Here is a 57,671-nt window from a genome sequence, read left to right as displayed (position 1 = left end):
TTACTCGCCCACCTCCCCCAAAACCCCTGGGGGAGGTTGAACTTCGATGCCGCTTCGATCCCCGCCACGCGGCAGGCACCCGCCCCAACCCCACATCCGCCTGTCCGCGAAGGCGGACTTCGTGTGGTTGTTGCAGCGAATTCATTCGCCCTTTGCAGGCCCCGACGGATCGTAACCGCTGGTCTGGAGGCTCGGCGACGGGCATCGAGCTGGCGCCGGCGGGGGGCCCCTCCCCGTTCGTTCCTCACGGAGAGGGGAGAATTCGATCCCGCTTCGGAAGGCCCTGCGAGAGAGCCACGCCCGCTCCGGGCTCGCATTACTCGCCTCCCCCAAAAACCCCTGAGGGAGGTTGAACTTCGATGCTGCTTCGATCCCGCCACGCGGCAGGCACCCGCCCCAACCCCACATCCGCCTGTCCGCGAAGGCGGCCTTCGTGTGGTCGTTGCAGCGAATTCATTCGCCCTTGTGATCCGCCCGTGACGCAAAAAGGGATTGTGCGGCTGCTACTTCGACCCGTATCATCCCTCCTCCACCTCCCGCCGTCCCACCTTCAACCCGCCACACCCCTGGAACGCCGCCACCGCCCGGACACTCCGCGGCGGGGCGGCGTGCATGATCCCACACCTTCTCCCCCCAGAGAGGATCGGCACGCGTGACCAAGAGAATCCTGAACCACCAGCCGTACGAGCCGCACGAAAAGGGCGAGCGCCGGTACGACGTGGCCGTCATCGGCGGCGGCGTCAGCGGCGTGTACACGGCGTGGCGGCTCAAGCAGAACGATCCCACGCTGAACGTGGCCGTGTTCGAGTACGGCGACCGCATCGGCGGGCGGCTGTACAGCTACCCCATGCCCGGAATGCCGCACATCAAGGCCGAGCTGGGCGGCATGCGCTGGCTCAAGTCGCACGAGATCGTGGTGGGGCTCATCGACTACCTGAACCTGGCCACCCGCGAGTTTCCCATGGGTCCGGACGGGGGCGCCAACAACCTCATGTACCTGCGCCGCCGCCAGCTGCGGGTACGGGACCTGACGGATCCGGCGAAGGTGCCGTACCTGATGAACCCCGACGAGCAGGGGATGAACCCCGACCAGATGCAGGCGTACGTGATGAAGAGCCTGCTTCCCTTCTACGAAGAGCTGAGCACGGAGGACTGGTGGACGGTGCCGGTGCTCAACGGCACGCCGCTGTACCAGATCGGCTTCTGGAACCTGCTGTACCGGGTGCTGAGCAGCGAGGCGTACCAGTACATGTACGACGCCAGCGGCTACTACACCAACGTGGCCAACAGCACGTCGCCGCTGTCGCTGCCCATCAGCGAGTACGACCCCAACAACAAGTACTACACGCTGGACGAGGGGATGGAGGAGCTGCCGCGCACCGTGGCCGAGCGCTTTCGCGGCCTGGGCGGCGAGATCCACCGCAACCACCGGCTGGATTCGTTCGGCCGGCGCGGGGCGGACGGCGACTACGCGCTCTGCTTCGTCCGCACCGAGACGGAAAACGCCAGGACGACGGACATCGAGCCGCGCGAGGAGGTGCACATCGACGCCGACCGCGTGGTGCTGGCGCTGCCGCGGCGCGCCATCGAGCTCATCCGCTGGAACCGGCTCGACGCGGACGACCCCACCCTGGGCGACCGGACCCTGCGCGACAACCTGGAGGCCGTCATCAGCCAGGCGGCGTTCAAGATGTTCCTGGGCTACCCCTACCCCTGGTGGCGCGCGCTGGGCGTCGAGGCGGGGCGGACGATCACGGACATGCCCATCCGCCAGACCTACTACTTCGGCACCGAGAGCGAGTCGGGCGGCGAGCCCGAGAACCACAACTCGCTGCTGATGGTGAGCTACAACGACCTGGGCAGCCTGCCCTTCTGGAAGGCGCTGGAAGCGGGCGAGTGCTTCGAGGGGCGCACGCAGAACCCCCAGCACGCGGCCGACAGCACGAAGCCGGGCCGCGACTACTTCCTGGACGGCGAGGCGCCGGTGCCGCGCCACGAGTTCCAGATCAGCCGCGAGATGGTGCAGACGGCGCAGGAGCAGGTAAAGGAGGTGCACGGGCTCAAGTTCGTCCCCGAGCCGTACACGGCCGTCTACCACGACTGGAGCGAGGACCCGTACGGCGCCGGGTGGCACGCATGGAAGGCGGGAAAGAAGTTCTGGGAGATCATGCCGTACATGCGCGGCATTCCCGGCGAAAAGGTGCACATCTGCGGCGAAGCGTACTCCATTGGCCAGGGGTGGATCGAAGGCGCGCTGCAGACGGCGGAGCTGATGCTGAAGGAGCACTTTGGCCTTACCCGCCCCAGCTTCATCCCGCGCAAGTACTACGAGACGGAGATGGGGCCGTGAAGGCGCCCGCAAAGTCCGCCGCGAAATCCGCCGTGAAGTCTGCGGCGAAGGCGGCGGCCGGCGGCCTGCCGGGAGACACGGAAACGGGCGGCTGCAACGTCGCGCGCTACCTGGCCACGCGGCTGGCGCAGATGGGCGTGGGCCACCTGTTCGCCGTCCCCGGCGACTACGCGGGGCACTTCCTGACGACCATCGACCAGGAGGGCGGGGAGATCGGAATCCAGCGCGTGGGCACCTGCAACGAGCTCGAGGCGGGGTACTCGGCCGACGCGTACGCGCGGCTGCGCGGAGCGGGCGCGGCGTGCGTCACCTTTGGGGTGGGCACCTTCAGCCTGCTCAACGCGCTGGCCGGATCGTACGTGGAGCAGCTTCCCGTCGTCCTCGTCGTCGGCAGCCCGGCGTCGGCGTCGCGGAACAGAGAGCGGCGCGAGGGGGTGCTCTTTCACCACTCCACCGGCACGCTGAGCGCGGACGAGGACTCGGTGCGCAACGTGACGGTGTGGCGCGAGGTGGTGCGCGACGCCGTCCGCGCGCCGGAGCAGATCGACCGCGCGCTGCGCGAGTGCCTTACCTGGCGCCGGCCCGTCTACATCGAGGTCTACGCCAACGTCTGGTGGCTGGAGTGCCAGGCGCCGCGCGGGCGCGTGGAGCCCGGCCCCCTTCCGCTCCTGCTGGAGTCGCTGGACGAGGCCATCGACGGCACGCTGGAGCACCTGTGGAGCGCGAAGCGCCCGGTGATCTGGGCGGGGATGGAGGTGCAGCGCTACGGCCTGCAGGCGCTGCTGATGGAGATCGTGCGCGAGACGGGCTTTCCGTTCGCCACCGACCTGCTGGGCAAGGGGCTGGTCCCCGAGAACACGCCCGGCTTCGTGGGCTGCTACGACGGCGCGTCGGCGCAGCCCAAGACGAAGCGGCTGGTGGAAAAGGCCGACTGGCTGCTGGGGCTGGGCAACCTGGTGACGGACGATTTCCTGGACCTGGTCACCAACAGCTACGGGCGGATGTCGCTGGCCTGGAACAACACGGTGCGCGTGGGGACGGCCGTCTACGACTGCGTGCCGCTGGGCGTCTTCATGGAGCGGCTGCTGCAGCGCCTGCGCGAAAAGAAGTACGGTGCCCCCGCCGGCGCGGTGAAGACGCTGGCGGCCGTGGGCGCGCCGGAGCAGAAGGCGCTGATGGAAGAGGGTCCGGCGGAGAAGAAGCTGCTGCAGGCGGCCGCCAGCCCGCCGGTGACGTACGACCGCTTCTTCCGGCGGATGAACCGGTGGGTGGACGACGGGATGATCCTGATGGCCGACACCACCATCGCGCTGTACTCCGCGGCGGAGCTGCCGGTGAACGTGGCGGACGGGTTCATCGCGCAGGCGGCGTGGAACTCCATCGGCTACACCACGGGCGCCTGCCTGGGCGCGGGCTTCGCCGATCCCGCGCGCCGGCCCGTCGTCTTTACCGGCGACGGCGGGTTCCAGATGGTGGCCCAGGCGCTCAGCGACGTGGTGCGGGCGAAGCACGGCGCCATCGTCTTCATCTTCGACAACGAGCTGTACGGGATCGAGCAGGCGTTCGTGAACGTAAAGTACTTCACCCAGGGACAGCCGCCGGAGGACTTCGACCTCCTGCACGGCTGGGACTACGCGCGCCTCACCGACGTCTTTCGCGGCGGCTGGAGCGCCACGGTTTCGACGATGAAGGAGCTCGATGCCGCGCTGAAGCAGGCCAAGGCCAACACGGACACGCTTTCCCTCATCACCCTCAAGATCCCGAAGAACGACATCACGAAGCAGATGCTGGCGCTCGCCGGCGGCTGACCGGCAAACGCCGGGTTCGGAAACAGAAGGCCTCACACAGAGTCAACGGGGTCAGCAGAGTTCAACCCCTGTTGACTCTGCTGACTCTGTGTGAGGCCCGATCTTTTCATCCCGTGAGGAGCATGAAGAACCTGCCTCCGCCCGCCGCCATCCTCTTGGACCTGGATGGGACGCTGATCGACACCTGGAGCCTGTACATCGAGTGCTACCGGCGCGCGCTGGAGCCGCACCTGGGCTACGCGCCCACGGTGGAAGAGATCGCCGCGCGCCGCCCCGCGTCCGAGCGGCGGTTCCTTACCGACTGGCTGGGCGACGGGCCGGGCCAGGCGTGCCACGCGGAGATGCGCCGGCTGTACCGCGAGTTGTACGGGTCGATGGCGGAGGGCGTCTACGAGGGCGTGCCGGAGATGCTGGCGGGGCTGCGGAGCGCCGGTCTGCGGCTGGGGATCGTCACGGGCAAAGGGCGCGAGGCGTGGGAGGTCACGCGCGCGGCCACGGACCTGGGCGCGTTCGACGTGGTGGTGACGGACGACGACGTGCACGCCGCCAAGCCGGACCCGGGCGGCCTGCTGGCGGCGGCGCGGGCGCTGGGGATCGCGCCGGAGCAGGCCGCCTACGTGGGCGACAGCACGGTGGACCTGCAGGCCGGCCGCAATGCGGGGATGCGCATCGGCGCCGCCCTGTGGGCCAAGACCGCGCCGGGCGAGGCGGAGGCGTTCGTGCGCAAGGTCGAAGGGACGCGGCCCGACTGGACCTTTGCCCGCCCCTCCGACGTCACGCGGGCGTTCGCCCTGTGGTGCTGAGTGCCGACGCGACGGAGATACCTTGAATACACGGCGTAAAACGTGCGTTGCCGGCGGATGTCAGGGGATCGCACCCGACGTTTTCATACCTGCTTTCGAGGAGAACTGCCATGAGCGCGAAAAAGCTGAAGCTCGACAAGATCGAGGTGGAGACGTTCGAGACGGCGGAGGGCGAAGACGGCGAGGGGACGGTGGAGGCGAACGCGTTGCGCACGGCGGTCGACGGCACCTGCCGCGGGCAGACCGGCCTCTGCACGGCGTGTCCGCCGTATGACTGCTACTGACGGAACGTTGACCCGCCCGCCCCGCATGCGTGCGCCCGGGGCGGTACCAGCCTGACGAGAGCGGGTGCGGTCCCCTTCTCGGCCCCTCTGCGGCCGCTGTGGCCTGGGTGATACCGAAGTCGGGAAAACAACCTCTATGGGTACAGGGGAACAGAGTCAGACAGAGGAACCTTTCTCTGTCTGACTCTGTTCCTCTGTACGATTATTCTTTTTCAGGATCTGGGCGAAACCCATCGTTTAGCGGACGCGGAGAAATCAGCCCGACAAAAAGGCCGGGCCCGGACGCGAACGTCCGGGCCCGGCTTGAACCGCGGTGACCGCTCCGGATTACGGAGTGGTGGTCGTCGTGGTCGTGGTGGCACCCGCGCTGTCCATCGGCATGGCGCCGGTGGTGCCGGTCGCGCCGCTGTCCATGGGCATGGTGGTCGGGGCCATGCTCGAGTCCATCGGCGGCGTGGTGGTCACCGGGGCCGTCTCGGTGGCCGGGGTGATCGCGGTGGTGTCCTCGGTGGCCGCGCCTTCCTCGGCGTCGCCGCCGCCACAGGCGGCCAGCGCCAGGATGCCGAACATCGCGATGAGCTTCTTCATCTGTGTATCTCCGTCAGTTCAGTACCAAAGAAGGCCGGCGCGCGGAATGCGCGCCGGCCCGCGAAATCCGGATCAGTGCGAGGCCGACGTGTCGGTGCCGGTGGTGGTGGTGGTGCCACCGGTCTGGGCCTGGCCCGCGACCGTGTCGGTCTCGGTGGTGGTGGTGGTGGTGGTCAGCACGCTGTCGGTGGTCGGAACCACCATCGGCTGGCTCACGGTGTCGGTGCCCGGCACGGTGGTGATGCTGGTGCTGTCGGCCGTGACGGTCTCGCCCTCGCCGCCCTCGTCGCCGCCGCAGGCCGCGACCATCATCGAAAGGGCCGCGATCGAGAAGATGCGCTTGATCATCGTGGTAACTCCCGTTTGCGTTGTTTTGCACCCGGCCGGGTTCGGCCGGCCGCCGGTCCGCGCCATGCGCGGTCGGCATACTGGTTAGGCAACGGGTATGCCGAACGGGCCATCCGTCGCCCGAGTGGCGAAAACCGGCGCCACCACTTAACTTTCGGCCACTCCCCGCCCGTCGCGGCGCGGTTCGCGGGCACGTCCCGCGGGGCCCGCGACTGTTCACTGAACACTCCGGGGCCGTTCAGTGAACAGCGGGCGGACGGGCGGGACAACGAACGGACGTGCCGATGAGAGGGCTTTCGCTTCGCACCAAGGTCTTTTTTCTCTTTGCCGTCACCGCGCTGCTCATCGTGGTGCCGGCGCTGCTGCTGATTGCCCAGGCGGTGGAGCGCGGCGTGTACGAGCGCGCCCGCGACGAGCTGGAGGGCGCGGGGATCTCCATGCGCAACTGGTGGGAGACCAACGACGTGCTGCTGGCCACCTCGGCCCGCGCGCTTGCGCTCAACGAGCAGGTGCGGCGCGCGTGGGTGGCGGGGAACAACCGCCGGCTGCAGGGGGTGCTGCGCGGCGAGCTGGAAAAGGACGAGGCCATCGTCATCGACAGCACGGGCAGGTCGATGTTCGGGCCGCGGCTGGACGCGCGCGCCATCGCCAGCGCGGGCGACCTGCGCACCATCGTGGCGCTGACGGACGACGGCCGGCCTCCGCTGCGCTTTTCGCTGGAGCCGGTGTGGGCCGACACGCTGCGGCTGGGGCAGATCGGCGTGGGGCGGCGGCTGAGCGCGGCGGCGATCAACAAGGAGATGGGCCGCAACACTCAGGTGGTGCTGATGGTGGGCGACTCGCTGGTGGGCACCAGCCTGTCCGACAGCGCCGAGGCCCTGCTGGACCGCGAGGAGCTGCGCACGCTGCGGGCGTCGGCCAACCCCGGCGCGCGGCAGATCCTGGCCGACCAGGCGTACATGGCCGCGCCGGTGGCGCTTCCCTCGCGCGGGCTGGCCACCACGGTCATCTTTCTGCGCCCCATCACGCAGGAGCTCGAGGTGGCGGCCACCATCAAGCGGTCGCTGTTCGGCATCGGCTTCGCGGCGCTGGTGCTGGCGCTGCTGCTGGCGGCGGTCATCTCGCGCATCGTGGCGCGCCCGGCGCAGCAGCTGGCCGAGGCGTCCGCCCGCATGGCGCGCGGCGACTTCGCGGCGCCGCTGCCCCGCACGGGAATGGACGAGATCAGTCAGCTGGCGCGCGCGTTCGGCGAGATGCGCAAGGCCATCGCCGACCGCGAGGCGCGGCTGCGCTCGGCCCAGGCCGAGATGATCCACCGCGAAAAGCTGGCGGCCATGGGGCGGCTGGTGGCGCAGCTGTCGCACGAGATCAACAACCCCATCTACAACATCCAAAACTGCCTGGAGGCGCTGGAGCGCCGCGGCAACCCGGCCGACCCCAACCGCGAGTTCCTGACCCTGGCGCAGGAGGAGCTTTCGCGCATGGCGTCGCTCACGCGGCGGCTGCTGGACCAGAGCCGCCCGCAGTCCGACGCCAGCGGCCTGCTGGACCTGAACGCGCTGGTCACCCGCGTGCTCACGCTGGCCGCGCCCGAGCTCAAGTCGCGCGACGTGGAGGTGCGCGCCGAGCTGGCGCCGGGGCTGCCGCCGGTGGTGGCGCACCCCGAGGCGATCCAGCAGGTGCTGGCCAACCTGGTGGCCAACGCCAGCGACGCCATGCCGGGGGGCGGGCGGCTGCGGGTGGCCACGCGCGCGGACGGCGACGCGGTGGAGGTGGTGGTCGAAGACACCGGCGCGGGGATCAGCGAAACGGACCTGCCGCACATCTTCGAGGCGTTCTACACCACCAAGCCCGGGGTCACGGGGATCGGCCTGGGCCTGTTCGTCTCGGAGGGGATCATCCGCGGGCACCGGGGGCGCATCGACGTCGAAAGCACCCGCGGCACCGGCAGCCGCTTCACCGTGCGCCTGCCGCGCGAGACGCTGGACGCCTCGGTGTCGGAAGAGGCGCCGCCGCGGGTGGACGCGCCGCTGCGGGAGGCGGTGGGGGTGGGAGGGTGATGGGGTGAACGGGTGAAGGGGTGATGGGGTGATGGGCGTCACCGGCGGGGTTCGGCGAGAGCGAGTAAACTCGCCGCAACGACAGCGGAAAGCCCCGCAAACTGCGCGGGGCTGCACGAGCTGGGAAGATCGCGCAACACCCGTCCGCGAAGGCGGACATCGCGTTTTCCCAGCCGCGAATTCATTCGCCCCGGCGGCCGGTGCGCGGGATGCACGCCTCTCGCGGCCGGAATCCGCGGGATGCCGCTCCCGACGCCCGGCGCCACGTCGTGAAAACCGCCGCGCAGCGCGATCTGTCATTCCGAGGGAGCGCACGCGGCGATCCGTCCGCCTGCACCGTGGCCGGCGCGCGACCGAGGAATCTACTGTCGGGATTCTCGTGACCGGCCGTCGTGCGCCACACCGGCGGCGCCCCGGCTGCGGACGCGCAGGTGCGTGGAACGCCGCACACGCCCGGGCCGCCGAGTCCGCGCAGGCGGACTTTGCGAAGTTCCAGCGGCGAATTCATTCGCTCCTGGAGGCGGGGCGACGAGGCTCTCGAGGCCGCGGTTCATCCGCCAGACCGCCGGACGGGTGTTCTGCGGATGACGTGTATCGCAGATGATGTCCATCCATACCCAGAAGAATAGATGCCGGAGACCGCGCGCATCCTGATCATCGACGACGACCGCGCGTTTCGCGTGGGGACGGGCGCCCTGCTGGCCGACGAGGGCTACGAGGTGGACGCCGCCCCCAGCGGCGACGCGGGGCTGGACATGCTGCGCGGCGGCGAGTTCGACATGGTGCTGCTGGACCTGCGCATGGAAGGACGCACCGGCCTGTCCGTTCTCGAAGAGCTGCGCCAGGCGGGCAACGACGTGCCGGTGCTCATGCTGACCGGCTTCGCCACGGTCGACAGCGCCGTGGCGGCGCTCAAGCTGGGCGCGGACGACTACCTCACCAAGCCCTGCGACAACGCGCTGCTGCGCTCCAAGATCAAGGCCATCCTGGCCCGCCGCGAGCCGGTGCTGGGCGTGGGCGCGTCGCGCATCGTGGGGACGGGAACCCGGATGCGCGAGGTGAAGCGCGCCATCGCCCGCGTGGCGCCCACGGAAAGCACGGTGCTGCTGCGCGGCGCCACCGGCACCGGCAAGGAGCTCATCGCCCGGGCGCTGCACGAGGAAAGCCCCCGCCGCGGCCGGCCCTACGTGGCCGTCAACTGCTCGGCGCTGGCCGAGGGGCTGCTGGAGTCGGAGCTGTTCGGCCACGCGCGCGGGGCGTTCACCGGCGCGGTGCAGGAGCGCAAGGGAATGTTCGAGGAGGCCAACCACGGCACCGTGTTCCTGGACGAGATCGGCGACGTGTCGCCCGGCATGCAGGCCAAGCTGCTGCGCGTGCTGCAGGAGCGCGAGGTGGTGCGCGTGGGCACCGCGCGGCCGGTGCAGGTGGACGTGCGCGTGGTGGCCGCCACCCACCGCGACCTGGAAGCGATGGTCGAGGAAGGCACCTTCCGCAAGGACCTGTACTTTCGCCTGAAGGTGTTCCAGATCCGCGTGCCCGAGCTCAAGGACCGCCCCGAGGACGTCCCCGCCCTGGCCGGCGCGGCGCTGGCGCGGTGGAACGAGCGCGTGGAGCCGTCGCGCCGCATCACCGGCCTGTCCGAGGACGCGGTGGCGGTGATGCAGGCGTACGACTGGCCGGGCAACGTCCGCGAGCTGATGACGGCCATCGAGTACGCGTGCATCGTCTGCGAGGGCGGGCGCATCCTGGCCCACCACCTTCCCGAAGAGGTGCGCGAGGGCGCCGCGGCGGGCGTGGGCGCGCCGGCCGGCGGCAGCGCAAACGGCGACGCCCGGCGGGCCGAGGCGCGCGCCCCCGAGCCGGCGCGCCGCTACGTGGCCCCCGGCGCCGACGCCGAGCGCGAGGCCATCCTCCACGCGCTGGAAGAGGCGGACGGCAACCGCACCAAGGCCGCCGCCGCGCTGGGCATGGGCCGCACCACCCTCTGGCAAAAGCTCAAGGAGTACGGGATCTAGCCGCCTGGCTCCACCTTGTTCGGCGGGCTGGGGGTGGGAAGCGAGGGAAGGCGCAAAGTCGGATCAGAGAGGGCGCAGAGGGCATCACGGCTCCTCTGCGCCCTCTCTTCGCCTGCAGGGCTGCTGCTCCCGGGAGGGAGCGGTGCTTATACCGGATCCTGAAAAAGAATGATCGTACAGAGGAACAGAGTCAGACAGAGAAAGCGAGTTGAAATGTCAGCCAGGTTCCTCTGTCTGACTCTGTTCCTCTGTACCCAAAAAGGTGTTGTTTTCCCGGATTCGGTATGATGAGCGCCGCTGCTGCGAAGGCAGCCAGATCCGCACCGCGCGAACACGCCCGGGCGACCTGCGCCTGCTGGGCGACGCAGCGTGCCGGGGCACCGCCGCCGTCGCGAGAACGCCCACCCGGACCACCAGGCTTCCCACGTGCCGCCTCCGTCGCTCCCCACATAGGTCAGCTGACCCATGCCCGTCCGGCGCCGGTCGCGCATCTTGGGATCACCGGGTCGGGGGGCTCGGAGGGGGGTGAAGGGTTGGGGATGGAGGCTGAGGCCTGGACGGATCAGCCTCCATCCCCGACAACAGGTGTTTTTACTACGTTCAGTATTGACTGAACGATCAGAACGATGTATTCTTCCCGGCCGCGACACCGCGGGGCGGATCTCCGCGCGGGTTCATGGAAGCGAGCCACAGGAAAGAGACACACGGATGCACGAGGCGGTGCAGCAGCTGGTGGAGCAGATGGCGCTCATCTGCGAAAAGGAAGGGATGCCCCGCATCGGCGGCCGCATCTTTGGCTACCTGCTGGCCACCGACCAGACGTTCTCGCTGGAGGACCTGGCCGAGCACCTGCAGGCCAGCAAGGCCTCCGTCAGCACCAACGCGCGGATGCTCGAGCAGTTCGGGATGATCCGGCGGGTGAGCGTGCTGGGCGACCGGCGCGACTTCTACCGCGTGCAGGACGACCCGTGGGAGCAGATGCTGCGCGTGGCGCAGGGACGCTGGCGCGAGATGGTGACGGTGTTCGAGCAGGCCGCCCGCCGCCTTCCCGAGCCCGCCGGCCGCACCCGCATGGACGACGCGGCCCGCTTTCACACGCTGCTCATCCGCGAGTGCGACACGCTGTTCGAAAACTGGAACGCCATGCGGCGCCAGGAGCAGGCGGCGGCGGAATCAGAGACGCCGCCGCTGGCCCCGGGCCGGGCGGCCAGCGCGTAATGCGGGACGTAACGATTCCGCTTCAACTGTAAGCAACCACTTGCATACACCCGTGTCGCCGGATATCGTCTCCGGCATGGAAGTACGCGACCGACTGCTGAACGCCGCGCTGCGGGTGTTCGAAGAGGCGGGGTCCCGCGGGGCCACCACCCGCCGCATCGCCGCCGAGGCGGGGGTCAACGAGATCACCCTGTTCCGGCACTTCGGCAGCAAGAGCGCGCTGCTGAGCGAGGCGCTGGCGGCCGCAAACCGCCACCCGGTCGAGACGGGGCTGCCGTGGGAGCCGCGCGACCCCCAGGCGGAGCTGCTGGCCTGGAGCCGCGCGGGCTACGCGCACCTGCGGCGCCACGCGGCCATGATCCGCACCACCCTGGGCGAGCTGGCCGAGGCGCCCGACGCCATGCGCTGCGTGGCCGGGCCGCCGGTGCAGGTGCACACGGAGCTGATGGAGTACCTGCAGCGCCTGCGCGAGCGGGGGATGGCCGACGGGGAGTGGGACGCGGACGGCGCGGCCAACCTGCTGATGGGCGCCCTGTTCGCCGACGCCATCGCCCGCGACGCGGTGCCCGAGAAGTACCCGTACCCGGAGGCCGACGCCCCCGCGAAGTACGTACGGATGTTCCTGCGGGCCATCGGCGTGGTGCCGGGCCCCGCGGCGGGGCCGGAGGCGGCGGATGCCGCGCCGGCCGGCGGTACCCCGGATGTTCAAGCGAACCTCTCCTGAGGGGATCAGAGACCGATATGCACACCATCACCTGGCCCGGCCGCATCGCCCGCGGCGCCGCCCTCCTGGCGGCGCTGGCGGTGGCGGCGCCCGCGGCCGCGCAGCCCGGGCTCGCCGGCTCGGCGCGCCCGCTTACGCTCGAAGACGCCCTGCGGCTGGCCGAAGACGCCAGCGAGCCCGTGCAGATTGCCCGTGCGGGGCTTACCCGCAGCCGCGGCCAGCTGGTGCAGGCCCGCAGCGCGCGGCTGCCGCAGCTCAACGGCTCGCTTTCGTACTCCCGCGCCCTGGCCTCGCAGTTCGAGGGGCTGGGCGGCGGCGCCCCGGTCGACACCACGGCGCCCCCGCCGCCGCAGAACTGCGGGCGCTACGTGCCCAACCCGGCGCTTCCCCTGGAGGCGCGGGTGGACTCGCTGGAGCACGCCCTGGACTGCACCGCCAACGGCGGCGCCAGCCCGTTCAGCGGCTTCGGCGACCTGGGCTTCGGCAGCGAGAACACCTGGCAGATCGGGCTCAGCCTGTCGCAGGCCGTGTTCAACCCGCGCATCGGCGCGCAGAACCGCATCGCCGAGGCGGGGCGCACGCGGGCCGAGATCGAGCTGAACAGCCAGCGCGCGCAGCTGGCCATGGACGTGACGCAGGCCTACTACGACGCGGCGCTGGCCGACCGGCTGGTGCGCATCGCCGAGGCCACCTTCGCCCAGGCCGACACCACGCTGGCGCAGGTGCGGCTGGCGCAGCAGGTGGGCAACCAGCCGGAGTTCGACGTGCTGCGCGCGCAGGTGCAGCGCGACAACCAGCTGCCGCTGGTCATCCAGCGCCGCGCGGACCGCGACCTGGCCTACACCCGGCTGCGGCTGCTGCTGGACATGCCCGGGGACGCGCCGCTGGCGCTGACCACGACGCTGGAAGATACGCGCGCCGTCCCCGTGGCCCGCTTCGCGGCGGACGAGGGGCTGCTGGGCGACACCTCCGTGGTCAACCGCGCGCCGGTGCAGCAGGCGGCCACGCTGGTGACCGTGCAGGAAAGCTCGCTGCGCATCGCCCGCGCGCAGCGGCTGCCCACGGTGAACCTGACCTCGCAGTACGGGCGGGTGGCGTACCCCGGCGGGCTGCTCCCCGAGCCCGACCAGTTCCGCACCAACTGGACGGTGGGGGCGCAGCTGTCCGTTCCCATCTTTACCGGCGGGCGCATTCGCGGCGACGAGCTGGTGGCCGAGGCGGACCTGCTCGAGGCGCAGGCGCGGCTGCGGCAGGCGCAGGACGCGGCCTCGCTGGACACGCGCACGGCGGTCGAGCGGCTGCAGCAGGCCCGCGCGCAGCTGCAGGCCAGCACCGGCGTGGTGGAGCAGGCGGCGCGGGCGTACTCCATCGCCCAGGTGCGGTACCGCGAAGGGCTGAGCACGCAGGTGGAGCTGGCCGACTCGCGCATCCTGCTGCAGCAGGCGCAGGCCAACCGCGCGGTGGCCGCCCGCGACGTGCAGATCGCGCAGGCCCGGGTGGCGCTGCTTCCCTACCTGCCGCTGGGCGCGGGCGGGACGCAGGGCGGCGGCGCGCAGCAGACGCAGCAGCAACCTCAACAGCAGCAGCCCCGGCAGCAGCAGGCTCCGGCGGCAGACCAGGCTTCGGCGTTCACCGCGGGGGGTGAGTGATGGCTACGATGATCAGGAACGTGGGGGCCGCGCTGGCCCTGGCGGCGGCGCTGGCGGCGTGCGGCAACGGCGAGGCGGCCGAGGGGGAAAAGGCGAAGCGCGACGAGTCGGTGCTGATCGGCCCCGAGAACGTGTACGTGGTGGGGGCCGAGGAGATCAGCAGCGGGCCCGCGCTCAGCGGCAGCCTGGCCGCGGAGCGCGAGGCGCGGGTGAACGCCGAGGCCGGCGGCGTGGTGACGGCGGTGATGGCCGAGAAGGGACAGGCGGTGCGCGCCGGGCAGGTGCTGGCCCGCATCGACGACGCGGCGCTGCAGAGCCAGGTGATCTCCACCCAGTCCGCCGTGCGCTCGGCCGAGCAGGCGGTGCAGCTGGCCGCCCGCAACGTGGAGCGCAACCAGACGCTCGAGGCGGCCGGCGCCGTGGCCACGCGCGACCTCGAGACGGCGCGCAACCAGCTGGCGGCCGCGCAGGCACAGCTGGCCGGCGCCCGCGCGCAGCTGGCCAACGCCCGCCAGCAGCAGGGCAAGACCACGGTCAACGCGCCCATCAGCGGCATCGTCAGCGAACGGCCGGTGAGCGCGGGCTCGGTGGTGGGCATGGGCGCGCCGATGTTCGTCATCGTCGATCCCGGCAGCATGCAGCTGGAAGGGAGCGTTCCCGCCTCGGACCTGAGCGCGGTGCGCGTCGGCGCGCCGGTTCGCTTTACCGTCACCGGCTACCCCGGGCAGACCTTCACCGGCACGGTGGCGCGCATCAACCCGGCGGCGGACCCGGTCACCCGGCAGGTGCCGGTGATCGTCTCCATCCCCAACGCGCAGGGGGCGCTGGTCAGCGGCCTCTTCGCCGAGGGGCGCGTGCAGGCCGAGTCGCGGCAGGGGATCACCGTCCCCGCCACCGCGGTGGACGAGCGCGGCGTGCAGCCGGCCGTCGTCCGGGTGACCGGCGGCAAGGCCGAACGCGTGCCGGTAACGCTGGGCGTGCGCGACCCCGAGACGGACCGGGTCGAGATCACCTCCGGCGTCAGCGCCGGCGACACGCTGCTCATCGGCGCGGCCATCGGCACCACGCCGGGGACGCCGGTGACCCTCCGCTCCGCGGCCGCGCCGGCGCCCGCCGCGGCACCGGCCGCGTCCGCACCCTGACCTCACGGAGACCCGGACGATGTTCATCTCCGATTTCGCGATCAAGCGGCCGGTGGTCACCACGGTGACCATGCTGGCCCTGGTCGTCTTCGGCCTGTTTGCCCTGTTCAGCCTGGACACGGACGAGTTCCCGGAGGTGGAGGCGCCCTTCATCTTCATCTCGGTCCCCTATCCCGGCGCCTCGCCCGACATCGTGGAGCGCGAGGTGGTGGACCCCATCGAGGAGGCGGTGGCGGGGATCAGCGGGGTGGACCAGATCCAGAGCCAGGCGCTGGACGGGTTCGCCTCCATCCAGGTGATCTTCGTCTACGGCATCGACCCCAAGGCGGCGGCGCAGGACATCCGCGACGCCGTCAGCCAGATCCGCGGCGACCTGCCGCAGGAGATGGAGGAGCCGATCCTGGCGCGCTTCGACCCCAACGACCAGCCCATCGTCTCGCTGTCGCTGGCCAGCAGCACCATGACGCCGGCGGAGCTCACCCGCATCGCCGACCCGGGGATCACCCGCACGCTGCGCGGCATTCCCGGCGTGGCCGAGGTGCAGGTGGCCGGCGGGGTTGAGCGCGAGCTGAGCGTGGAGGTGGACCCGTCGCGGCTGCAGGCGGCCGGGCTCTCCATCCCCCAGGTCGTCCAGGCGCTGCAGACGCAGAACCTGGCCGTCCCCGTGGGCCGGCTGAACGGCCCCCTGGAAGAGCGCACCATCCGCCTGCGCGGCCGGCTGACGTCGCCCGCGGAGTTCTCGCAGCTGGTGGTGGCGGCGCCCAACGGGGTGCCGGTGCGGTTGGCCGAGGTGGCGACGGTGCGCGACGGGACCGAGGAGGCGCGCTCGCTGGCGCTGTTCAACGGCCAGCCGGCCGTGGGCATCGACCTGGTAAAGGCGCAGGGCTACTCCACGACGTCGGTCGCCGAGGTGGTGATCGAGCGTGTGGGCGAGATCCAGAAGACGCTGCCGGCGGGCGCAAAGCTGACCGTGGTGCGCAACTCCGGCGAGCGGGTCGAGAACTCCGTCGCCAACGTGGAAGAGACGCTGCTCGTCGGCGCGCTGCTGACGGTGCTGGTGGTCTTCATGTTCCTGAACAGCTGGCGGTCGACGGTCATCACCGGCCTGGCGCTGCCGGTGTCGGTGCTGGCCAGCTTCGTGGCGGTGCTGGCGTTCGGGTTCACGCTGAACACCATGTCGCTGCTGGGCCTGTCGCTGGCCATCGGCATCCTGATCGACGACGCCATCGTGGTGCGCGAGAACATCGTGCGGCACGTGGAGATGGGGAAGGACCACTACACGGCGGCGCGCGAGGGAACGGACGAGATCGGGCTGGCGGTGGCGGCGACGACGTTCTCCATCGTCTGCGTGTTCGTCCCCATCGCCTTCATGGGCGGCTTGGCGGAGCAGTGGTTCGCGCCATTCGCGCTGACGATCGCCTGCTCGGTGCTGGTGTCGCTGTTCGTCTCGTTCTCGCTTGACCCCATGCTGTCGGCCTACTGGCCGGACCCGCACCGCGAGGAGCACGAGAAGGCCTGGATCACCCGCGCGCTGGACAGGTTCAACCGCTGGTTCGACCGGCGCGCGGACGACTACCGCCACGTGATCGGGTGGGCGCTGGACCACGCCCTGGCCATGGTGCTGATCGCGATCGGCGCCTTCGTGGGGGCGCTGGTGATCCCCGCCAAGGGCATCTACGCCTTTCTGGCGGTGATGGTGGTGATCACGGCGGCGGTGCTGGCGCTGACCTTCGTGCGCTTTCCCCGCGGCATGGGCGGCCGGGCCATGAAGGGCGGGGTGGCGCTGGCGGCGGTGGCGGGGATGTTCATCGCCATCGGCGTGGCGCCCACGGGGGGCAAGCTGGGGTTCGAGTTCTTTCCCAAGGACGACAACTCCGAGATCGTGGTCGACATCGACACGCCGCCGGGAAGCAGCCTGGACTACACGCGGCTCAAGAGCGAAGAGGTGGCGGCCATGGCCCGCCGCATCCCCGAGGTGCTGTACACCTACACCACCATCGGCGGGCAGGGCGGCTCGGTTGACCAGGGAAGCGTGTACGTGCGCCTGCAGCCCAAGGCCGAGCGCGACCGCGGCCAGGAGGACATCGCGGCCCTCCTGCGCGAGCAGGCCACGCGCATCGGCGGGGCCACGGCGGCGCTGGGCACGGGCAACTTCGGCGGCACCAAGCAGATCATGATCCAGCTGCAGGGGCCCGACATCGAGGTGCTGAACCGGCTGGCCGAGCAGGTCGAGGCGCAGGTGCGGCAGGTGCCCGGCGCCGTGGACGTGTCGCTGAGCACCAAGGGGCAGAAGCCGGAGCTGACGGTGGAGCTGAACCGCGGCCTGGCCGGCTCGCTGGGCGTGACGGCGGCGCAGGTGGCGCAGGCCATGCGCCCGGCGTTCGCGGGGATCGACGTGGGCGACTGGGTGGACCCGTCGGGCGAGACGCGCGACGTGTACGTGCGCTTCAACCCCGAGTCGCGGGCGCGCACGGCCGACCTGGCGCGGGTGCCGCTGGTGCTTCCCGGCGGCCCCGGCGGGCAGGCGACCACGCTGCCGCTGGGGCAGGTGGCCACCATCACGCGCGAGCTGGGCCCGGCGCAGATCAACCACCTTGACCGCGAGCGGGTGATCAACGTCGAGGCCAACACGCAGAACCGCCCGCTGAGCGAGGTGGTGGGCGACATCACCACCCGCATCGAGTCGGTGCGCATGCCGGTGGGCTACCAGCTCACCTTCGGCGGCGACACCGAGGACCAGACCGAGGTGTTCGGGCGCATCATGTTCGCCCTGCTGGTGGCGGTGATGCTGATGTACCTGATCCTGGTGGTGCAGTTCGGCAGCTTCCTGGACCCGCTGGCGATCCTGCTGTCGCTGCCCCTGTCGCTGATCGGGGTGGTGCTGGGGCTGTGGATCGCCGGCAGCACGCTGAACCTGATGAGCATGATCGGCATCATCATGCTGATGGGGATCGTGGCCAAGAACGCCATCCTGCTCATCGACTTCGCCAAGTGGGCCAAGGAAAGCGGCAAGAGCACGCGCGACGCGCTGATCGAGGCGGGCGCCATCCGGCTGCGGCCCATCCTGATGACCACCTTTGCGCTGATCGCGGGCATGCTCCCGGTGGCGCTGGGCAACGGCGAGGGCGCGCAGTTCCGGGCGCCGATGGGCATCGCCATCATCGGTGGCGTTGCGACCAGCACCCTGCTGACGCTGCTGGTGATCCCCACCGTGTGGGAGCTGCTGGACGACATGCGTACGAGCCTGATGGCGCGCTTCCGCCGCACGCCCACGGACGGCGGGCACGGCGGCGGGCACGGTCCCGTCCGCGATGTGACGGTGCCGCACGAGCCGCAGCGGGTTCGCCGCGAGCCCGAGCCGGAGCCCGCGCTGCGGATCGAGGGGCAGAACCCGTCGCCGGGGCTGGCGTAGGAATCGGCGTAGGGCTGAATTCGAGGCGGCCCGCCGACGCCCCCTCCGCTCGCTCAGGCTCGCACCTCCCCCAAAACTGCCGGGGGAGGTTGGGTGAGGCGGGGATCGCGGTGGTTCGGAGGGATGGGCGCGAGCGGCGGGCGCCCCCTCCGGGCCGGCACCACCGGCCCACCTCCCCCAAAACTGCTGGGGGAGGTTGGGGTGAGGCTGGGATCGTAGTGGCTCGGGGAGGCGTGGGCGCGAGCGGCGGGCTTTCCCACGAACAATGTGGGAAAGAAGATGTGGCTGGGCGTGTGCGTCGCGATGCGAGCTCCGCGGCGCCCGCGCTCCAGGGGACATCCGGTGCGGTGACGGGTGCCGTACGGGATGAGGATGATCGTAGCGGGATCGAATTCTCCCCTCTCCGTGAGGAACGAACGGGGAGGGGCCGGGGGAGGGGCACCCCGTCGGGCGCAGTCCAGTGCCCGCCGCCGAGGCCCTGGAGTTTCCGGACTTCCTCTCCCCCCGCGAGGGAAACGGAGTATGCGGACCGGTGTATCAGCCGCGCCCCGCCACGCGCGGGGTGACACCGGACCGGAGACGGGCCGGCTTTCTTCTTCCGGGATGGGGATGCAGACCACGCGCGAGGAGCCGGGCACCTCCGGCCTGACCGACGCCGAAAAGTACCTGCCGCCGCCCCCGCGCCGCGGCCCCTGGCCCCAGCGCAGGCTGGCCATCCTGGGGCGCGGGGCGGAGCGGTTCTTCGAACACGCCGGCGGCATGGCGACGCTGCTGTGGCGCACGGTGGTGTACCTGTTCACCGGCCGCATCGCGCTGCGCGAGCTCATCAACCAGATCTACTGGATGGGCGTGGGCTCCATCCCCATCGTCCTGGTGACGGGGACGCTGGCGGGGATCGTGACCTCGCAGCAGGGCGGCTATCAGTTCACCAGCGGCGTGCCCCTGTACATCCTGGGGAGCGTGGTCACCAGCAGCATCGTCCTGGAGCTGGGGCCGGTGATGACGGCGGTGGTGCTCATCGGCCGGGTGGGCGCGCGCATCACGGCCGAGATCGGCACCATGAAGGTGTCGGAGCAGATCGACGCCCTGGAGTCGCTGGGCCGCGACCCGGTGCGCACGCTGGTGGCGCCGCGCATCATCGCCGGCATCATCGCCGTGCCGCTGCTGGCGGGGATGGCCGACGCGGTGGGGGTCTTTTCCGGGATGCTGGCGGCGCAGGCCACGGCGGGGCTGGGCTACCGCTCGTTCCTGTACGGCGCGCAGCTGTTCTGGCACAACTGGGACATGTTCTACTCGCTGTCCAAGGCCACCGCGTTCGGCCTGGTGATTCCGCTGGTGGCCAGCCACATGGGCTTGGCCACGCGGGGCGGCGCCGAGGGCGTGGGGCGCTACACCACCTCCGCGGTGGTGACCATGACGCTGGCCGTGCTCATCCTGGACGCGCTGTTCCCCCCGCTGCTGCTCAACTAGAGAGGACGCGCGGATGAGCGGCGAGCCGATGGTGGAGTACCGGGACGTCTACAAGGCGTTCGACCACCCCGTCCTGGCGGGGGTGCAGCTTTCGATTGCGCGTGGCGAGACCATCTCGGTGGTGGGGCACTCGGGCACGGGGAAGAGCGTGCTCCTCAAGACCACCATCGGGCTCATTCACCCCGACGCGGGCGACATCGTGGTGGACGGCGACTCGGTGGCCCGGGCCACCCGCCGCACGCTGGCGCGCATTCGCCGCAAGGTGGGCTACGTGTTCCAGAACGCCGCGCTCTTCGACAGCATGTCGGTGTTCGAGAACGTGGCGCAGGGGCTGAGCGACGACGAGCAGCGCGAGCTGGGGCACCGCCGGCTGATGACGGAGGTGGCCGGCGCGCTGGAGCACGTGAACCTGGACCCCCGCAAGGTGCTGACCAAGCTTCCGTCCGAGCTTTCGGGCGGCATGCGCAAGCGGGTGGGGATCGCGCGGGCCATCGTGGGCCGCCCCGAGATCCTGCTGTACGACGAGCCGGTGACGGGGCTGGACCCGGTGAACGGCACCGTGGTGCACCGGCTGATCGCCCAGCTGGCCGAGGAGATGGGCGTAACGTCCATCATCGTGACGCACGACATCGAGGGAACGCTTCCCATCTCGGACCGGGTGGCCATGCTGGACCACGGGCGCGTGCGCTTCGTGGGCACGGCCGACGAGTTCCGGGACAGCGACGACGCGCTGGTGCGCGCGTTCCTGGAGCGCGACGTTCCCGACAGCGACATGGCAGAGACTCCCTAGGAACCCGATGATTCAGCGCGCAGACGGTGCGGCGCCCGCGGGGCCGCCCAAACGACTTTCACCCGAGGATCTGCGGACCATGGCTCCGATCCGCCAGCCGCGCCGAGAAGTATCGGTGGGCCTGTTCGTCGTCGTCGGCATGCTGGCCGTGCTGGTGGCCCTGTTCGCCCTCACCGATCCCGGCACCTTCCGCGGGCGGTACCACATCTCGACGGTGGTCCAGAGCGCGGGCGGCATTCGCAAGGGCGACCCGGTGCAGCTCAAGGGCGTCAACATCGGCCGCATCCGCGACTTCACCATCACTCCCGGCGGCGTGCGCATCAGCATGGAGCTGGAGTCGGAGTACATGGTGCCCGAGGACTCGCGCATCTCCATCGTCTCCGGCGGGCTGCTGCAGTCCATGGTGGCCGAGGTGGTGCCCGGCGACAGCAAGGAGCGCGCGGCCGACGGCGCGCTGCTCCCCAGCACTGAGGCCACCACGCTTACGCAGACGGCCGAGCAGCTGGGCGAAACGGCCCAGGCGCTGGGCGCCGACGCCGACACGGTGCTGCTGCGCGCGCAGGACCTGCTTTCGCGCGAGAACATCGGCGCGGTGGGGGCCAGCGCGCAGCAGATGCAGGCGCTGCTGGTGGCGCTCACCACCCTGGCGGCGGAGCAGCGGCAGCAGCTGAACGCGCTTACCGGCAGCCTTACCCGCTCGGCGCAGGGGATCGAGGGGGCGGCCACGCAGCCGGAGCTGGCGCGCGCCCTGGCCCGCACCGACAGCATGAGCCTGCGCCTGGACGCGGCGACCGCGTCGCTGCAGCAGGCCAGCACCAGCATCGCGTCGCTGGTGGGGCGCATGGAGAGCGGCGAGGGCACGCTGGGCAAGCTGATGCGCGACGACCAGCTGTACAACAACCTGAACGCCGCCGTGACCGGCCTGAACCAGCTGACCACGGACATCCGCCAGAACCCGCGCCGGTACATCAACGTCAGCGTGTTCTGACGGCGGGAGTGCGTGAGTGCGTGAGTGGATGGGCAAAGGCCCGCTTCCCGGGGAGGGAGGCGGGCCTTTGCGCATGCTTCAGAATCCGCAAAAGAATGGGCTCACACAGAGTCAGCAGAGTTAGCAGAGTGCAAGTTCCTCTGTTGACTCTGCTGACTCTGTGTGAGGCCAAATCAGTCAGGGAACCATTCTCACACGCTTGCAGGAGCGGAGGCCTGGTAGTACGCAGTGCTTCCGATGCGGGACGGGCGGGCGGCAAGCAGCTGCGCATCCGCCAACCCCGCGTCGCGCAGGGCGCCGAGGACGCGGTCTTCCGCGTTGTCCTTCAGGTGGCGGTCGGCGTGGATGAGGTGCGCGGTAAAGCCGCGTTTGCCAGAAGCGCCCGACGGGGCGAAGTCGACCATGTGAAAGCGGCCGCCCGGCTTGAGCACGCGCCGCACCTCGCGCAGCGTATTCTCCTTTACCTGGCGCGACAGGTGGTGGTACATGAACGACGACAGCACGCGGTCGAACGAGGCATCGGGATAGGGAAGCTCATCCGCGAACCCCCGGTCCAGCTGGATGGCGACGCCCGCGCGCCGCGCCTTGCGCTGCGCGATCGCCAGCGCGTTGGGATCGGGATCCAGCCCGACGACCTCGGCGCCGGGCTGCTTCTTCTTGACCAGCAGGAGCAGGCTCCCCGTCCCGCACCCGATCTCCAGCACGCGGTCGCCCGCCCGGCAGGCGGCCTGCTCCACGAACAGCGCCCGCGCCGCGTCCGCGCCCAGCAGCTTCGCCAGCAGGTCGTAGAACGGCAGCCGCCAGTGCTTTCCCGCCGCGGGGACGTAGGACCTGCTGGAAGTTTCGGCCATGGTCCGTCGACGTTCAGGTGGAGGGCGCCATCCGCATGCCTATTACTACCCTCTTCCCCGCCCTTCATCAACCATGTTCAACAACCGCAGGCCAGCACGCGACAACCGGAGGGGCGCCGCGAGCAACCTCCATTGACTCCGTGTGGCCCTTCCCAAGCGGGCCTTGCCTCTGCAGATAGAGGGGAGCGCCGACTTCCTGAGGGAGCGCACCACGCGCACCCAGAACCCGCACAACCGATTGCGCGCGACCGAAGGACCTCCTCCCGGCTTGCGAGAGACAGTCTCTTGGGCAGAGAACCAGCCCCACAGTTCTGCCAGCGAGATCCTTCGGTCGGCGCGAGAGCACCTCGCAAGGCAGGCTGCGGAGCGGCGCCTCCCTCAGGAAGTCAGTTGCGGCGGGGGTTGGCAACACCCGCGAGAGCACGCAGCAAAGAAGGTGCGGGCGCGGCACCCGGGCCACTCCCGCACTAACGCACTCCCGCACTCCCGCACTTCCCTCAAGCCACCGCCGCCTGCGGCTCGTCCTCGGCCTCGTCCTCGTGCTCCGGCGGCGGAAGCAGGTGGTCCAGCGGCACGTGCTCCTCGCGCATTCCCTTGCGGCGCGGATCCGCCACCCACACCGCCAGCCGCTGGATGAAGCGCCACACCCCGCCGCCCGTGGGCTTCTGGTAGCCCGGCTCGCGCGGGTCCGTGCCCATGCGCGCAAACACCTGCGTAAGCCACTCGGGCCCGTGCCCGCCCACCTCCAGCTCCGGCAGCCAGCACTCCAGCTCGCCGTAGGGCACCAGGAACACCCCGTACTCCGCCAGGCTGGCCAGCAGCGTGTCGGCCAGGGCGCGCGCCTCGCCGCTCAGGCGGTGAATGCCGCCGTCCTTGTAGTCGGCGTTGTTGATCTGCTGGTGCAGCCGGCGGCGCTGCTCCTCCCACGGCTCCCAGAACACCTCGGGGACGTAGGCGCTGCGCAGCAGGTCGCGAAAGTCCTCGCGCCCCTTCAGCAGGTCCAGGTCCAGCACGGCCGCCGCCGGAAGCCCCATCTCGCGCAATGGGCGAATGATGCGACGCACCGTCTGCTTGTTCTGCGCGTTGAGGAACACCACGCCGTCGGCCCCGCCCGCCCGGTGCGCCAGCAGCCGCTCGTTGACCTCGGCGTAGAACACGCGGTCCGCGTCGGCCTCGCACACCACCGCGCCCTCGTGGAACAGGGCGCCCAGCACCCCCGTGGAGCGCAGCAGCGGGTCGCGCATCATCGTCGCCAGCTTGTCGGCCGAAAGCAGCCGCGCACCGGGAATTCCCTTGCGGTAGGTAAGCCGGACGATGTTCACCGCCTGCCCCGACGTAATGCACCCCATCACGAAGTCGGGCGAGTGCGTGGCGGCCATCACGTTGGCGCCCCGCTCCGCCGCCAGCTGCGTGAGCCGCTTGCCCAGCTTGCGCACCAGGGGCGGATGCAGAAAGGCCTCGGGCTCGTCCACCAGCATGATGCGGTAGTCGTCGCTCAGCACCGCCGCCGTCAGCCCCGTAAAGGCGCGGATGCCGTCGCTCATCTGGTCGATGTCGGTGGCACGACCGTGAAAGGCGCGCGAGCGGTCGCTGATGGACTGCTCTTCCTCGTCGTCCATGGGCGCGCGGTCCGACATCCGCACGCGAAAGTGCGTCCCTTCGGTGGGGTCGATGACGAAGTACAGCCCCAGCGCGTCCGCCGTGATCTCGCGGATGCGCTCGCGGGCCTCGTCGTCGCGGAACAGCGCGCCCAGGTGGTTGGTGGGATGCGCCTCGGGGTCGCCGGCGGCCTGCGGCTGCAGAAGGGTAAGCCGCGTCTGCCCGTCCAGCCGCAGGGTGAACAGGGCCAGAAAGTCGCGGCACAGGCGCTCCAGGTCCTCGTCCGACGGGTTGCCCGAGTAGGCGGCGGCCTGCAGCAGCGCCTCCAGGTCCAGCTCCTGCTCCACGATGGGCTCGGCCACGTCGGTGGCGCGGCGGCGCCACACCTCGCCGGTGTGGCGCAGGCGCAGCACGCGCACGGTCCCCTCCGCGTCGCCCTCGCCCACGGCGCGCAGAAGGACCATGTCCTCGATTTCCTCGTCGGGCGGCAGCAGCAGCTCCAGCCGCCGCACGATGTGGCGCAGCGACTCGCCGCCGCTGTCGATGAAGTCCTCGATCTCGCGCAGCGCCAGGCTTTTGCCCGAATTGTTGGGTCCCACGAACACCGTCATGGGGCCCGGCGTAAACCGCAGCGGCGTGTCCTGGTCGTCCGCGCCAAAGCGCAGCGCTACCGTCTTGAGCATCGCGTCGGGGTCGTCCGGCCGCCGCTCCGGACGCACTGCGCCCCCCGCGGATCACTGGCCGTCGTGTGTCGTGTTGCGAAAAATCCCCCTGCTCCAGCCCGTCTTTCCCCCGCGGCGGTGCGAGAAGTGCGCCAGACGCGTGACATTCCTGCTACATGGCTGGCCGGGCGGAATCCTCCATGTGGGATGACAGCAAGGACGATTTCATGGGAAACAAACATTTCGTTGACGACAGCTCGTTACGTGCTTATCCGTATCCCAAGCCGGCATAACCCAGGAGAGAGCCTGCAGGAGGTGTTGCATGAGAGGGGCCCCATGGTGGTTGCGACGGAGCATCCTGATGGCATGCTGCACGGCGTTGTTGTGCGGCTGTGAACACGCGCAAGAGAACGTGATGACCACCCCCGACATGCGGCCGCTGCGCCTGGAAGTTCCGGATCACGACTTCCGGATCAGCGCCGAGGACCGCGCGAAGATCGTCCCCGACGTGGACCCCGACGCTCTCGAGCGGCTGCTCGGAATGGTCCGACGTGACGTCCGCGCGGAGATGCTGAAGTTGTTTCAGTATCCGGCGCCGGGCGAGCGTTTCGCGTACCTTTTCGAGATGGCAGAGCCAGAGTTGCAGGCGGTGCTGGAGGAAGTCTGGGCCCCTGCGTGGTACGATGTGTCTGACGAGCTTCTGGAGAACGGAGGGTTGCCTCATCCCGGTCGCGAGATCGCCTTGCGTCGGCGACAGGAGCGACGGAAGCGCGGAGAGAGCGACTTCTAGTGCTAGTTCATCATCCGCCCCACCTCAATGCGAACCAGCCATGCAAAGACCAGCCTGGATTGCACTCCTTATCGGCCTCTCCGCTGCAACCACACCTGCTGCCTCGCAGGTAGACGTGAGCTGTCCCAGCACTCTGCGCGCCCGGTTCGACTACTACCAACCGGTCGTGTACCGCGGAAAGGAATTCGAGACCGAGTGGCGGAACATCGCCGGCGGTGCTATGGGCGGTCCCAGTTACGCTTGGTTTGTTGCCACGCCGGACCCGAACCCGCTCTCCTTGGACGGAACAGCACGATGGCGCAACGCTCGAATCCTCGTCCACTGCTTCGCGACGCGGCTGTGGAACAGTAACAGGACTTACCACTACCACCCCATTGCCTACAACGGCACGCTAGAATCTACCCAGAGTGCCTGCGGTACGGACCCGCCAACCTGGGGTGGTGAAGACTACGTGACCAGCGACCCTTCGGCGGGGGTCGTCATGGATGATGGCACTGAACCCGTGACTCGGCTCATCAGGGATCCGGATCGAGCGGGTGCGCCATCCGATGCGTACCTCATGGATTGTGGCGGAGCGGGCGGGGGTGACGCAGGCGGCTCGGGCAGCGTGACCTGCCAGTGGGAGTACATGACGATCGAGATCTCCTACGACGGCGGGAAAACCTGGTCCGTCTGGTGGGAAGGGTGGGGCCAGACTTGCGAAAGCATGTCCTGATCTCCTCTGGCGGGGATACGCAGTCAGCCAAAGTCCCGTCCGGCGAGCGAGCCGGGCGGGATTTGTTGCATTCGCACGGTGGGTTTACCCTCACACCCCTCACGTCGCAGTGTTCTCTCCCGCGCCCATTTCGCTGTAGTCGCTGCGTCGGCAGCTGTCGCCGGGGAGGACGCAGTGGTCTGGCCACCCTTGCCTGCGCCGTTCGAAGCGCGATCGAATTCTCCCCCTCTCCCGCTTGCGGGAGAGGGGGCCGGGGGGTGAGGGCCCCCGTCGGGCGCAGTTCGATCCATTTCGACGATCCGCGATCCCCGACCTGCTCCGCCGCACGCGAAAAGGCCCGCCCCCCAACCGGGGAGCGGGCCTCATCACGTCACCTGCTCACGCACTCACGCACTTCCGCACTCCCGCACTTTGTCCTCAGGTCTGGAACCCGCTCACCAGCTCCCGCATGCGCTCGGCGGCGTGCAGCAGCTCGGCGCTGCTGGCCGACATCTCCTGCGTGGCGGCGCTCTGCTCTTCGGCGGCGGCGCTGACCTCCTCGGCGCTGGCGGCGTGCGACTCGGCCGTCCCCGACACCTCCGTCAGCGCGGCCTCCACGCCGCCCATCGCCGCGGAGTTGCGGGCGGCGGCCTCTTCCACCTGGTCGGCGGCCAGGCGCACCCCGTCCACCGCGGCCAGGATCTGCTCCAGCGCGCTGTCGGCGCCGCGCGACACCTCCTCCACGTCCTGCACCTTTTCCGTGCCGCGCGACATGGTCTGCACCACGTCGGCGATGCGGGTGCGGATGCCGGACACGTTCTGCGCCACCTCGTTGGCCGCCCGGGCCGAGCCCTCGGCCAGCTTGCGCACCTCTTCGGCCACCACCGCGAAGCCGCGGCCGTGCTCGCCCGCGCGCGCCGCCTCGATGGCCGCGTTCAGCGCCAGCAGGTTGGTCTGCCGGGCGATGGCGGTGATGGTCTCCACGAAGCGGTCGATCTGGATGGACGCCTGCTCCAGCTCCGTGACCCGCGCCGCGCTGTCCGTCACCACGCCACGAATCTCCAGCAGCCGCTGCAGCGCGCTTCCCACCTCGGCCCGGCTCTGCGCGGCCACCAGGTGAATCTGCTGCGAGAGCGAGCTCACCATCTGCGACGCGTTGACGATCTCGGTGGAGCGCTGCCCCATCTCTTCCAGCGCGTCCTTGGTGGCCTGCAGCCCGTGCGACTGGCTTTCGGCGCCGCTGGCGATCCCCACCATGGCCGTGGCCACCTCGCCGCTGGACGCCGCCACCTCTTCCGAGATGCTCGACAGGTCCGAGGCGAAGTTGCTGATGCGCTCGGCCGTGCCCACCGTTTCGCCCACGATGGTGCGCAGTTGCCCCGCCATCTGGTCGAAGGTCATGGAGAGCGCCGAGAACTCGCGCGTCATGGACTGCCCCTCGCCGTCGGCCCGCTGGCGCAGGTCGCCCGCGCCCAGCGCCGTGGCGCTCCCCGCCAGCGCGTCCAGCGGCCGCTGGATCCACCAGCGCATGGCGATGTTGATGAGCAGCCACGTGAGCACGGCGGCGACCACGGCCACCACGATCAGGAGCAGCATCCAGTTCACCGTCTCGCGGCGCATTTCGGCGGCGGCGGCGGACACCTTCTCGGCCTGCGTCTGGCCGATCTCGCGGATGGATTGTTCCAGCTGCTGCGTCTGCGGGCGCACGGCGGCCACGCGGCGCAGGCCACCGTCGCGGTCGCCCACGTCGACCTGCGCGTGGGCCAGCGCGTACTCCACCTCGATGCGCTGGTGGGTCTGCTCCAGCGCCGTGATCTTCTGCTGCTCGGCGGTGGTCAGGTCCTCGAGGTCCTTGTACTGGCGCCGCTGCTCGTGCGCGCGGCGGCCGTACTCGGCGTACTGCTGCTGGAACTGCGCGTCGGGCGTGACCAGGTACCGCTCGCCCGCCGCGATCTGGTTCAGGATCAGCGACTCCAGCTGCGTGCCGATCTCGCTGCTGCGGCGCAGGTCGTTCAGCCGCTTTTCGGTGTCGCGCGACACGCGGTTCAGGCTCCACACCGCCACCGCCGCGCCCACCAGCACCAGCAGCACGATCACGGCGCCGCCGGCGCGAAGCCGGTTGCGCAGGGTGTCGAACCACCCGCCCCCGCCCTGCGGCCCCTGCGGGCTCCACCGCGCGCTCATCGGGCCGCCTCCGGCAGCACGATGCCGCCGCCCCGGATCACTCCCATCGTGAACCGCTTGTTCACCGGATCTCCGTTCTGGTCGAAAGCCACTCTTCCCGCCACGCCCTCGAACGCCGGCGAGCCCCGCTCGGCGCCCACCCCCTCCAGCCACTGGCGGATGGCGGCGGGGTCGCGGTGCCCCGCCCGCAGCGCCCCGGCCAGCAGCCGCACCGCGTCGTACGCCAGCGCCGACTGCGAATCGGGGTCCTCCTTGTACCTGGCCCGGTAGCGCGCCACGAAGGCGCGCGCCGAGTCCGACATCTGCCCGTGAAACAGCACGCCCACGGCGGTGCCGTCGTAGCGCGCGCCCATGCCGGCCAGCCCCTCGATGCCGTCGCCGCCCAGGAAGCGCGCCGCCAGCCCCACCTGCTGCGCCTGGGTGATGGCCCGCGCCGCCGGCTCCTGCAGCCCCGCCACGAAGACGAGGTCGATGCCGCGCGCCTTCATCCGCAGCAGGTACGGGCGAAAGTCCGGCGTATCTTCCAGGAAGGGGTCCATGGCCGCCACCGCACCCCCCGCCGCGCGCAGCGCGCTGGCGAAGTTGCGGGCCAGCCCCTGTCCGTAGTCGTCGTTGGAGTACAGCACCGCCACGCGCCGCCCCATGCCGTGGGCCGCGCCGGCCAGCGCCACCGCGTTGGCCGAGTCGCTGCTGGCCACCCGGAAGATCCATCCGCCCAGCTTGCTGATCTCGGGGCTGGTGGCGCTGGTGGCCACGGCGGGGAGGCTGCCGTCGTACTTCTGCGCGGCGGCGATGGTGGCGCCGGAGTACACGTGCCCCACCACGGCCAGCACGCGCGGGTCGTTCACCAGCGAGTCGGCCGCGGCCAGGGCGGTCGTGGGGCTGCCCTTGTCGTCCACCACGCGCAGCGCCAGCGTGCGCCCGCCAAAGGCGCCCGCCGCGTTCAGCTCCTCCACGGCCAGCTCGGCGCCCATCCGCGAGCGCACGCCGTACACGTCGGGCGCGCCTTTGCCGTCGGTCAGCGGCACCGCCAGCCCCAGCACCAGCGCGTCGCCGCCGCCGCCCAGGGAGGCGCAGGCGGCCACGGCCACCAGTGCGCCTGCGGCAAGGAGTGCGGCGCGCGCGCGGCGCGGCTGCCGGCCTGCACGGGCGGCGAACGTCATTCGTGTACCGGGGAGTAGCAGCGGTGGAGCAGAAACGTGTCGGGGAGGAGCCCAAGCTACGCGTGTGTCCAGAAGTTGTCAACGACAAAGGGCGATTCCAACCCGCGAGGGACGCTCCTTTGTTTAAATCCGGGCTTGCGCCGGACAGGATCGGCCTGCCTTATGGTGCGATGCAGCAGAAACCAGCTTCTTCACGCTTCTTCACGGAAGATCTCGGCCGCGGCCGCGGGATCGAGGCTGCGATTTTCCCATACCTGAAGCTCATCGGTATGGCCCTTCTCGCCAGGGAACGAGGGAGGCTCCAATGACCAAAGGTGCTGCCGGCACCGAGATCCGGGAGCGGCGCTCAGGACATGCGGCGCCGTGGCAGAAGGGATGGAGTGGTACGCTGAATCACCTTCGAAGGATCGGAACGTACCTCTGGATAGGCCTGGCCAACCCAGGCCCCCCATCGCATTTGAAACCGAAGCGGGCTCGTGTCTGATGATCTCTCCGCGCCCCCGGCTGCCCGCCGGGGGCGCGGACTTCTTCGTAGTTGACGGTGCACCTTCCCTTGCTTCGCCCTTTGCGGGAGGCACGCTCCGTTCGTGACGGCACAACGGCGGAGGCTGTGGATTTTTAGCCGTTCCGCGTTGCCCGTCCGCCGCCCCGCCGCTACGTTCCGCGCCATGCGACCGATCCGGATTCCACTCCGCTCCCCGCGCGCTCCCGCGGAGGGCCGCGCGTGAGCGACGCGCGCGCGCACGACGAAGAGGCCGACGCCCGCGCCGACCCGCGCATGCTGCGCCGGCTGGTCTCCTACCTGGGCCCCTACCGGCTGCAGGTGGGGGTGTCGCTGGTGCTGCTGTTCACCGGCGCGGCGCTGGAGCTTGCCGGGCCGTACCTTACCAAGGTGGCGCTGGACAGGGCGCTCCCCGCCCGCGACGCCGGGCTGCTGGGCCGGCTGGTGCTGCTGTACGTGGGCTCGCTGGTCCTGGCCTTTCTGGCCGAGTACGCGCACACCCTGCTGACCGCCTGGCTGGGGCAGCGGGTGATGTTCGACCTGCGGGTGCAGGTGTTCGAGCACCTGCAGCGCCTCTCGCTGCGCTTCTTCGACCGCAACCCCGTGGGGCGGCTGATGACGCGGGTGACCAACGACGTCGAGCAGCTCAACGAGGCCTTCTCGTCCGGGCTGGTCACCATCTTCGGCGACGTGTTCACGCTGCTGTTCATCGTGGGGATGATGCTGCAGCTGAACTGGCGGCTGGCGCTGGTCACCTTCACCGTCCTCCCGTTCGTCGCCGTCGCCACCTTCCTGTTCCGGGGATTGATCCGCCGCGCCTATCGCGACATCCGCGTGCGGCTGGCGCGCATCAACGCCTTTACGCAGGAGCACGTCAGCGGCATCCGCGTGGTGCAGCTGTTCGGGCGCGAAGAGCCGGTGCTGGCGCGCTTCAAGAAGGTGAACGCGGACCACCTGGAGGCGCACCTGCGCTCCATCACCTACTACGCGCTCTTCTTTCCCGTCATCGAGGTGCTCACGGCCGTGGCCCTGGCCCTCATCCTGTGGTACGGCGGCGGCGCCACGCTGCAGGGGACCATGACGGTGGGCGTGGTGGCGGCCTTCCTCCAGTACACGCGCCGCTTCTTCCGCCCCATCCAGGATTTGTCCGAGAAGTACAACATCCTGCAGGGCGCCATGGCCGCCTCCGAGCGCATCTTCGAGCTGCTGGACACCGAGCCCGACGTGCCAGCGGATGCGCATCCCCTGCGGCTGCCGGAGCCGGGGCGCGGCGAGATCGAGTTCCGCGACGTGTGGTTCCGCTACGGGGACGAAGACGACTGGGTGCTCAAGGGGGTCAGCTTCACCGCCCGGCCGGGCGAGCGGGTGGCCATCGTGGGGGCCACGGGGGCGGGAAAGAGCACCATCATCTCGCTGCTGATGCGCTTCTACGACGCCACCCGCGGCGAGGTGCTGTTCGACGGCGTCCCCATCCGCCGCGTCTCGGCGCGCGAGCTGCGCAGCCGGGTAAGCCTGGTGCTGCAGGACGTCTTTCTGTTCAGCGAGGACGTGACCAGCAACATCCGCCTGGGCGAGGCCGGCATCTCGGACGAGCGGGTGCGCGAGGCGGCGCGGCGGGTAGGCGCGGAGCCGTTCATCAACCGGCTTCCCGGCGGATACGCGCAGCCGCTGGGGGAGCGCGGCACCTCGCTGTCCGTGGGCGAGCGGCAGCTGGTGAGCTTTGCGCGGGCGCTGGCCTTCGATCCGCTGGTGCTGGTGCTGGACGAAGCCACCAGCTCGGTGGACTCGGAACTGGAGGCGCAGATCGAGGAGGCGCTGGACGAGCTGATGCGCGGCCGCACCTCGCTGGTGATCGCGCACCGCCTGTCCACCGTCCAGAGCGCGGACCAGATCCTGGTGCTGCACCACGGCGAGATCCGCGAGCGCGGCACGCACGCCGAGCTGCTGCGCCGCGGCGGCCTGTACGCGCGCCTGCACGAACTCCAGTTCGTCCGCAGCGCCCCCGCCGACGCCGCGTAGACCCCGGAGTCCCAGCCCCGGCGCAATCGGCCTTCGATAACCACGGACGGATCGGCGCACGTCCGCCTCCGGAGCGAATGAATTCGCCGCGGGAAAGGCGCAACCTCCGCCTGCCCGGACTCGGCGGCCCGGGCGCGTGCGGCGTCCCCGCGCACCGCACGTCCGCAACCGGAACGGCGGACGCGGCAGCCCGCCAGGGATCGCCAGACACCCCGGAGTGTCATTCCGAGGGAGCGCCGCGCGGAACCGCCCTCCACGCGAGGCCTGGCGCGCGGCCGAGGAATCTACCGTCTGCTGCTGGTGACGTTTCGCGCGTTGGGAACCCAGCGGCGACGTCGCCCGCACCGTCACCGACCACTCGGCGACCTCCCATCTCCCAGCAGTTTTGCCACGCAGGAGAGGTATAAACGTCGGCCAAAAACCTCCTGCGCGTTCCCGCAGTCGAAGCCCCGCTCGGCGAGCGCAAGCGAGCCGAGACGGGGCTTCTCGCTGTCCCCGCAACGAGTTTACCCGCTCCTGTGACGGGACTCACCGCGCCCGTTCACCCGTTCACCCGTTCACCCCTTCACCCCTTCACCCCTTCACCCCTTCACCCCTTCACCCCTTCACCCTCACCCCTCCTTATCCAGCCACCCCTTTCGCGCGAACCACGCCAGCAGCAGCAGGGCCGTCACGCCCATCAGCGTGAACACGAAGGGCAGGTCCCACCACCAGGCGCGGCGGGGGTGCTCCACGTCCATCCCGTACACGCCGGTGATGAAGCCCAGGGGGATGAAGATGGCCGCGAACACGGTGAGCACCTTCATGATCTCGTTCATGCGGTTGCTCACGTTGCTCAGGTACAGGTCCGTGAGCGACGAGCCCAGGTCGCGGTACGTCTCCACCAGGTCCAGTACCTGGAAGCAGTGGTCCGCCGTGTCGCGAAAGTAGACCACCGACTGCTCCGTGACGAACGGCCCCGGCTCGCGCACGATGTGGTTCAGCGCGTCGCGCATGGGCCAGACGGCGCGCCGCAGCGACATCAGCTCGCGCTTCACCGCGTGCAGCCGCGTCATCACGTCGCGCGACGGGCGGTCTACGATCTCGTCCTCCAGCGCGTCCAGCCGGTCCGCGTACGCCTCGGCCACGGGAAAGTAGTGGTCGACGATGGTGTCGATCACCGAGTACGCCAGGTAGTCCGGCCCGTTCTGCCGCACCCGGCCGCGGCTGGCGCGAATGCGCTGGCGCAGCGGGTCCAGCACGTCGCCCGGCCGCTCCTGGAAGGTGACGACGAAGTCGCGCCCCAGGAACACGCCCACCTGCTCCAGGTCCAGCTCCGGCGCCAGCCGCGCCATCCGCACCAGGACGAACAGGTGGTCTTCGCCGTACGCCTCGACCTTGGCCCGCTGCCGCACGTCGCCCAGGTCCTCCAGCGCCAGCCGGTGCAGGCCAAAGATGTCGCCGATGGCCTGCAGCGTGGGCGCGTGGGCCACGCCGTTGACGTTTACCCACACCACCGGCCACTTGCCGCGCATGTTCCGCAGCAGCCCCAGGTCGTCCACCGGCGCCTCGGTGATCTCGTGCGGGCCGTACGCCATCACCGTCATGGAGGGCGGCACGGCGCCGGGCTCGGACACCAGCACGCCGGGCTCGGACCCGGGCGCGGGAAGCGGGCGCCGGTGGACGGGCTCCAGCGGCGTGGCGGCCTGCAGAAAAGGCAGGCGGAACAGGTCCCTGCGGTTCACCTTCAAGCGTCCGGCTCCCGTCGCGAATCCGTGCTCGCGCTCATGGCATGGTCCGGCGCCTCAGGCGCTGCATGGGACAGGGGAGGCAGGCGTGCGGCCCGGTGTGGAGGGGCATGGCGTGGCATCGAGAATGCTGCGAGTTGTCTGGATACGTTGCTTCCTCCGCTCCGGGAGCCGCCCTGGCCCCGGAGCGGGACGTGTTCGCGGGACGGACCGCGGGGCTCCACCCACCACCTCATCCGGAGGGCGACATGAAGAAGATGAAGCTGAACCCCGAGCAGCTGACGGTCACCTCGTTCGCGACGGCCGGCGCGGCGCGGGAGGCCGGCACCGTCTTCGCCCGGCAGTACACCGCCTTTACCGACTGCAGCTGCGCGGGGACCTGCCAGGGCCACAGCTGTGATACCGGCTGCACGTGGACGTGGGAGGCCCCCAGCTGCTACATGACCTGCCCGCCGCAGTTCACCTGCGACACCTGTGACCACACCTGCAACAACTGCCGGTAATCCCGGATCCTGAAACAGAATCATCGTACAGGGGAACGGAGTCAGACAGGGAAAGCGAGTCCGAACCTCATGCGGGTCCTCTGTCCGACTCCGTTCCCCTGTACCCATGAAGGTGCTGTTTCCCGGATTCGGCACAAGGCTCTCCGGACGTGCGCGCGGGCCCCTCGCGGTCCGTCCGGCGCGCGCGCACGTCCGGGGTCACACCCCCGCCTCCTCCGTCTCCAGCGCCGTGCCCAGCACCTGGTCCAGCGTCTGCCCGCGGGCCTTTTCCAGCCGCGCCAGCCGCTTGCCGAACTGCGACAGGGCAAAGTCCCCGAAGTCCTCCAGCTTCAGCCCGAACGGGGGGACGGGGTAGGGCTCGAACACCTCGGCCACGATCCCCATCGCCAGCGGCAGCAGCGCGTTCAGCCGCCCCTCCACCGCCTCCCACACGTCGTCGCCGTGCTCCGCCACCAGGCGCGAGAGCAGGTAGACGCCGTAGGCGATGTGCCGCGCCTCGTCGCGGCGCAGGTGCCCGATCACCTGCTGCATCCCGGGCATGATGCCGTTTCGCTGCAGCATCTGGTCGTACGCGTGGTACCCCGTCTCGGCCAGGACCCCTTCGACGATCATGTTGTAGGTGACCGACGCCGCCGCCTGCGCCGCGGGCGACGCGTCGTGGCGCAGCCGCCCCATGGCCGCCGGCAGCTCGTCGCCAAAGAGCTGGCGGTACTGCGGGCCGTGGAAGCGGGACAGGTCCGTGCGCTCGTGCGCCACCTCGTCCAGAAAGCGGCGAAAGGCCTCCACGTGCTTGGCCTCTTCCCACAGGAACGAGGTCAGGTACATCTCCTCCTCCAGCCGCCCCTCCTGCGCCACCACCATCATCAGCGGCAGCAGGTCCATCGTCACCGACTCCTCGCCGCCCTGAAAGAGCGCGGTTAGCCGCAGCAGCACGTCGCGCTGCTCCTCGTCCAGACCGCGCCAGTCCTCCGCGTCGCGGGCCAGGTCGATGTCGCGCGGGTCCCACGTGCCCAGCCGCTTGGCCTTGTGCCACAGGCGCATGGGCGGCGAGCGGTGGTCGAGCCCCTGCGGGCTGGTGGAGCGGTAGGTCTGCGGCATTGGGGGAAGTGCGTGAGTGCGTGAGTGCGTGAGTGCGTGAGTGCGTGAGTGCGTGAGTGCGTGAATCGGATCACTCGGCGGCGGACGGAAAGGTGCCGCCCACCTCGCCGGCGGCCAGCACCATCTCGCGCGCGGCGGGGGCGTACTTGGCCAGCGTGAACAGGTTGCCGCGCGAAAGCTTCAGCTTGCCCTGCATCACCGCGCTGACGGGGTCCATCTCGTTCGCCAGCAGGCGCTTCCACTGCGCGGGGTCTGCGCGGAAGACGTAGGGCGCGGTTTCCAGGTCCTCCTCCGTGGCGACCCGCGCGCTCCGGCACTGGCCGTGGTGAATGTCCAGCCACACCGCGCGGTCCTCGTCCACGCCCTGCTCCGGGTCCGCCGACATCAGCAGCACCGCCGCGCCTTCCCACCCGGCGGCGGCCAGGCGATAGCTCTCGCGCTGGTTCAGCCGATCGCAGCAGGCCGCGCACCACTCCTCCGTGAACACCTCCATCCGCCCCTCCGTCTGGTTCTTCCTGGTTGCGGGATTGGGAAGATGCAGGGTACAGCGTCGGGCGGAGCGGCGAAAGGTGGGATGGGATGATCGGAGGCCGGCGGCCATTGCGCGAACCGCATCGCGGGGAGAGTGTATGCGCACGCGGGGCGACCGCCGCCCCGACGGACGGAACACGAAGACCTGACGATGATTCAGCTGACCGACGAGGCCCGCGCCAAGATCCAGTCCCTGGTGGATGCCGGCGCGGTGCGCGACCCCGCGCTGCGCATTGCCCTGGCCACCGGCCCCGACGGCGAGGCCCGCAGCCCCATGGACCGCGAGTACGCCATCTCGCTGGTGGAGCGCGAGGACAAGCAGAAAACGGAGATCGCCATCAACCTGGACGGCATCCGCGTTCTGCTGAACCTGGACACCAGCACCCTGCTGAGCGGCGCCACCATCTCGTGGTCCGACGCCGACGGCGGCTTTCGCGTGGAGACGCCGCGCCCCAGCCGCCCCGCCTCGCCGGTGACCTCCACCGGCGGCGCCGGCCTTTCCGGGCCGCTGGCGGAGCGCGTGCAGGCGGTGTTCGACGAGCTGGTGAACCCGCGCATCGCGGCGCACGGCGGCGCGGTGGAGCTGGTGGACGTGGCCGACGACGTGATCTACGTGCGGATGACCGGCGGCTGCCAGGGGTGCGCCGCGTCGGCGCTCACGCTGCGGCAGGGCATCGACCGCATGGTGCGCGAAGAGATCCCCGAGGTGCGCGACATCGTGGACCTTACGGACCACGACGCCGGCGTGAACCCGTACTACTGATCCGCATCACCCGGATACGGAAACGAGGAGGGCGACGGCCGGCTGCCGCCGCCCTCTTTCCGTTTCACTCCGGCGGCAGATCGTCATCCCGCCGATTCCGCAAAAGAACAGGCCTCACACAGAGTCAGCAGAGTCAGCAGAGTTTTCTCGTGCCGTTTCCTCTGCGACCCTCCGAAGCGCTGATCCGTGGTGAGCGGAGGCATGGCGCGCCTGTCGACGAGGCACGAGCCGGCGTCGGCTTTCGGGAACGGGAAGGAGATGGAATGCGGCAGGGGGCCATCCGCGTTTTTTCGGGAAGGCATGCGGATCGCCGGATGACCTCCGCAGCGCACCGGCACAGGCCGTCCACACCACCTGATGCGCGATCTGGTGAACCATCCACCCACTCCGCGGCCCGAGGTGAGCAGCACACCGATCGTACGCGGGGCTTTTTCTGGATTCCGTCCGTATCAAGCGCCGTCCGCCGCTCCCGCCGGGGCACGCGAGCCTGGCAGTGCGCAGAAGCCCTGTTCTTCGACGCCCAGCGCCGCGTTCATCCGGTTGAAGAAGTTCTCCGCCGCGACAGCCAGCGTCAGTTCCACCACTTCGCGCTCGCTGAAGTGCCGGCGAAGCTCCGCGAAGGTCTCGTCGGTCACGCGGCCGCCCACCATCGTCATCTCTTCCGCGAACGCCAGCGCGGCGCGGTCCGCCGGGCTGAACGCCGGGTCCGCGGCGTACGCGTGCACGTTCGACAGCTTCTGCGCCGGCACACCAGCCCGGGTGCCCAGGTGCTCTCCGTAATCCATGCACCACGCGCATCCGTTCAGGTGCGCCGCCAGGTGCATGGCCAGCGCGCGCACCTGCGGCGAGAGCAGCGTGCGCCCCTGCGAGAACGCCGACATCTGCACGTACGGCAGCAGCATCGGCGGACTGTGCGCCACGATCTGCAGGGGCGTAAAGTCCCTGCCCTCGCGCCAGCGCGCCGCGGCGTTCATCAGCCGGCCCAGGAGTCCGGCGCGGTTTCCGGAAAGCGGTGTGATGCGGGGCATGGGGGAAGTGCGTGAGTGCGTGAGTGCGTGAGTGCGAAAGTGCGAAAGTGCGAAAGTGCGAAAGTGCGAAAGTGCGAAAGTGCGAAAGTGCGAAAGTGCAGGGTACGTCAGGCACGGCGGATCCGTCCAGCGTCCGAACGTCCGTACCACTTCCGCACTCACGCACTTCCGCACTCACGCACTTCCGCACTTCCGCACCAAAAGAAGCGCGGGGCGCGAGCCGAAGCCCACACCCCGCTCACCCCTCCCCGCCCCACCCCGTGTTTCTTCCCCCCAACTTCCCCCGCCCGCCCCGCCTCAGCTCATCATCGCCCGCTGCGTCACGGCGGACGCCGCGTGGAGCCATCCTTCCAGCGCATCGGCCGCCGCGTTCTCCCACTCCGCCGGGATCGGAGACAGCCGCCGCTTTTCTCCACTGTTCTCGAAGCACAGCCAGCCGCCCTGCAGCCCCGGCGTCATCGCGTCTTCGTCACGGGACGAGGCGTACTGCGGAACCACGTTCCACACCCGCCACACCTGTCCCTGCGAATCGGTAAAGTTGCGTAGTGCCATGTCCCTGACTCCTTCGGGAACGATTCCGAAGGGCGCCGCCTATGCAGAGAGCGTGCCAGTCAGCTATCCCCAACCACCGCCCCGACAAGCACTTACAACATCCGTTCCCCGCTCACAGGCCGCGCCGGGCCCACGGCTCGTTGGCCTCAAGGCAGTCGATCAGCTCGATGTAGATGCGCCGCGCCGCCTCGGTAAAGGTCTCGTCGTCGGCCTGGGCGTACGGGGCCATCTCGGCGCGGATGCGCTCCGACAGCGTTCCCGTCTCGATCATCCGCGCCACCAGGTCCAGGTACGCCGCCTCGTCCTTGCGCACCGTCCTGCGCGCCGCGGCCAGCAGCGAGCGCAGCGCCCCCCGCGCGTCCGCCGCGCCGTCGCCGTCCCGGTCCACCTCCAGGTGCGGCGCCGCCACCCGCGCCGCGCTCCCGTCGCGGATGCAGGCGCGGAAGTCGGCCACCAGCACCGCGTGATCCGGCAGCGCCACCCGCCCCGCCGCCACCCGCGCCGCCAGGTGCCTGAGCGCCGCGCGGACGAAGACGGCGATGGCCACGTCCATCTTTACGCACTCCTGCGTGTCCAGCACCCGCACCTCCATGGCGCGCCGCGCAAAGCGCAGGATGGCGCCGCGGGTGTTGAAGAACTCGTGGCGGATGGCGCCCGTGTCCGGCAGCCGGTCCAGCGCCCGGTACATCGGCGCCAGGATGCGCTTCCTGTAGTCGCCAAAGCTGTCCACGTACTCCGGCACCAGCTGTCCGCACGATTCCGGGATGCGCGCCTGGTGCTCCAGGATCCACGCCAGCCGCCCGTCCACCGCCGGCTGCAGCTCGCCGTCGTACATCGGCGAGCTGGCGGCCAGCGCGGGAAGGTAGGGGATGAGAAGCGCGGCCGCCGTGTGCATGGCGATCGCGTCCACCTCGCGCCCCATGGGCAGGTTCAGGTGCGCCGCGTGCACGTTCATCCACCCGTGCGTGCGCACGTCGAAGAGCCGCGCGTAGGTGGTGTAGATGCGCAGCCCCGAGCGCGTCCACAGCTTTCCCTTCTTCGGGTTGAACCAGGGGTGCATTCCCGTGGGCATGAGCCGCGCGCCGAACTCCGCGTGCAGCACCGCGCTGAAGCGCTGGATCCCCTCCGCCAGCATCCGCTCCGCGTCGGCCAGGCTGCGGACGGGCGCCTGCGTCTTGATCTCGAACACGTGGTCCGCGATCTCGTTGCTGAACCCCACCGCCCCCAGGTCCACGTCCGACGTTCCCCGCCCCGCCAGGATGCGGAACGCCGGCTCCACCAGCGACACCACGTTCAGGTCGCGGTCCACCGTGGGGTACTCCAGCTCCATCCCCGCCACCTGGAACGGCCGGTAGTGCCGGTCCCCGCCGGACGACCGGCCGGCGGGGATCGGCTTGCGGGCGCGCTCCAGCAGCGGCGCGTCCGGCTTGTCCTCCGCCGGCGCGTCCCGGGCCGGCGCCTGCTCGATGCGCTTCAGAAAGAACTCCACCACGTCCTGGTAGATCGCCGTGCCGTCCGCGGCGTCATCATAGCCCACGTCCAGGTTGGGGTTGTCGTTCACCTCGATGACCACCGGCCCCTCCGGCGTCTCCTTGAGGTCCACCCCGTACAGCCCGTCGCCGATGAGCCGCGCCGCCCGCAGCGCCGTCTCGACCACCGCCCGCGGCGCCGTGTCGCGCGGCACCGCCTCGACGCGGCCGTAGCGCTCGTGCCCGGCGGCGGATTCGGCGCGCACCTGCCAGTGGCCGCGCGCCATGTGGTAGCGGCAGGCGAAGAGCAGCCGCCCGCCCAAGACCGTGATGCGCCAGTCGAAGTCCGTGGGCAAAAACTCCTGCGCGATCACCAGCGGCGAGCGGCGGAACATCTCCTCCGCCCGGCGGCGGAACTCCTCCCGCGACGCCACCTTGTGCACCGCGGCCGAGAAGGATCCGTCGGGAAGCTTGATGACCAGCGGCAGCCCCAGCGACGCCACCTCCTCCCACGGCGTCTGCCGGGTGACGATGCGCGAGCGCGGCATGCGGATCCCCTCGCGGCGCAGCAGCTCGTCCAGGAACACCTTGTTGCCGCAGCGGATGATGGACTGCGAGTCGTCCACCACCGGCATTCCCAGCGCCTCGGCCCGCAGCGCGAACTGGAATGCGGGCTCGCTGACGCCGGTCAGGGCGCGGATGAACAGCGCGTCGTACTCCGGCAGCCGGTGCAGCTCGTCGAGCCCGATGCGCCGCACGTGCACGTTCATCCGCTGCGCGATGCGCTCCAGCCGGTCCAGCGTCTCGGGGCTGCTGGGGCTGAAGACGTCGTCCGGATCCACCAGCACCGCGATGGACGCGCGCCGCTCCTCCCGCGGCGCCTCCTTGCCCCGGCGCACGATCCGCTTCTCGTCCGCCAGCGTCTCGCACAGCCGCCGCCGGTCCTCGTCCGCCAGCCGGTGCGGCGGCACGGGCACGATGGCGGTCACCTTCCACTCGTCGTCCTCGCGCACCAGCTGCAGGCGCAGCACGGGCGCCGGCCACTCGCGGTACACGGCCAGCGCCGTGGCGCGAAAGCGCGTGTCCGCCGCGCTGCCAAGGAAGACGAGCGTCTCCGCCGCCTCGTCCTCCCGCGCCGGCCGGCAGCTCCACTCGCCCCCCTCCTGCACGCGGACGATGGGAACGGGAAGCCCGCGCGGCGCGTCGTCTTCCTCCTCGTCGTCCGCGGCCGACGCGCGGGCGGCGCGGCGGCGGGCGCGCATCTCCTCCGGGTCCACCGTGGCAACGCCCGCCTCCTGCAGCGCGCGGAACAGCGCGTAGGCGTCGCCGAACGCCTCGCTCACGTCCACGCCGGGGATGGGGTGCTGCCCGCGCGCGTCCGCCAGCAGCGAGACGTAGTAGCCCTTGCTGCCGTACTTCCACGAGCGGCACAGGTTCACCACCACCGCGCCCGCCCCCGTGCATCCCTCCACCCCCTGGATGTACTGGTCGGCCGTGACGGCGAGCCCCGCCGGAAAGCCGCGGGCGTCCGCGGGGTACGAGACGACGGCGACCACGCGGGTGCGGCTCACGCGGCGGCCTCCCGCGGCCACAGCTCCAGCAGAACCGCGTCGTACGTCACGTCGCCCAGCAGGATGGAGTTGATGAGGCGCTGCCCGTCCACCACCTGCCGCCCGTCGGGCGAGACGGGGACGTGCCGCGAGGGGTCGCGCACCGAGAAGCGGCGCCCCCAGTGCTCGTAGCCCACGATGACCACGAAGTGGCCCGTGGGCTCGCCGGCCACGTCGTCCTCCACCAGCCGGTCGTCGTCCAGATGCCGCTCGCGCGCGTAGCCGTACAGGTAGGTGGCGCTCAGCCCGGCCAGCACCGGGTGGCCGCGGTCCAGGATGGAGCGCAGCAGCCCCGGCGACAGGTCGTCGAAGGCCAGCTCACCCCCCATCTCCAGGAAGTCCAGGTACGCCCGCGCCGCCCGCAGCCGCGTGGAGTCGGGGAGAAAGGGAAAGCGCGCGTGGATCTTTTCGGCCAGCGCCTCGCGCGGCAGCCCGTGCCAGGTGGGGTCGAAGATGCGCAGGTCGTACGAGTAGATGCGCGCGCCGAAGCCGCGCCGAAGCCCGGCGATGCCCAGGAACACGGCCAGCGTGCCCCCGTCCTCGTTGCGGTCGATCTCGCCCAGCACCTCGTCGGCGCCCACGCTGAGCCCGTAGAAGTCGTAGACCTTGCGCAGGCAGGTGGGCCCGCAGGTCACGTCGTCCGGCTGCAGGAAGTGCTGTACGCGCAGCTCGTGCGCAAAGCGGTCCTCCTGCTCCTGCCGGTCGTCCGGCGGCGCGTGGACCGCTCCAGTCGTCTCCGTCATCGTCTCCAGCAAATTTTCCCGATCCGCGGCCGCACGACGGGCCGCCGCGGCGGGACCCGAGCAACCGCCGTGCCGCCCCCGTCCGGAACGCGCCGGGTGATTGCCCGCGCGGGGCAGGGACTTGCGCGGGGGCTTGCCCGGGGTGCTACGTTGTTAGCGGCTCAAATCCAGACAACGTTGTCGCAGCCTCCCGCGTTCCCCCGCGTGGGAGGCCGGAGCGCTTCCGCGGGCCCGGGATGACGGACTGGACGGCGCCGGCCTCGTTCTCCCCGCGGGTGTTCCCAGCGTTTTGAATCCGCACGGTGTCCTGCAAGCGTACAGGAACGGCGGCAAGGGGACAGGGCGTGAAAGCGGTCTCTGGACGCCCGCGAGCACGCGCCGGAGCCGGGAGCGTGAACGGCGTAACCATGGCGCACATTTTGCGCCTAGTATCAAGAGTGTTGCAGATTGGAACCGTTTACACCATAGTAGGTGTATACGGAATGTTCTCGCCGAGAACGAGACGGATCGCGCCAGACCTTCCGGACCGGATCGGCGTGTAGCAGAAAGAGATTGGCGGCCGTCTCTGCACGAGCGCGAAGAGGCCGCGACACAACGGAATTGTGGCGTTTTGATCATTACCTGGATATAGTGTACAGGTTGATCGGCAACGCAAAACAAGGCACATCCTGCAAGGAGATATACGGGATGAAGAGCACCCGGTCCAAGGCGGCCGCGCCGCGTCTTCCCCGGCGGTGGCGCACCCCTCCCCCCCTTACCCGCGGCTCCGAGTCGCTGGAGGGGATGGAGATCCTGCGCGAAGTCGGCGGCGAGGTGGGGATCCTGCTGTGGCAGGCCTACCGGAACGTGATGTTCTGGGCCACCACCGAGCAGGGTGAGCGCGGGCGCCTGTTCTCGGCCGAGGCCGGGCGCAAGCGCGCGGCCGAGCTGGCCGAGGCGCGCATTCCCGACGAGCTGCGCGGCCCGCTGTCGGCCTTCGCCGACATGCTCTCGGCGCCCGACAGCACCAGCGGCGAGGCCATGGCGCAGGCGTGCACCGGCGTGGCCCGCTGGGCCGAGGACGAGGGGCACCTGAACACCGCCCTTGCCTACATGCAGGCCGCCTCGGTGGCGTCGCAGCGCAACGCGCGCCTGGCGCTGACGGTGGGCAAGCTGGCCCGCCGCCGCAACGAGCTGGCCCGCTCCGAGACCTGGTTCCGCCACACGGTGATGGTGGCGCGCCAGACCGGCGACTGGGAATCGTACTCCCGCGCCTACATCGCGCTGGGCAACATGCTCATCGCCCGCGGCAACCTGCCGGCCGCCGCCAAGATGCACATCAAGGCGCTGCGCGCCGCGCGCCGCAAGGGGCTGCAGCAGATCCAGGGCATGGCGCTGCACGACCTGTTCGTCATCGCCGACGAGCTTGGCCGCGACGAGCAGGCCGAAGAGTACGCACGGCAGGCGTTCCGCGCCTACGGCTCCTCGCACCCGTCGCTGCCCATCCTGGGCCACGACATCGCGTACTTCTGGATGCAGCGCGGGTACTTCGGGCAGGCGCTGGAGGTGTTCCAGCGGCTCGAGGGGCACGTGGAGGATGCACGCACGCGCCTGCTGCTGGCCTCCAACATCGCGCGCGCGGCCGCCGGCACCGGCAACCGCGAGCTCTTCCGGAAGGCCTGGACCCAGGTCTACCGGATGATCAAGGACCCGGAGCAGCAGGGGATCGTCGCCAACGCCACCCTGGAGCTCGCGCTGGGTGCCGCCGCCCTCGGCGAGTGGGACCGCGCCGAGCAGGCCGCCCAGGAGGCGCTGGAGCAGGCGATGAAGCTGGGGCAGGGCAAGGTGCGGTTCCGCGCCGAGTCGCTGCTGGAGTCGGTTGCCCGCGGCCGTACGGCGCAGGTGAAGATGTCGGAGAGCCGGCGCGCGCCCGTAAAGGTGGAGACGCTGGCCCACGACCTGATCCGCAGCCTGGACCAGGTGCCGTTTACGGCGGGGGTCTGAGGGCGACGAAGAAGCCCCCGCCAGCGATGGCGGGGGCTTCTTTTCTCATCCCGACAAATTGGAGCCAGGGCTCGGCTCGACCCGTGAGCCCGGCTCAGCCGCCCGATCCGCTCTGTCCGGTGCGGCACACCAGGGTGCCGTCGGCCGCGCGCTCGGTCTGGCAGCTGGTGTCCTGGGAGGGCTTGGCGGCGGGTTCGGCCTGGGGGCCCGTCACCGAGTTGCCGCAGGCGGCCAGGGTGGAAACGGTGAGGACGGCCAGGAAGAGCCGGGCGAGTTTCATCGTCGCTCCAGTGGGTGTGGGATGATGTTGGGTTTCTGATGGGCGGTCAGGATGGTGATTGCCCGAGGGGTGGCAGTAAGATGCACCCGGACACGGCATGCCGCCCATCCTCTTAGGCACTCCTACCGAATATTTCCAGACAGGTCATGGCCCCACCCCCTCGCCCCCTCCTCGTCATGCACACAAATGGTGCTTTCCGGGAGCGCGTTCGGCGGGTGAGCGGGCGCGGATACCTGTGCACCTTCGTCTCCAGCTGGGAGCGGCTGCGGGCCGAGGTCATCGCTTCGCCGCCGGCGGCCATCCTGGTGGTGGACCCCTACGCCGGCTCCGCACCCGAGTCTCCACAGCTTTCCTCCGAGCTGCGCACGCTGCTGTGGGAGTTCCCTTCGGCCACGGTGCTGGCGGCGGTGGAGCTGCGTGCCGGCTGCTCGCGGGACCTGCGCACGCTGGGCGAGTGGGGGGTCACCGATATCATCTCGCTGGCGGAGGACGACACCCACGAGGCCATCTACCGCCGCCTGCGCTCCATCGAGGGGCGCTCGCTGCAGCGGCTGCTGGAGCGCACCCTGCCGCCCATGCTGTCCGGGCGCACGCGGATGCTGATGATGACGGCGGCGGAGGTGGTGGCGGTGGGCGGCAAGGGGCGGGACCTGGCGCGCCGGCTGCACCTGTCGGAGCGGACGGTGCTGCGCTGGGCCGAGCGCGCGGGGCTGCCGGCGCCCCGGCGGCTGCTGGCGTGGATGCGGATCCTCCTGGCGGCGTCACTGCTGGACGATCCCGGACGCTCGGTGCTGTCGGTGGCGCACGCCTGCGGCTACTCGTCGGACAGCAGCCTGCGGCGGGCCATGCAGGACTTTCTGGGCACCGGCCCGTCCGCGCTGCGGCGCGAGGGGGCGTTCCCCATCGCGGCGCGCGTGTTCCTGGAAGAGCTGGCCCAGACCCGCGCCGCCGGGCGCGACCGGCACTCGCTGCGCTTCTGAGTCCCATAGACGCGATCCGTGGGAAGAAAAATCGGGCGGCTCCTTGTCGGGGCCGCCCGCTTCCTTCGCCCCAAAGAGGGCTCTGTCCGGCGATGAGCTTGCCGCGAACCACGGTGCGGGCTGCCGCGTCCGGGCTCGAGCAGTCCGCGAGTAGATTTCTCGGCCCTGCGACCGGCGGTGCGAGGGGCTGAGACCGGGGTGGCCGGGCCTCGGAATGACAGACTCTCCTCCACGGCCGTCGCGTGCCTGGCCGATGCACTCCGGAGCCGCGGCTGGATTGTCAGGCCGCGGCGTTCCAGTCGAAGAGGACGGGGTGCCAGCCGGCGCCTTCCACGGCCAGCGCGCCGACGTAGCCGGGGCCGGGCTCCAGCGCCAGCATGGTCCAGCGCTCCGCCTCGGCGGGGTTGCCGCGGGTGCGCAGGATGCGCGCGGGCTCGCCGGGCGCGAACGCCACGTCGAAGCGGTCCAGCGGCATCGACAGCCCCTCGCCCACGGCCTTGATGTACGCCTCCTTGCGCGTCCAGCAGCGAAAGAACGCCAGGTCGCGCACGTCGTCCGCCAGGGCGGCGAACACCTCGTTCTCCGGCGCGGAAAAGAAGCGGCGCGCGATGTCCATCCCGTCGGGCATGGGCTTGAGCTGCTCCAGGTCCACGCCGAGCTCGCGGCGCACCGTGACGGCGTAGAGCGCCAGGTCGCCGGAGTTGGAGACGTTGAAGCGGATCCCCGCCGCCCCCGCGGCGCCGTCCAGCTCCGGCTTGCCGTGCGAGCCCTCGCGGTACGCCAGCGCGGCGGGCGGCAGACCGGTGTAGCGGGCCAGGATCTCGCGCTGCACGCCGCGCCCGGCGACGAACGCGGTGCGGTGCTGCGGAAAGTGAAAGCGGGCCGCACGGGCCCGCTCGTCCGGGGAGAGGGTCGCCTCCAGCCGCGCCAGCACCTCGGCCGGCGGGCGCAGCGAGGCCCGCCAGACGTGCACCGCGTCCGGCGCCAGTGCCAGCGGCCCCGCGGGGGCGGGCGGCCAGGCGTCAGCCATGCGCCGCCCGCGGGCTCAGCAGCCCCCGCAGCTCACGCGACAGCTCGGCCAGCACCAGCGCACGGTTTCCGTTGATGAAGAAGTGGTCGCCCGGGAACATCTTCATCTCGAACCGGCCGGACGTCTGCTCTCGCCACGCCGCGACCTCGTCCTCGTCCACCTCCATGTCGCCCACGCCGCCGTAGGAGCTGATGGGCAGGTCCAGCGGCGGCTCGGGAAGGTAGCGGTACGTCTCGCCCAGGGAGAAGTCGGCGCGCAGGAGGGGCATGATGAGCTCCATGATCTCCTCGTTCTGCAGGATCTCCTCGGGCGTGCCGGCAAAGCGGCGAAGCGCGGCGATGAACTCGTCGTGCGGCAGCTGGTGGATGGGCGGATCCAGCAGCGGCAGCTGCGGCGCGGGGCGGCCTCCCACGAACAGGTGCAGCGGCATGGGCCCGCCCTCGCGGCGCAGGGTGCGCGCCAGCTCGAACGCCATCAGCCCGCCGTTGCTGTGGCCATAGAAGGCGAACGGCTTGTCGAGGTGCGGGCGCAGCTCGCGGTGCATGGCCTGCACCAGCTGCGCCAGGTCGCCGATCGGCGTTTCCATCAGGCGGCCCTCGCGGCCGGGAGGCTGCACGGCCACCACTTCCACCTCGGGCGGCAGGTCGCGCGCCCAGGCCGAAAAGACGGTGGCGCCGCCGCCGGCGTACGGAAAGCAGAACAGCCGCAGCCGGGCGTTGGGGTTGCGGCTGGGATAGATGGCCCAGCCGTTCAGCGGGGATCGGTTCACGGTCTCTGGCTCAGCGGGTGCGACAAGGACGCCGAATCGAGCTGCACGATCGACGGCAGGTACGGATTACGACCCGGATGGGCGGCGCGCGGTCCATCCGGGGAGCGAACGATCCCAGATCCTGAAAAAGAATGATCGTACAGAGGAACAGAGGCAGACAGAGAAGCGAGCTGAAATATCATCCTGGCTCCTCAGTCTGATTCTGTTCTTCCGTACCCATGGAGGTGTTGCTTTCCCGGGTCCGGTACAAGTTCGCCGAACGACGTCACGAAGTTCGCCTGCGCGGACTCGGCGGCCCGGCGGCGCATGACTTCCTGACCGCGCCCCGATCTGTCATTCCGAGGCGGGAGCGCACACCCCGGATCCTCCCTGGCCACGGAACCCGGTGCGCGACCGAGGAATCTACTATCCGTCTGCTCGCGGCCCGCGGCGACGCGCCGGACTGGCCCTCTCGGGCGGTTTCGCCGCCGCGGCCGTGGTGCGGGCTGCCGCGTCCGGCGTCGAGCCGGCGGAGAGTAGATTCCTCGGCCCTGCAACCCGCGGCATTCGTCCGTGACAGCGTGGGCGGGCCTCGGAATGACAGACCCTGTTTCATCCAGCAGGATGCGGTTGAAGCCCCGCGCGGTTTGCGGGGCTTTCCGCGGTCGTTGCGGCGGCTTCAGCCGCTCCCGCGGACGGCTTCTTCCACGGCCCAGCGGCCGAGGGTCACCTGCTGGATCTGCGTGCTCCCCTCGATGATCTCCATCACCCGCGTGTCGCGCAGGTAGCGCTCCACGGGGTAGGCGGCGGTCAGGCCGTTGGCGCCGTGAATCTGCACGGCGGACAGGGCGGCGCGGGTGGCGGCGACGGAGGCGAAGTGCTTGGCGTGGAACACCTCGCGCCCGGCCTGCGCGTCGCCCTGGTCGCGCAGCCAGCCGGCGTGCAGGCACAGCAGCCGCGCGGCGCGGTAGTCCGTGGCCATCTGCGCCAGCATGGCCTGCACCAGCTGGTGCTCGGCGATGGCGGCTCCGCCCTGCACGCGCGTGCCCGCGTACGTGGCGGACGCGTCCAGGCAGGCGCGGATGATCCCCACGCTGCCGCACGCCACGCTGTACCGCCCCAGCTCCAGTACCGAGAGCGCGACCGCCAGCCCGAAGCCGGGCCCGGCGAGCCGGTTCTCCTTCGGCACGCGGACGCCGTCGAAGGTGATCTGCGCCAGCATGGAGGCGCGCGTGCCGCTCACCTCCAGCGGCGCGACGGTCACGCCGGGCGCGTGCAGGTCGACGAGGAGCGCCAGCGGCTTGCCGTCCGCCTTCGCGAAGCAGAGGAGCACGTCGGCGATCTGGCCGTACGTGGTCCACTTCTTGGTGCCGCGCAGCACGTACGCGTCGCCGTCCAGCTCGGCCGTGGTCTGGATGGCGCCGGCGTCGCTCCCCACCTCGGGCTCGCTGAGGCCGAAGGCGCCGATCAGCTCGCCGCGCGCCATCCGCGGCAGCCAGACCTCCCTCTGCGCGCGGCTGCCCCAGCGCAGCACGCTGAAGCAGGCCATGGAGTGCACCGTCACCAGCGAGCGGATGGACGAGCAGCCGCGGCCCAGCTCCTCGTTCAGCAGGCCAAAGGTCACGGCATCCATCCCCCCGCCGCCCAGCTCCGCGGGGACCACGGCGCCCAGAAAGCCGGCCCGCGCCATCTTCGCGACGACCTCGGGCGGGGTGGCGCCGGCGCGGTCCCACTCGCCCGCGAACGGCGCCACCTCGCGGTCCACCCACGCGGCGAAACCGCGGCGCGCGGCTTCCTGCGCCGCGCCCAGGCCGGTGCGCAGCCGGTCGTCCACGGCGGGCGCGTCGAGGGGTGCGGCGGGGGCGTCCAGCGCCGGCACGGGGGCGGTCAGACCGCGGCGCCCTGCTTGCGCTCCACCAGCGCCGCGATGGCGTCGATCGAGCGGAAGTTGTCGATGTCCAGGTCGTCGCTCTCCACCGTGACGCCGAAGGTGGTTTCCACGAACTGCACCAGCTGCATGGCGAACATGGAGTTCACGAACCCGGTGGCGAAGATGTCCTCGCCGTCGCCCAGGTCGTGGCCGCGCACGAAGCGGGACACGAAGTCGCGGATCTGTTGCTTGTTGTCCATCGGAACGGCAGGGAACAGGGAACAGGGAATAGGGAACAGGGAACAGCGGGACCGATCGGCAGGGTCTCCGTGTTCCCTCACACCTTCGTACCGTCAGTCTGTCACGCGGCCGCGGAGGCGCCGGCCGCCGGCACGCCGTAGTCGAAAAAGCCCCGGCCCGTCTTGCGGCCGTGCAGCCCCGCGTCCACCATCTTCCGCAGCAGCGGGCAGGGGCGGAACTTGGGATCGTTGTAGCTGTCGTACAGCACTTCCAGCGAGTACAGGATGGTGTCGAGGCCGATCAGGTCGCCGGTGGCGATGGGGCCCATCTTGTGCCCGAAGCAGGTGACGAAGATGCGGTCGATGTCCTCGGCACTCGCGACGCCGTCCATCACCTCCCAGATCGCCTCGTTGATGGTGAGCATCAGCACGCGGTTGCTCACGAAGCCCGGAAGGTCGTTGACGACGATCCCCTCCTTGCCCATCTGCCCCAGGAAGCGCAGCGCCGTGTCGATGGTCCCCTGCGACGTGTAGAAGCCCCGGATGGTCTCCACCACCGGCTTGAGCGGCACCGGGTTCATGAAGTGCATCCCCAGCACCCGGTCCGGCCGGCGGGTCCACCCCCCGATGCGCGTGATGCTGATGCACGAGGTGTTGGCCGCAAAGCAGGCGTGCGGCGGGCAGACCTCGTCGAGCACGGGGTAGATGCCCTGCTTGACCGCCACCTTTTCCGTGGCGTTCTCGACCACGAAGTCGGCGTCGGCGAACGGCGCGTAGCCGGTGGTAAAGGTGATGCGCTCCAGCACCTCCGCCGGCGGAGGGCCGCCCTTCTGCTTGGTGAAGAAGCCGTGAAAGCGCAGGTTGCGCTCGATCTCGGCGCGGGCGGCGGCCAGCACGTGGTCGCTCAGGTCCAGCAGCACCACGCGGTGCCCCGTCTGCGCCAGGTTCTGCGCCACCCCCACCCCCATCACGCCGGCCCCCACCACGCCGATGGTGCGCAGCGGCGTGGACGGGCCCGGGTCCGACTGTTCGATGTCCGGCATCGGCGGCTGCTTGTGGTTCCGTGGATATGGATACGGACGAGCCCGCCGTCGGGGCGCCGGCCGTCGCATCCGGCCGGGGCCCCCTCCGGGCTCGCATGGCTCGCCCCGCCTTTCCCGGAAGCGCCGGGCAAGGCTGGGCGAGGCCGGCGGATCGGGGCTCGATGAGCGACCCTCCCCCCCGGGCCGCCTCCTCCCGCGCAGACCGCGCGGAGAGGCGGAGAATTCCGTCGAACGCCGGCAGGCCACGTCGCGCCCGCCCCGCTCCGCGAAGGTCGCGGAGAGGGCGGACGCGGTACGGGACCGTCCGGCGCGGCGAGGCGTTACGCCTGCGGCTGCCGGGCGGCGTCCTCTTCCATCTTCTTGCGGAGCGAGAGGGGGCGCATGTCGGTCCACACCTCCTCGATCCAGGCCAGCACCTCGGGCTTCAGGCCGCTCTTGCCGGCCTTGTTCCAGCCCAGCGGCAGCTCGCGGTCGGCGGGCCAGATGGAGTACTGCTCCTCGTGGTTCACCACCGCCTCGTAGATGGTCGTATCCTCGCGGTCTTCGTTGCTCATGGCTCTGCGCGTAGTGGAAGGGTGTGGAACGGGAACGTCAGGCGCCCGCCGCCGCCGGCTCCAGGCCGGGTGCGGTTTCGGGGGCGGGTCGCACGGGTGCGGCGTCGGGGATCTCGTCCTCCAGCCGGCGCACGCGGGGGTTCAGGTACAGCAGCACGCTCATCAGCATCACGAACGAGCCGATCAGCACGAACATCAGCCCGATGCCGCGCCCCGGGCCCACGCCCAGCACGCGGCCCACGCTTCCCGCCAGCGCGCCGCCCGGCATCAGCAGCGGGGAAAAGACGCGCTCGGCGATGGGGCCGCAGGCCAGCGCGGCGATGGGCATGGTGCTGAGCGCCAGCATGCGCCGGATGGCGAACACGCGCCCGATCATGTGCTTGGGCGTCTTGCTGAGCCAGATGGCCTGGCTGCACCCGGCGGCAAAGGGCCCCACCAGCAGGTTCAGGAACATGGCCGCCGTCACCAGCAGCAGCGACGGGCGCATGCCCATGGCCACCAGGCACGCGGTCGACACGACCTGCCCCACCACCAGCCCCCGCACCTTGCGCCGGGGGCCGCCCCACGCGCTCAGCGCCAGCCCGCCCAGCAGCAGCCCCACGCTGCTGATGGACACCGAGGCGCCCAGCTCCGCCGGCGAGGCGAACGAGAGCACCAGCGGGCTGAACAGCGGGTTCACCATCCCCGTGAACAGGTTGATGATGGGAAAGTAGATGAGCAGGTACAGCAGCGCCGGCCGGTCGCGGACGAACGCCCACCCGTCGTGCGCCTCGCGCAACAGGCTGCGGCGCGGCTCGGGCGAGGGCGGCGGGTTGGGGATGCGCACCGCCAGCAGCGTTCCGAACGCCACCAGGAAGGTGGCGAAGTCGATGGCCAGGATTCCCCACAACCCGATGGTGGTCACCAGCACGCCGGCGACCAGCGGGGTGAGGATGCCGGCGATGGCGTCGCTGGTCTGCATCATCCCCGAGGCGCGGGCAAAGTGCCGCTGGGGCACCAGCATGCTGATGGCGGCGGTGAACGCCGGCGTCTGGAACGAGGCCAGCGCCGACCCCAGCGCCGAGATCACGAACAGGTGCCAGAGCTCGAACGCGCCGGTGTACAGCAGCACCGCCAGCACCAGCGTCATCAGCGCGGCCAGCCCGTCGCTCCACACCAGCACCGCGCGGCGGTCCCAGCGGTCCACCAGCGCGCCGGCGAACGGGGACATCAGCACCGTCGGCACGGTGGCGGCAAAGAACAGCAGGCCGAACGCCTCCACCGACCCCGTCTCCTGGTAGATCCAGACGGGGAGCGCAAACCCGGTGAGCCCGGTGCCCAGCGACGAGACCAGCTGGCCCAGCCAGATCACCGAGAAGGTGCGCATCTCGGCCATCACCCGCGTAACCGGCGGATCGGGCTGGGCGGTGGGAGTGGGGTTCACGCTACTCGCGAAACGGAAACGGGGCGCTGCCCCGCCACGGGCGGGGCCGTGCCCGGACTCGGGCGGCCGCGGGGCGCGCGACCGGCGCCCATGCGATTGGATGAGCGGCCAATCTAACACACTTGCCGCACCTTTTGGAACACCCGCCCGGCCGTCTTCGCGAAACACGAGCGAACTCGTCCGCTGTTTACAGGATATTTCACCGCGGATCGTCCCCGCCGTCCATCCCCAAGCTCCTTACCGGCCGCGTTGGGCACACCGAAAAAGCCCTCAGGCGTCCGTCTCTTCCAGCAGGGCCAGCGCCTCTTCGTCCGAGAGCGAATCCAGCCAGTCCAGCCGGTCGTGCAGCCCGGCGTCGCCCGCCCGCTCGGCGGCGACACGCTGGGCCAGGCCGCGCACGGTGGGCGCGTCGAACAGCGCCGAGACGGGAAGCCGCACCCCCAGCGCCTCGTGGATGCGGTTGACGACGCGCACGGCGCGCAGCGAGTGCCCGCCCAGGGAGAAGAAGCCGTCCGTCGCCCCCACGCGCTCCAGCCCCAGCACCTCGCGCCACGCGGCCGCGATGGCCCGCTCCTCCGGCGTCTCCGGGGGCACGAAGCCCTCGTCCGTTTCGGTGGACGCGGGCGCGGGATCGGGAAGGGCGCGGCGGTCCACCTTGCCCCCCGGCGCCAGCGGCAGCGCGTCCAGCGGAACGATGGCCGACGGCACCATGTACGCCGGCAGCCGCTCCGCCAGGGCGGCGCGCAGGGCGCGGACGTCCACCGCCGCGCCCGCCCGCGGCACCACGTAGGCGGCCAGCACGCGCTCGCCGGACGCGTCCGCGCGCGCCACGACGACGGCGTCGTGCACCGGGGGCTCGGTCCGCAGCGCGGCCTCGACCTCCCCCGGCTCCACGCGAAAGCCGCGCACCTTTACCTGCTGGTCGGCGCGGCCCAGGAACTCCAGCGTGCCGTCGGGCAGCCAGCGCGCGCGGTCGCCGGTGCGGTACATCCGCGCGCCCGGCGCGCCGCCGAACGGGTCGGGGACGAAGCGCTCCGCCGTGAGCGCCGGGCGCCCCACGTAGCCGCGCGCCACCCCGTCGCCACCCACGTACAGCTCGCCGGGGACGCCCAGGGGCACGGGGTGCAGCCGTTCGTCCAGCACGTACGCGCGGCTGTTGGCCACCGGCCGGCCGATGGGGACGGACGGTGCGCGGGGGGGAAGGGCGCCGACCACGTGAAAGGTGGAGTAGGTGGTGTTCTCCGTGGGCCCGTACAGGTTCACGAGCCGGCCCGGGCGCCCGTGCTGCACCACGCGCCGCACGGCGTCCGGCGCCGCCGCCTCGCCGCCGAACAGCAGCTGCCGCAGCGGGGCGAACGTCTCCGGCGCCTCGCGCGCGACCTGGTTGAAGAGCGCGGTGGTCAGGAACAGCGTGCCGATCCCCCCCTCGCGCACCCGCCGCCCCAGCGCCACCGGCGACAGCAGGTCGTCGCGCGCGATGCCGGCCACGCACGCGCCGTTCAGCAGCGCGGCCCACAGCTCCCAGGTGAACGCGTCGAAGCTGGCGGTGGAGCCCTGCCCCACCCGCTCCCCCGCCCGCGGCGCGTAGTCCGCCGCGCGCGCCAGCCGCACGATGCCGCGGTGGGTGATCCCCGTTCCCTTGGGCGTGCCGGTGGACCCCGAGGTGTAGAGGACGCACGCCAGCGCGTCCGGCGTGGCGGGCGGCGGAAGCGACCGATCGGCATCTTCAAGAGACTGATCGGTCCCGTCCTCCGTGCGAATCACCGGCCCGCCGAACTCCGCCAGCGCGGGGGGAGGCGCGTCCGCCACCAGCAGCGCGGCGACGTCCGCGTCCTCCATCATGAACGCGAGACGCGCGGCCGGATACTCCACGTCCAGCGGCACGTACGCCGCGCCCGCCTTCAGCACGCCCAGCACGGCGGCGATCAGCCCCGGCCCGCGCTCCATCGCGACCCCCACCCGCGCCTCTGGGCCCAGCCGCAGCGCGAGCAGCCGCCGGGCGACGGCGTCCGACGCGGCGTCCAGCTGCGCGTACGTGGTCGTCCGCCCGTTCCACTCGGCCGCCGCCGCGTCCGGCGTCCGCGCCGCGTGCTCGGCGAAGAGGGCGTGGACCGTGGCCTCGCGCGGGTAGTCGGCGTCCGTGCGGTTCCACGCGCGCAGCACCCGCCGCCGCTCGTCCCCGTCCGCCAGCGGCGCGGCGCTCACGGGGCGCGCGGGGTCCGCCAGCAGCGCGGCCAGCAGGCGCTGGTAATGGCCCCACATCCGCTGCACCGTGTCGCGGCGAAAGAGGTCGGTGGCGTACTCCCAGATCATCGCCACCTCGTCGCCGGCCGCGGCGTTCTGCTGCGCGCGGGGGATGACGATGACCTGCAGGTCGAACTTGGCCGTCTGGTTGCCCAGCGCCTCCGTCACCTCCAGCTCCACGCCATCGAGCCGCAGCTCCGGGTACGGCGCGTGGTGCATGTTGAAGGCGTGCTGAAAGATGGGAAGGCGGTCCATCGCCCGCTCCGGCTGCACCGCGTCCACGATGCTGGCGAAGGGCACGTCCTGGTGCGGATACGCCTCCAGCGCCGTCCGCCGCACGCGGTCCACCAGCGTCAGGAAGTCCGGGTCGCCGCGGAGGTCCGCGCGCAGGGGGATGACGTTGACGATCATCCCGATCAGCTCCTCCGACTCCCGCAGCCGCCGCCCCGCGGAGCCGCCGCCCAGGACGAACTCGTCTTCCCCGGTGTAGCGGCGGACGAGGGCCTGGAAGGCGGCCGCAAGCGTCATGTACAGCGTAACGCCGTGCGCCCGGCTGAACGCGTCCGCCGCGCGCGCCACCGCGGGGTCCAGCCGCACGTGCAGCGACTCGCCCGCGAACGAGATGCGCGCGGGGCGCACGAAGTCCGCCGGCAGGTCCAGCACGGGGGGCGCGCCGGCCAGCTTGCGCCGCCAGAAATCCAGCCCCTCCGCCGCCTCCGGGCTCTGCATCCACGCGCGCTGCCACACCGCGAAGTCGCCGAACTGCAGCGCCGGCTCCGGCAGCGGCGAAGATTCCCCACGGGCGAAGGCAGCGTAGAGCGCCGTCAGGTCGCGCAGAAACACGCCGAACGACCAGCCGTCGTGCACCAGGTGGTGCTCCACCACCAGCAGCACGTGCTCGCGCTCCCCCGTGCGGTACAGCGTCCATCGCACCAGCGGCAGCGCGCCCACGTCGAAGGGCCGCGCGAACTCCTCCGCGTACCGCCGCTCCAGTTCCTCTGCCGAGAGATCGCGGGCGTCCACCACCGGCAGCTCCACCGTCCAGGGCGCGTGGACGGCCTGCATGGGCTGGCCGCCGATCTCCTGGAAGGTGGTGCGAAAGATCTCGTGGCGCCGGACGATCTCCGCCAGCGCGCGCCGCAGCGCATCCGCGTCCACCTCGCCCCGCATGCGCAGCGAGGCCTGGAACTGGTACGAGCGCATTCCCGGCGACAGCCGCTCGAAGAACCACACCGCCTCCTGCGCGGGAGAGAGCGGCAGCGGCCGGGTGCGGTCCACCGGCTCGATCCCCTCCGCCGGGGGCGCCGCGCCGCGCAGGGCACGCTCCACCTCCGTGGCCAGCGCCTCCACCGTGGGCGCCTGGAAGACGGCGGGGAGCGGCAGGGCCACGCCCAGCGCGTCGCGCAGCCGCGCCACGATCTGCACCGCGCGCAGCGAGTGCCCGCCCAGCGCGAAGAAGTCGTCGCGCACGCCCACGCGGCCCACCCCCATCACCCCCGCCCATATCCCGCAGAGGATCTCTTCCACCGGCGTGCGCGGCGCCACGTACGCGTCCGCCTCCGCGCGCTCCAGCCCCTCCGGCGCCACGAGGGAAAGCCGGTCGATCTTGCCGCTGGGGGTGCGCGGCAGGGCGTCCAGCGCCACGAAGGCCGAGGGCACCATGTACGCCGGAAGCCGCGCGCGCAGAAAGGCGCGCAGCTCCGCGCCGGCGACACCGGCGGGCGCCGTCCACGCCACCAGCCGCGGCTCGCCCACCCCGTCCACACGCGCGGCGACCGCGGCCTCGGCCACGCCGGGGTGCGCGGCCAGGGCGGCCTCCACCTCTTCCGGCTCCACGCGAAAGCCGCGGATCTTCACCTGCCGGTCCATGCGGCCCAGGCAGTCGTACTCGCCGTCCGGCCGGCGCCGGCCCAGGTCGCCCGTGCGGTACATCCGCGCGCCGGGCATCTCCGAAAGCGGATCGGGCAGGTAGCGCTCCGCCGTGAGCGCCGGCCGGCCCAGGTAGCCGCGCGTGACCCCCGCGCCAGCCATGAACAGCTCGCCTTCCGCCCCGTCCTCCACCGGCCGCAGCGACGCCGGGTCCATCACCCGCACCGCCGACCCCGCCACCGGCCGCCCGATGGTGACCGGGTGAACGGGTGAACGGGGGATGAGGGCGCACGTAGAGTACGTCGTGTCCTCCGTGGGGCCGTAGAGGTTCAGGATGCGCTCCACGGCCGTCCCCGCGTACAGTGCGTCGGCCAGCGCGCGGGGCACCGGCTCGCCGCCCAGCGCCAGCATGCGGAGGGTGGCCGGAAGGGCGCCCTGCCGCAGCAGCTCCGCGGCGGCGGTGGGCACCATGCTGGCCAGGCGCACCGGCTCGCGGACGGCGGCCAGCGCCAGCGCGTCGTCCACCAGCACCAGCGTCCCCCCCCAGCACAGCGTGCCGAACACCTCGGCCACCGACACGTCGAAGCAGACGGAGGTGGCACAGGTGGCGCACGCCCGCTCCTCGTCCGAGACCGTCTCCCGCAGCCAGTGCAGCACGGCGGACGCGCTGCGGTGCTCGATCAGCACCCCCTTGGGCCGGCCGGTGGATCCGCTGGTATGGATGACGTACGCCAGGTTCTCCGGCCGGGCGAGCGGATGCGGATCGTCCTCCGCCGCGCCGTCCATCTCCCCGTCCGCATCCACCACGGTCGTCCGCCCCCCGTGCGGCGGAAGGCGGTCCGCCACGGAGGCGTGGGTGACCACCACCGGCGCCCGCGTGTCGTCCAGCATCGCCCGCACCCGCTCCGGGGGATAGGCGGGGTCCAGCGGCACGTACGCGCCGCCCGCCTTCAGCACGCCCAGCATGGCGGCCACCAGGTCCGGCACCCGCGGCACGAAGAGCGCGGCCGGCACCTCGGGCCCCACGCCCAGGGCGCGGAGGCGGTGCGCGATGCGGTTGGCGCGCGCGTTGAGCGCGGCGTAGGTGACGGAGGCGCCAGTGTGCACCAGCGCCACGCGGTCCGGCGTGGCGGCGGCCTGGCGCTCGAAGAGCGCGTGGATGGGGGGGACGTCCACGTCCGCCCGCGGGGATGCGGTGGGAAGATCGTGAGACACGGCAGGGAAGGGCCGAAGGCGAAAACGACGGAATACGGCGAGGAGGGGCGGGCCCC

General features: G+C 70.8%; 44 protein-coding genes. 22 read left to right on the top strand and 22 right to left on the bottom strand.

The window, feature by feature from the left end:
* The first annotated feature begins 652 nt into the window (after positions 1-652).
* The 4 genes from VGC13_RS26610 (at position 653) to VGC13_RS26595 (ending at position 5,245) form a co-directional block, all read left to right on the top strand.
* Positions 653-2,350 carry a flavin monoamine oxidase family protein gene (locus VGC13_RS26610; protein WP_331128357.1) on the top strand — a complete coding sequence of 566 codons (1,698 nt, stop codon included), beginning with the start codon at positions 653-655 and terminating at the stop codon, positions 2,348-2,350.
* 32 nt (positions 2,351-2,382) lie between these two features.
* A complete protein-coding gene (locus tag VGC13_RS26605) occupies positions 2,383-4,158 on the top strand; it encodes an alpha-keto acid decarboxylase family protein (RefSeq protein ID WP_331128356.1) in 1,776 nt (591 codons plus the stop codon).
* A gap of 122 nt (positions 4,159-4,280) precedes the next feature.
* Positions 4,281-4,961 carry an HAD-IA family hydrolase gene (locus VGC13_RS26600; protein WP_331128355.1) on the top strand — a complete coding sequence of 227 codons (681 nt, stop codon included), beginning with the start codon at positions 4,281-4,283 and terminating at the stop codon, positions 4,959-4,961.
* Between the two features lie 110 nt (positions 4,962-5,071).
* A complete protein-coding gene (locus tag VGC13_RS26595; protein WP_331128354.1) occupies positions 5,072-5,245 on the top strand; it encodes a hypothetical protein in 174 nt (57 codons plus the stop codon).
* Between the two features lie 327 nt (positions 5,246-5,572).
* On the opposite strand, the gene VGC13_RS26590 is transcribed toward VGC13_RS26595, so the two are convergent.
* Entirely contained in the window at positions 5,573-5,833 is a 261-nt protein-coding gene (locus VGC13_RS26590; protein ID WP_331128353.1) for a hypothetical protein, read from the bottom strand.
* Between the two features lie 72 nt (positions 5,834-5,905).
* Complete coding sequence (locus VGC13_RS26585; RefSeq protein WP_331128352.1) at positions 5,906-6,181, bottom strand: hypothetical protein; 276 nt, start codon at positions 6,179-6,181, stop codon at positions 5,906-5,908.
* A gap of 284 nt (positions 6,182-6,465) precedes the next feature.
* On the opposite strand from VGC13_RS26585, the gene VGC13_RS26580 reads away from it, so the two are divergent.
* The 10 genes from VGC13_RS26580 (at position 6,466) to VGC13_RS26535 (ending at position 21,649) form a co-directional block, all read left to right on the top strand.
* Positions 6,466-8,241: a sensor histidine kinase gene (locus tag VGC13_RS26580; protein ID WP_331128351.1), complete on the top strand. Its 1,776-nt coding sequence runs from the start codon at positions 6,466-6,468 to the stop codon at positions 8,239-8,241.
* 629 nt (positions 8,242-8,870) lie between these two features.
* The gene (locus tag VGC13_RS26575) at positions 8,871-10,256 is read left to right on the top strand and encodes a sigma-54 dependent transcriptional regulator (RefSeq protein ID WP_331128350.1); all 1,386 of its coding nucleotides are present in this window, start codon (positions 8,871-8,873) and stop codon (positions 10,254-10,256) included.
* Between the two features lie 708 nt (positions 10,257-10,964).
* Positions 10,965-11,474, top strand: coding sequence for a hypothetical protein (locus tag VGC13_RS26570; RefSeq protein ID WP_331128349.1), 510 nt, complete (start codon positions 10,965-10,967; stop codon positions 11,472-11,474).
* 76 nt (positions 11,475-11,550) lie between these two features.
* The gene (locus tag VGC13_RS26565) at positions 11,551-12,198 is read left to right on the top strand and encodes a helix-turn-helix domain-containing protein (protein WP_331128348.1); all 648 of its coding nucleotides are present in this window, start codon (positions 11,551-11,553) and stop codon (positions 12,196-12,198) included.
* A 17-nt stretch (positions 12,199-12,215) separates the two neighbouring features.
* A complete protein-coding gene (locus VGC13_RS26560; protein ID WP_331128347.1) occupies positions 12,216-13,847 on the top strand; it encodes a TolC family protein in 1,632 nt (543 codons plus the stop codon).
* On the top strand, positions 13,847-14,989 hold the full coding sequence (locus tag VGC13_RS26555; protein WP_331128346.1) for an efflux RND transporter periplasmic adaptor subunit: 1,143 nt from the start codon (positions 13,847-13,849) through the stop codon (positions 14,987-14,989). Before VGC13_RS26560 ends, VGC13_RS26555 begins: the two co-directional genes overlap by 1 nt.
* Positions 14,990-15,008: 19 nt before the next feature.
* Positions 15,009-18,401, top strand: a complete 3,393-nt coding sequence (locus VGC13_RS26550; RefSeq protein WP_331128345.1) for an efflux RND transporter permease subunit — start codon at positions 15,009-15,011, stop codon at positions 18,399-18,401.
* A gap of 609 nt (positions 18,402-19,010) precedes the next feature.
* A complete protein-coding gene (locus VGC13_RS26545) occupies positions 19,011-19,871 on the top strand; it encodes an ABC transporter permease (RefSeq protein WP_331128344.1) in 861 nt (286 codons plus the stop codon).
* A 13-nt stretch (positions 19,872-19,884) separates the two neighbouring features.
* Complete coding sequence (locus tag VGC13_RS26540) at positions 19,885-20,661, top strand: ABC transporter ATP-binding protein (protein WP_331128343.1); 777 nt, start codon at positions 19,885-19,887, stop codon at positions 20,659-20,661.
* Between the two features lie 79 nt (positions 20,662-20,740).
* Positions 20,741-21,649, top strand: a complete 909-nt coding sequence (locus VGC13_RS26535; protein WP_331128342.1) for an MlaD family protein — start codon at positions 20,741-20,743, stop codon at positions 21,647-21,649.
* A gap of 191 nt (positions 21,650-21,840) precedes the next feature.
* On the opposite strand, the gene VGC13_RS26530 is transcribed toward VGC13_RS26535, so the two are convergent.
* Together VGC13_RS26530 and VGC13_RS26525 are read right to left on the bottom strand one after the other, a co-directional pair.
* Complete coding sequence (locus VGC13_RS26530) at positions 21,841-22,500, bottom strand: class I SAM-dependent methyltransferase (RefSeq protein ID WP_331128341.1); 660 nt, start codon at positions 22,498-22,500, stop codon at positions 21,841-21,843.
* 497 nt (positions 22,501-22,997) lie between these two features.
* Positions 22,998-24,782 (bottom strand): ATP-binding protein, encoded by a 1,785-nt coding sequence (locus VGC13_RS26525; protein WP_331128340.1) that lies wholly within the window; start codon positions 24,780-24,782, stop codon positions 22,998-23,000.
* A 394-nt stretch (positions 24,783-25,176) separates the two neighbouring features.
* On the opposite strand from VGC13_RS26525, the gene VGC13_RS26520 reads away from it, so the two are divergent.
* Both VGC13_RS26520 and VGC13_RS26515 read left to right on the top strand, forming a co-directional pair.
* Entirely contained in the window at positions 25,177-25,551 is a 375-nt protein-coding gene (locus VGC13_RS26520) for a hypothetical protein (protein WP_331128339.1), read from the top strand.
* Positions 25,552-25,591: 40 nt separating this feature from the next.
* Positions 25,592-26,266, top strand: coding sequence for a hypothetical protein (locus VGC13_RS26515; RefSeq protein ID WP_331128338.1), 675 nt, complete (start codon positions 25,592-25,594; stop codon positions 26,264-26,266).
* A gap of 417 nt (positions 26,267-26,683) precedes the next feature.
* Here the strand turns inward: VGC13_RS26515 and VGC13_RS26510 are convergent, their stop codons facing one another.
* Both VGC13_RS26510 and VGC13_RS26505 read right to left on the bottom strand, forming a co-directional pair.
* Positions 26,684-28,429: a HAMP domain-containing methyl-accepting chemotaxis protein gene (locus VGC13_RS26510; protein ID WP_331128337.1), complete on the bottom strand. Its 1,746-nt coding sequence runs from the start codon at positions 28,427-28,429 to the stop codon at positions 26,684-26,686.
* Positions 28,426-29,592 carry an ABC transporter substrate-binding protein gene (locus VGC13_RS26505; RefSeq protein ID WP_331128336.1) on the bottom strand — a complete coding sequence of 389 codons (1,167 nt, stop codon included), beginning with the start codon at positions 29,590-29,592 and terminating at the stop codon, positions 28,426-28,428. The genes VGC13_RS26510 and VGC13_RS26505 overlap by 4 nt, the downstream gene beginning before the upstream one ends.
* Before the next feature lie 23 nt (positions 29,593-29,615).
* Between VGC13_RS26505 and VGC13_RS26500 the strand changes: the two genes are divergently transcribed.
* Both VGC13_RS26500 and VGC13_RS26495 read left to right on the top strand, forming a co-directional pair.
* Positions 29,616-29,900: a hypothetical protein gene (locus VGC13_RS26500; protein ID WP_331128335.1), complete on the top strand. Its 285-nt coding sequence runs from the start codon at positions 29,616-29,618 to the stop codon at positions 29,898-29,900.
* Positions 29,901-30,316: 416 nt separating this feature from the next.
* A complete protein-coding gene (locus VGC13_RS26495; RefSeq protein WP_331128334.1) occupies positions 30,317-32,113 on the top strand; it encodes an ABC transporter ATP-binding protein in 1,797 nt (598 codons plus the stop codon).
* 611 nt (positions 32,114-32,724) lie between these two features.
* Here the strand turns inward: VGC13_RS26495 and corA are convergent.
* Positions 32,725-33,837, bottom strand: coding sequence for a magnesium/cobalt transporter CorA (corA, locus tag VGC13_RS26490; protein WP_331128333.1), 1,113 nt, complete (start codon positions 33,835-33,837; stop codon positions 32,725-32,727).
* A gap of 251 nt (positions 33,838-34,088) precedes the next feature.
* Here corA and VGC13_RS26485 point away from each other — a divergent pair, with 251 nt between their 5' ends.
* Positions 34,089-34,343: a hypothetical protein gene (locus VGC13_RS26485; RefSeq protein WP_331128332.1), complete on the top strand. Its 255-nt coding sequence runs from the start codon at positions 34,089-34,091 to the stop codon at positions 34,341-34,343.
* 198 nt (positions 34,344-34,541) lie between these two features.
* On the opposite strand, the gene VGC13_RS26480 is transcribed toward VGC13_RS26485, so the two are convergent.
* Both VGC13_RS26480 and VGC13_RS26475 read right to left on the bottom strand, forming a co-directional pair.
* Entirely contained in the window at positions 34,542-35,441 is a 900-nt protein-coding gene (locus VGC13_RS26480; RefSeq protein WP_331128331.1) for a R2-like ligand-binding oxidase, read from the bottom strand.
* 70 nt (positions 35,442-35,511) lie between these two features.
* Positions 35,512-35,934 (bottom strand): SCP2 sterol-binding domain-containing protein, encoded by a 423-nt coding sequence (locus tag VGC13_RS26475; RefSeq protein ID WP_331128330.1) that lies wholly within the window; start codon positions 35,932-35,934, stop codon positions 35,512-35,514.
* A 189-nt stretch (positions 35,935-36,123) separates the two neighbouring features.
* Between VGC13_RS26475 and VGC13_RS26470 the strand changes: the two genes are divergently transcribed.
* Complete coding sequence (locus VGC13_RS26470) at positions 36,124-36,735, top strand: NifU family protein (protein WP_331128329.1); 612 nt, start codon at positions 36,124-36,126, stop codon at positions 36,733-36,735.
* Between the two features lie 449 nt (positions 36,736-37,184).
* Here VGC13_RS26470 and VGC13_RS26465 read toward each other — a convergent pair whose 3' ends face one another.
* From VGC13_RS26465 to VGC13_RS26450, 4 genes are all read right to left on the bottom strand, one after another.
* Positions 37,185-37,763 (bottom strand): carboxymuconolactone decarboxylase family protein, encoded by a 579-nt coding sequence (locus tag VGC13_RS26465; RefSeq protein WP_331128328.1) that lies wholly within the window; start codon positions 37,761-37,763, stop codon positions 37,185-37,187.
* Positions 37,764-38,060: 297 nt separating this feature from the next.
* Entirely contained in the window at positions 38,061-38,315 is a 255-nt protein-coding gene (locus VGC13_RS26460) for a hypothetical protein (RefSeq protein ID WP_331128327.1), read from the bottom strand.
* A 112-nt stretch (positions 38,316-38,427) separates the two neighbouring features.
* Positions 38,428-41,355, bottom strand: a complete 2,928-nt coding sequence (locus tag VGC13_RS26455) for a glutamate-cysteine ligase family protein (RefSeq protein WP_331128326.1) — start codon at positions 41,353-41,355, stop codon at positions 38,428-38,430.
* Positions 41,352-42,137, bottom strand: a complete 786-nt coding sequence (locus VGC13_RS26450) for a hypothetical protein (RefSeq protein WP_331128325.1) — start codon at positions 42,135-42,137, stop codon at positions 41,352-41,354. The genes VGC13_RS26455 and VGC13_RS26450 overlap by 4 nt, the downstream gene beginning before the upstream one ends.
* Before the next feature lie 687 nt (positions 42,138-42,824).
* On the opposite strand from VGC13_RS26450, the gene VGC13_RS26445 reads away from it, so the two are divergent.
* A complete protein-coding gene (locus VGC13_RS26445) occupies positions 42,825-44,120 on the top strand; it encodes a hypothetical protein (protein WP_331128324.1) in 1,296 nt (431 codons plus the stop codon).
* Positions 44,121-44,214: 94 nt separating this feature from the next.
* Here the strand turns inward: VGC13_RS26445 and VGC13_RS26440 are convergent, their stop codons facing one another.
* On the bottom strand, positions 44,215-44,400 hold the full coding sequence (locus tag VGC13_RS26440; protein ID WP_331128323.1) for a hypothetical protein: 186 nt from the start codon (positions 44,398-44,400) through the stop codon (positions 44,215-44,217).
* 215 nt (positions 44,401-44,615) lie between these two features.
* On the opposite strand from VGC13_RS26440, the gene VGC13_RS26435 reads away from it, so the two are divergent.
* Positions 44,616-45,380 carry a helix-turn-helix domain-containing protein gene (locus VGC13_RS26435; RefSeq protein ID WP_331128322.1) on the top strand — a complete coding sequence of 255 codons (765 nt, stop codon included), beginning with the start codon at positions 44,616-44,618 and terminating at the stop codon, positions 45,378-45,380.
* A 280-nt stretch (positions 45,381-45,660) separates the two neighbouring features.
* Here the strand turns inward: VGC13_RS26435 and VGC13_RS26430 are convergent, their stop codons facing one another.
* The 8 genes from VGC13_RS26430 to VGC13_RS26395 all read right to left on the bottom strand — a co-directional run bounded on the left by VGC13_RS26430 (position 45,661) and on the right by VGC13_RS26395 (position 57,615).
* Positions 45,661-46,410: a 4'-phosphopantetheinyl transferase family protein gene (locus VGC13_RS26430; RefSeq protein ID WP_331128321.1), complete on the bottom strand. Its 750-nt coding sequence runs from the start codon at positions 46,408-46,410 to the stop codon at positions 45,661-45,663.
* Entirely contained in the window at positions 46,403-47,179 is a 777-nt protein-coding gene (locus tag VGC13_RS26425; protein WP_331128320.1) for a thioesterase II family protein, read from the bottom strand. The genes VGC13_RS26430 and VGC13_RS26425 overlap by 8 nt, the downstream gene beginning before the upstream one ends.
* 658 nt (positions 47,180-47,837) lie before the next feature.
* The gene (locus VGC13_RS26420; RefSeq protein ID WP_331128319.1) at positions 47,838-49,037 is read right to left on the bottom strand and encodes an acyl-CoA dehydrogenase family protein; all 1,200 of its coding nucleotides are present in this window, start codon (positions 49,035-49,037) and stop codon (positions 47,838-47,840) included.
* An 8-nt stretch (positions 49,038-49,045) separates the two neighbouring features.
* Positions 49,046-49,288 (bottom strand): acyl carrier protein, encoded by a 243-nt coding sequence (locus VGC13_RS26415; RefSeq protein WP_331128318.1) that lies wholly within the window; start codon positions 49,286-49,288, stop codon positions 49,046-49,048.
* Positions 49,289-49,389: 101 nt separating this feature from the next.
* Complete coding sequence (locus tag VGC13_RS26410) at positions 49,390-50,310, bottom strand: 3-hydroxyacyl-CoA dehydrogenase family protein (RefSeq protein ID WP_331128317.1); 921 nt, start codon at positions 50,308-50,310, stop codon at positions 49,390-49,392.
* A gap of 320 nt (positions 50,311-50,630) precedes the next feature.
* A complete protein-coding gene (locus VGC13_RS26405; RefSeq protein WP_331128316.1) occupies positions 50,631-50,864 on the bottom strand; it encodes an MbtH family protein in 234 nt (77 codons plus the stop codon).
* Positions 50,865-50,901: 37 nt separating this feature from the next.
* Positions 50,902-52,287, bottom strand: a complete 1,386-nt coding sequence (locus VGC13_RS26400) for an MFS transporter (protein ID WP_331128315.1) — start codon at positions 52,285-52,287, stop codon at positions 50,902-50,904.
* Positions 52,288-52,557: 270 nt separating this feature from the next.
* On the bottom strand, positions 52,558-57,615 hold the full coding sequence (locus VGC13_RS26395; protein WP_331128314.1) for an amino acid adenylation domain-containing protein: 5,058 nt from the start codon (positions 57,613-57,615) through the stop codon (positions 52,558-52,560).
* Between the last annotated feature and the right edge of the window lie 56 nt (positions 57,616-57,671).

Source organism: Longimicrobium sp. (assembly GCF_036399255.1).
Taxonomy (GTDB): Bacteria; Gemmatimonadota; Gemmatimonadetes; order Longimicrobiales; family Longimicrobiaceae; genus Longimicrobium.
The sequence above is the reverse complement of the archived record's forward strand: the minus strand, read 5'-3'. Positions and strand labels throughout refer to the sequence as shown.

Coding starts and splice junctions, on each gene's coding strand:
- VGC13_RS26600 (WP_331128355.1), top strand. CDS start 4,281: ATGAAGAACCTGCCTCCGCCCGCCGCCATCCTCTTGGACCTGGATGGG.
- VGC13_RS26595 (WP_331128354.1), top strand. CDS start 5,072: ATGAGCGCGAAAAAGCTGAAGCTCGACAAGATCGAGGTGGAGACGTTC.
- VGC13_RS26590 (WP_331128353.1), bottom strand. CDS start 5,833: ATGAAGAAGCTCATCGCGATGTTCGGCATCCTGGCGCTGGCCGCCTGT.
- VGC13_RS26585 (WP_331128352.1), bottom strand. CDS start 6,181: ATGATCAAGCGCATCTTCTCGATCGCGGCCCTTTCGATGATGGTCGCG.
- VGC13_RS26580 (WP_331128351.1), top strand. CDS start 6,466: ATGAGAGGGCTTTCGCTTCGCACCAAGGTCTTTTTTCTCTTTGCCGTC.
- VGC13_RS26575 (WP_331128350.1), top strand. CDS start 8,871: ATGCCGGAGACCGCGCGCATCCTGATCATCGACGACGACCGCGCGTTT.
- VGC13_RS26570 (WP_331128349.1), top strand. CDS start 10,965: ATGCACGAGGCGGTGCAGCAGCTGGTGGAGCAGATGGCGCTCATCTGC.
- VGC13_RS26565 (WP_331128348.1), top strand. CDS start 11,551: ATGGAAGTACGCGACCGACTGCTGAACGCCGCGCTGCGGGTGTTCGAA.
- VGC13_RS26560 (WP_331128347.1), top strand. CDS start 12,216: ATGCACACCATCACCTGGCCCGGCCGCATCGCCCGCGGCGCCGCCCTC.
- VGC13_RS26555 (WP_331128346.1), top strand. CDS start 13,847: ATGGCTACGATGATCAGGAACGTGGGGGCCGCGCTGGCCCTGGCGGCG.
- VGC13_RS26550 (WP_331128345.1), top strand. CDS start 15,009: ATGTTCATCTCCGATTTCGCGATCAAGCGGCCGGTGGTCACCACGGTG.
- VGC13_RS26545 (WP_331128344.1), top strand. CDS start 19,011: ATGCAGACCACGCGCGAGGAGCCGGGCACCTCCGGCCTGACCGACGCC.
- VGC13_RS26540 (WP_331128343.1), top strand. CDS start 19,885: ATGAGCGGCGAGCCGATGGTGGAGTACCGGGACGTCTACAAGGCGTTC.
- VGC13_RS26535 (WP_331128342.1), top strand. CDS start 20,741: ATGGCTCCGATCCGCCAGCCGCGCCGAGAAGTATCGGTGGGCCTGTTC.
- VGC13_RS26530 (WP_331128341.1), bottom strand. CDS start 22,500: ATGGCCGAAACTTCCAGCAGGTCCTACGTCCCCGCGGCGGGAAAGCAC.
- VGC13_RS26525 (WP_331128340.1), bottom strand. CDS start 24,782: ATGCTCAAGACGGTAGCGCTGCGCTTTGGCGCGGACGACCAGGACACG.
- VGC13_RS26520 (WP_331128339.1), top strand. CDS start 25,177: ATGACCACCCCCGACATGCGGCCGCTGCGCCTGGAAGTTCCGGATCAC.
- VGC13_RS26515 (WP_331128338.1), top strand. CDS start 25,592: ATGCAAAGACCAGCCTGGATTGCACTCCTTATCGGCCTCTCCGCTGCA.
- VGC13_RS26510 (WP_331128337.1), bottom strand. CDS start 28,429: ATGAGCGCGCGGTGGAGCCCGCAGGGGCCGCAGGGCGGGGGCGGGTGG.
- VGC13_RS26505 (WP_331128336.1), bottom strand. CDS start 29,592: ATGACGTTCGCCGCCCGTGCAGGCCGGCAGCCGCGCCGCGCGCGCGCC.
- VGC13_RS26485 (WP_331128332.1), top strand. CDS start 34,089: ATGAAGAAGATGAAGCTGAACCCCGAGCAGCTGACGGTCACCTCGTTC.
- VGC13_RS26480 (WP_331128331.1), bottom strand. CDS start 35,441: ATGCCGCAGACCTACCGCTCCACCAGCCCGCAGGGGCTCGACCACCGC.
- VGC13_RS26475 (WP_331128330.1), bottom strand. CDS start 35,934: ATGGAGGTGTTCACGGAGGAGTGGTGCGCGGCCTGCTGCGATCGGCTG.
- VGC13_RS26470 (WP_331128329.1), top strand. CDS start 36,124: ATGATTCAGCTGACCGACGAGGCCCGCGCCAAGATCCAGTCCCTGGTG.
- VGC13_RS26465 (WP_331128328.1), bottom strand. CDS start 37,763: ATGCCCCGCATCACACCGCTTTCCGGAAACCGCGCCGGACTCCTGGGC.
- VGC13_RS26460 (WP_331128327.1), bottom strand. CDS start 38,315: ATGGCACTACGCAACTTTACCGATTCGCAGGGACAGGTGTGGCGGGTG.
- VGC13_RS26450 (WP_331128325.1), bottom strand. CDS start 42,137: ATGACGGAGACGACTGGAGCGGTCCACGCGCCGCCGGACGACCGGCAG.
- VGC13_RS26445 (WP_331128324.1), top strand. CDS start 42,825: ATGAAGAGCACCCGGTCCAAGGCGGCCGCGCCGCGTCTTCCCCGGCGG.
- VGC13_RS26440 (WP_331128323.1), bottom strand. CDS start 44,400: ATGAAACTCGCCCGGCTCTTCCTGGCCGTCCTCACCGTTTCCACCCTG.
- VGC13_RS26430 (WP_331128321.1), bottom strand. CDS start 46,410: ATGGCTGACGCCTGGCCGCCCGCCCCCGCGGGGCCGCTGGCACTGGCG.
- VGC13_RS26415 (WP_331128318.1), bottom strand. CDS start 49,288: ATGGACAACAAGCAACAGATCCGCGACTTCGTGTCCCGCTTCGTGCGC.
- VGC13_RS26410 (WP_331128317.1), bottom strand. CDS start 50,310: ATGCCGGACATCGAACAGTCGGACCCGGGCCCGTCCACGCCGCTGCGC.
- VGC13_RS26405 (WP_331128316.1), bottom strand. CDS start 50,864: ATGAGCAACGAAGACCGCGAGGATACGACCATCTACGAGGCGGTGGTG.